Annotated in this window: 40 protein-coding genes (1 of these 40 running past the window's edge); 14 read left to right on the top strand and 26 right to left on the bottom strand. The window is 56.1% G+C overall.

What is annotated here, in order from left to right; all coding sequences use genetic code 11:
• Both VFU50_14995 and VFU50_14990 read left to right on the top strand, forming a co-directional pair.
• Positions 1 to 883, top strand: partial view of a hypothetical protein gene (locus VFU50_14995; GenBank protein HEU5234169.1) — the end only. It extends 1,082 nt beyond the left edge of the window; only the last 883 of its 1,965 coding nucleotides appear in the window; its start codon lies off the left edge, out of view; it ends in the stop codon at positions 881 to 883.
• 303 nt (positions 884 to 1,186) lie between these two features.
• A complete protein-coding gene (locus VFU50_14990; GenBank protein HEU5234168.1) occupies positions 1,187 to 1,615 on the top strand; it encodes a hypothetical protein in 429 nt (142 codons plus the stop codon).
• Positions 1,616 to 1,685: 70 nt separating this feature from the next.
• Here VFU50_14990 and VFU50_14985 read toward each other — a convergent pair whose 3' ends face one another.
• A complete protein-coding gene (locus VFU50_14985; protein HEU5234167.1) occupies positions 1,686 to 2,102 on the bottom strand; it encodes a hypothetical protein in 417 nt (138 codons plus the stop codon).
• Between the two features lie 413 nt (positions 2,103 to 2,515).
• Here VFU50_14985 and VFU50_14980 point away from each other — a divergent pair, with 413 nt between their 5' ends.
• A complete protein-coding gene (locus tag VFU50_14980) occupies positions 2,516 to 3,427 on the top strand; it encodes a substrate-binding domain-containing protein (GenBank protein ID HEU5234166.1) in 912 nt (303 codons plus the stop codon).
• Positions 3,428 to 3,539: 112 nt separating this feature from the next.
• On the opposite strand, the gene purF is transcribed toward VFU50_14980, so the two are convergent.
• Both purF and purL read right to left on the bottom strand, forming a co-directional pair.
• Positions 3,540 to 4,973, bottom strand: a complete 1,434-nt coding sequence (gene purF, locus VFU50_14975) for an amidophosphoribosyltransferase (protein ID HEU5234165.1) — start codon at positions 4,971 to 4,973, stop codon at positions 3,540 to 3,542.
• Between the two features lie 107 nt (positions 4,974 to 5,080).
• Positions 5,081 to 7,477 (bottom strand): phosphoribosylformylglycinamidine synthase subunit PurL, encoded by a 2,397-nt coding sequence (gene purL, locus VFU50_14970; protein ID HEU5234164.1) that lies wholly within the window; start codon positions 7,475 to 7,477, stop codon positions 5,081 to 5,083.
• Positions 7,478 to 8,299: 822 nt separating this feature from the next.
• Here purL and VFU50_14965 point away from each other — a divergent pair.
• Positions 8,300 to 11,539, top strand: a complete 3,240-nt coding sequence (locus tag VFU50_14965) for a TonB-dependent receptor (GenBank protein HEU5234163.1) — start codon at positions 8,300 to 8,302, stop codon at positions 11,537 to 11,539.
• 413 nt (positions 11,540 to 11,952) lie between these two features.
• Positions 11,953 to 12,222 (top strand): hypothetical protein, encoded by a 270-nt coding sequence (locus tag VFU50_14960; GenBank protein ID HEU5234162.1) that lies wholly within the window; start codon positions 11,953 to 11,955, stop codon positions 12,220 to 12,222.
• A 15-nt stretch (positions 12,223 to 12,237) separates the two neighbouring features.
• Here VFU50_14960 and VFU50_14955 read toward each other — a convergent pair whose 3' ends face one another.
• The gene (locus tag VFU50_14955; GenBank protein HEU5234161.1) at positions 12,238 to 12,852 is read right to left on the bottom strand and encodes a hypothetical protein; all 615 of its coding nucleotides are present in this window, start codon (positions 12,850 to 12,852) and stop codon (positions 12,238 to 12,240) included.
• Between the two features lie 108 nt (positions 12,853 to 12,960).
• Between VFU50_14955 and VFU50_14950 the strand changes: the two genes are divergently transcribed.
• Positions 12,961 to 14,688: a glutamine--tRNA ligase/YqeY domain fusion protein gene (locus tag VFU50_14950; protein ID HEU5234160.1), complete on the top strand. Its 1,728-nt coding sequence runs from the start codon at positions 12,961 to 12,963 to the stop codon at positions 14,686 to 14,688.
• 300 nt (positions 14,689 to 14,988) lie between these two features.
• On the opposite strand, the gene VFU50_14945 is transcribed toward VFU50_14950, so the two are convergent.
• From VFU50_14945 to VFU50_14905, 9 genes are all read right to left on the bottom strand, one after another.
• The gene (locus VFU50_14945) at positions 14,989 to 15,345 is read right to left on the bottom strand and encodes a YciI family protein (protein ID HEU5234159.1); all 357 of its coding nucleotides are present in this window, start codon (positions 15,343 to 15,345) and stop codon (positions 14,989 to 14,991) included.
• Between the two features lie 96 nt (positions 15,346 to 15,441).
• On the bottom strand, positions 15,442 to 16,419 hold the full coding sequence (gene rocF, locus VFU50_14940; protein HEU5234158.1) for an arginase: 978 nt from the start codon (positions 16,417 to 16,419) through the stop codon (positions 15,442 to 15,444).
• Positions 16,420 to 16,579: 160 nt separating this feature from the next.
• On the bottom strand, positions 16,580 to 17,935 hold the full coding sequence (gene asnS / locus VFU50_14935; protein ID HEU5234157.1) for an asparagine--tRNA ligase: 1,356 nt from the start codon (positions 17,933 to 17,935) through the stop codon (positions 16,580 to 16,582).
• Positions 17,936 to 18,026: 91 nt separating this feature from the next.
• Positions 18,027 to 19,133 carry an FtsX-like permease family protein gene (locus VFU50_14930; GenBank protein HEU5234156.1) on the bottom strand — a complete coding sequence of 369 codons (1,107 nt, stop codon included), beginning with the start codon at positions 19,131 to 19,133 and terminating at the stop codon, positions 18,027 to 18,029.
• 42 nt (positions 19,134 to 19,175) lie between these two features.
• Positions 19,176 to 19,553 carry a hypothetical protein gene (locus VFU50_14925; protein HEU5234155.1) on the bottom strand — a complete coding sequence of 126 codons (378 nt, stop codon included), beginning with the start codon at positions 19,551 to 19,553 and terminating at the stop codon, positions 19,176 to 19,178.
• A gap of 6 nt (positions 19,554 to 19,559) precedes the next feature.
• Positions 19,560 to 22,040, bottom strand: a complete 2,481-nt coding sequence (locus tag VFU50_14920; GenBank protein HEU5234154.1) for a 2-oxoglutarate dehydrogenase E1 component — start codon at positions 22,038 to 22,040, stop codon at positions 19,560 to 19,562.
• Between the two features lie 167 nt (positions 22,041 to 22,207).
• Positions 22,208 to 24,883, bottom strand: a complete 2,676-nt coding sequence (gene aceE, locus VFU50_14915) for a pyruvate dehydrogenase (acetyl-transferring), homodimeric type (GenBank protein ID HEU5234153.1) — start codon at positions 24,881 to 24,883, stop codon at positions 22,208 to 22,210.
• A 724-nt stretch (positions 24,884 to 25,607) separates the two neighbouring features.
• A complete protein-coding gene (locus tag VFU50_14910; protein ID HEU5234152.1) occupies positions 25,608 to 27,035 on the bottom strand; it encodes a pitrilysin family protein in 1,428 nt (475 codons plus the stop codon).
• Positions 27,036 to 27,053: 18 nt separating this feature from the next.
• Positions 27,054 to 28,472, bottom strand: coding sequence for a pitrilysin family protein (locus VFU50_14905; protein ID HEU5234151.1), 1,419 nt, complete (start codon positions 28,470 to 28,472; stop codon positions 27,054 to 27,056).
• Positions 28,473 to 28,725: 253 nt separating this feature from the next.
• Between VFU50_14905 and VFU50_14900 the strand changes: the two genes are divergently transcribed.
• On the top strand, positions 28,726 to 30,036 hold the full coding sequence (locus tag VFU50_14900; protein HEU5234150.1) for a thiamine pyrophosphate-dependent dehydrogenase E1 component subunit alpha: 1,311 nt from the start codon (positions 28,726 to 28,728) through the stop codon (positions 30,034 to 30,036).
• Between the two features lie 106 nt (positions 30,037 to 30,142).
• Positions 30,143 to 31,111, top strand: coding sequence for an alpha-ketoacid dehydrogenase subunit beta (locus VFU50_14895; protein ID HEU5234149.1), 969 nt, complete (start codon positions 30,143 to 30,145; stop codon positions 31,109 to 31,111).
• Between the two features lie 252 nt (positions 31,112 to 31,363).
• Here the strand turns inward: VFU50_14895 and VFU50_14890 are convergent, their stop codons facing one another.
• Positions 31,364 to 31,957 (bottom strand): TIGR00730 family Rossman fold protein, encoded by a 594-nt coding sequence (locus VFU50_14890; protein ID HEU5234148.1) that lies wholly within the window; start codon positions 31,955 to 31,957, stop codon positions 31,364 to 31,366.
• Between the two features lie 7 nt (positions 31,958 to 31,964).
• Positions 31,965 to 32,099: a hypothetical protein gene (locus VFU50_14885; GenBank protein ID HEU5234147.1), complete on the bottom strand. Its 135-nt coding sequence runs from the start codon at positions 32,097 to 32,099 to the stop codon at positions 31,965 to 31,967.
• Between the two features lie 41 nt (positions 32,100 to 32,140).
• Between VFU50_14885 and VFU50_14880 the strand changes: the two genes are divergently transcribed.
• From VFU50_14880 to VFU50_14870, 3 genes are all read left to right on the top strand, one after another.
• The gene (locus VFU50_14880) at positions 32,141 to 32,542 is read left to right on the top strand and encodes a rhodanese-like domain-containing protein (protein HEU5234146.1); all 402 of its coding nucleotides are present in this window, start codon (positions 32,141 to 32,143) and stop codon (positions 32,540 to 32,542) included.
• Positions 32,543 to 32,855: 313 nt separating this feature from the next.
• Positions 32,856 to 34,487 carry a hypothetical protein gene (locus VFU50_14875; protein HEU5234145.1) on the top strand — a complete coding sequence of 544 codons (1,632 nt, stop codon included), beginning with the start codon at positions 32,856 to 32,858 and terminating at the stop codon, positions 34,485 to 34,487.
• Complete coding sequence (locus tag VFU50_14870; GenBank protein HEU5234144.1) at positions 34,484 to 36,121, top strand: NAD(P)/FAD-dependent oxidoreductase; 1,638 nt, start codon at positions 34,484 to 34,486, stop codon at positions 36,119 to 36,121. The genes VFU50_14875 and VFU50_14870 overlap by 4 nt, the downstream gene beginning before the upstream one ends.
• 82 nt (positions 36,122 to 36,203) lie before the next feature.
• Here VFU50_14870 and acpS read toward each other — a convergent pair whose 3' ends face one another.
• From acpS to VFU50_14845, 5 genes are all read right to left on the bottom strand, one after another.
• Positions 36,204 to 36,581 carry a holo-ACP synthase gene (gene acpS, locus VFU50_14865; GenBank protein ID HEU5234143.1) on the bottom strand — a complete coding sequence of 126 codons (378 nt, stop codon included), beginning with the start codon at positions 36,579 to 36,581 and terminating at the stop codon, positions 36,204 to 36,206.
• 49 nt (positions 36,582 to 36,630) lie between these two features.
• A complete protein-coding gene (locus VFU50_14860; protein ID HEU5234142.1) occupies positions 36,631 to 37,407 on the bottom strand; it encodes a glucose 1-dehydrogenase in 777 nt (258 codons plus the stop codon).
• Positions 37,408 to 37,585: 178 nt separating this feature from the next.
• Positions 37,586 to 38,794: a D-mannonate dehydratase ManD gene (gene manD, locus VFU50_14855; protein ID HEU5234141.1), complete on the bottom strand. Its 1,209-nt coding sequence runs from the start codon at positions 38,792 to 38,794 to the stop codon at positions 37,586 to 37,588.
• A 59-nt stretch (positions 38,795 to 38,853) separates the two neighbouring features.
• Entirely contained in the window at positions 38,854 to 39,954 is a 1,101-nt protein-coding gene (locus VFU50_14850) for a sugar kinase (protein HEU5234140.1), read from the bottom strand.
• Positions 39,955 to 39,972: 18 nt separating this feature from the next.
• Positions 39,973 to 40,800 (bottom strand): IclR family transcriptional regulator, encoded by an 828-nt coding sequence (locus VFU50_14845; protein HEU5234139.1) that lies wholly within the window; start codon positions 40,798 to 40,800, stop codon positions 39,973 to 39,975.
• 288 nt (positions 40,801 to 41,088) lie between these two features.
• On the opposite strand from VFU50_14845, the gene VFU50_14840 reads away from it, so the two are divergent.
• The 3 genes from VFU50_14840 (at position 41,089) to VFU50_14830 (ending at position 44,998) form a co-directional block, all read left to right on the top strand.
• The gene (locus VFU50_14840) at positions 41,089 to 41,949 is read left to right on the top strand and encodes a fumarylacetoacetate hydrolase family protein (protein ID HEU5234138.1); all 861 of its coding nucleotides are present in this window, start codon (positions 41,089 to 41,091) and stop codon (positions 41,947 to 41,949) included.
• A 257-nt stretch (positions 41,950 to 42,206) separates the two neighbouring features.
• On the top strand, positions 42,207 to 42,749 hold the full coding sequence (locus tag VFU50_14835) for an LUD domain-containing protein (protein HEU5234137.1): 543 nt from the start codon (positions 42,207 to 42,209) through the stop codon (positions 42,747 to 42,749).
• 2 nt (positions 42,750 to 42,751) lie between these two features.
• The gene (locus tag VFU50_14830) at positions 42,752 to 44,998 is read left to right on the top strand and encodes an LUD domain-containing protein (protein HEU5234136.1); all 2,247 of its coding nucleotides are present in this window, start codon (positions 42,752 to 42,754) and stop codon (positions 44,996 to 44,998) included.
• Positions 44,999 to 45,052: 54 nt separating this feature from the next.
• Here VFU50_14830 and VFU50_14825 read toward each other — a convergent pair whose 3' ends face one another.
• The 6 genes from VFU50_14825 to VFU50_14800 form a co-directional block, all read right to left on the bottom strand.
• Positions 45,053 to 48,547, bottom strand: a complete 3,495-nt coding sequence (locus VFU50_14825; protein ID HEU5234135.1) for a carboxypeptidase-like regulatory domain-containing protein — start codon at positions 48,545 to 48,547, stop codon at positions 45,053 to 45,055.
• Positions 48,548 to 48,675: 128 nt separating this feature from the next.
• Positions 48,676 to 49,425 (bottom strand): GntR family transcriptional regulator, encoded by a 750-nt coding sequence (locus VFU50_14820; GenBank protein HEU5234134.1) that lies wholly within the window; start codon positions 49,423 to 49,425, stop codon positions 48,676 to 48,678.
• A gap of 285 nt (positions 49,426 to 49,710) precedes the next feature.
• A complete protein-coding gene (locus VFU50_14815) occupies positions 49,711 to 50,706 on the bottom strand; it encodes a hypothetical protein (GenBank protein HEU5234133.1) in 996 nt (331 codons plus the stop codon).
• Between the two features lie 187 nt (positions 50,707 to 50,893).
• Positions 50,894 to 54,406, bottom strand: coding sequence for a carboxypeptidase regulatory-like domain-containing protein (locus tag VFU50_14810; GenBank protein HEU5234132.1), 3,513 nt, complete (start codon positions 54,404 to 54,406; stop codon positions 50,894 to 50,896).
• Between the two features lie 272 nt (positions 54,407 to 54,678).
• The gene (locus VFU50_14805) at positions 54,679 to 55,428 is read right to left on the bottom strand and encodes a GntR family transcriptional regulator (GenBank protein HEU5234131.1); all 750 of its coding nucleotides are present in this window, start codon (positions 55,426 to 55,428) and stop codon (positions 54,679 to 54,681) included.
• A gap of 808 nt (positions 55,429 to 56,236) precedes the next feature.
• On the bottom strand, positions 56,237 to 57,671 hold a 1,435-nt coding region (locus VFU50_14800), incomplete at its 5' end, for an ATP-binding protein (protein HEU5234130.1).

The raw sequence follows: 57,671 nt of genomic DNA, 5'->3' as shown, positions 1-57,671 counted from the left end.
CCTGATTCCGCGCTATCTTCCGCGATTTGGAATGGCGCCGCCGTGGGTTGCCTATCGCCGTCCATTGGTGTTGCTGCTGCTAGGAATCGACGTCGTCGTCACGCTGATTTTCCACGCTGACGTCAACGCGCAAGGGAGCGCGTACGCCACTGGCGTGCTGGTGCTTATGTTTTCTGCTGCAGTTGCGGTCGCGCTGGCACTGTGGCGCGAGCGATCATGGAGGGAGCCGGTCTCGTATCTGAAGGCGGTTTATTACTGCATTGTCACGCTGGTATTCGGATACACGCTGATTGCTAACATCATTGAGCGACCTGATGGCGTCATCATCGCCAGTTGCTTTATCTTCCTGCTGCTCACGCTGAGTGGCGCCAGTCGTTACCATCGCGCAACTGAAATGCGCGTATCTGAGTTCGAATTTCGCGATGCCGAATCTGAGCGCCTGTGGAACTCGATCTGCAATGGCAAGGTGAATCTCATTCCACACCACGCCAATGAGCCGGAATATCGCGCCAGGCTGAAGAAGAAGGTTCTTGATCACTTCAATCTGCACGGTCCGACGGCTTTTCTCTATGTGCGCTTAATGGATAATCGCAGCGAGTTCTACTCTTGTCTGCGAGTCACAGTGACGCGCGAAAGCGACGATTATGTGATCGAGGTCACTGGGGCTACTGCGATCGCCAACGCGATCGCCTTCCTCACCGATGTGCTGAATCCGATCAGTGTCATTCTCGGGCTTACACAACGCAACGTGATGAAGCAGTCGTTAGCATTCGTGCTCTGGGGAGAAGGAGAAACCGGATTGGTGGTGTACTCCGTACTGGTGAAGTTCTGGGAAGTGAATCCAAAGCCGAGGCATCCGTTGTTGTTCCTGATGAGTGGATAACTGAGTCGGGCGTGTGGCGCAAAACACACGAGTTGTACCTACCATGCACCTGTCCTGGCACAGTCCGCTAACCAGCCGAAGAGTTCATATCGAGTCGCAGATTAACCATTCGGTTGGCCCCAACCTTCACAATAAGAATTCTGCTCTGAGTGAAATCAACGAGTTGCGCCTGATTCCTCTTTTGGCACGCGCATTGCAATGATCCGGGCAACGGTGTGGAGACGGAAGCGAATAGCAGAAGCAGTGAAAGGCTATACGGCACCGGCGCATTGCTTCCACCGCCTCAACCCGAAAGGAGGCAGTATGAAACGGCAAATCGCAAGTTTCTTAGGCGTGTTCGGTCTGCTGCTGGTGGCGGCATGCGCGAACGCTCAGAGCGTCAATGTAAAAGCAAACGTTCCATTCGACTTCGTCGTGGACAATGCGAGTCTTCCTGCGGGAGCTTACAGCATTCAATCGATCAATGATGCGAGTGGCTCTTCAACGCTGGCCATTCGCGGCGAAAACGGCAAAGTCGGTCGTTTAATTGGCTCAAACGCGGCGGAGAAGCTTGAGGCAGCGGGGACAAGTCATCTTTTGTTCCATCGCTACGGCGACACCTACTTCCTCGCGCAGATCTGGATGCAGGGCGAGAAGCAGGGGCGAGAACTAAGACAGACTCGCCGGGAGACCGAAATGGCGAAGAACCTTCGGCCGTCTGAGGACGTGATTGTGCTGGCCTCGCTGCGCTAGTGGGCGCGAGTGCAATCAACAAAGGGGCATAGGCTTGGACCTGTGCCCCTTTTGTGCTGCCGCCTGATGCTTAAGCTGCCAAGCTCTGTGACTCGCGATCCGCGGCTTCAAAATCCGTCATGGCGAGAACGCCAACTTCACTTGCGGCCTGTCCCCAGAACAGCGATGCTGAAGGCTTACCGGCGAACCCGAGTAGAAGAGGCGCAAGCGCCGCAGCGAGCCCTTGTCCCACATCGATGTTGCCGTGGGTTTTAAAGCTGATCGGCTTGCGACCATCGCCCCAGTAGTCGGTGAACATGGAGACGCCGAGCACCGCGGCCCCATTGGCAAGCGCGGCGATGCCGGCGCGTTTGTTGCCTCCCCAGCACGCGCCAGCGGCAATGAAGTAGTAGCCCGCCACTGCATAGTCAATGACCGCATGAGTTGTCGGACTGATCACTTTGGGGACCCGATTCATCAATTCGTTGTCGAGCAAAGGATTTGCCATGTACATTCTCTCCTTACCAGTCGTTGAGATGACCGAATCGCTTTACGAGTGGGCAGCGACTGCGCACGTTACTTGCATGCGGAGGAAGTTCGGGGGAACAAAAAAGGCCGGTCCAGAAGACCGGCCGAAGTGACGTTTCGGAGGTAGGAGAAGCTCCAGATGCGCTCTACAGAATCGTGAATCGAGCCCCAGACTCATTGCCAACGCTGCGGAGAACAGAATCTATTGACCCGACAAAGATGAGATGAGGTCTTCTCGGCAGGAGCGTTCGCCAACTTGCGCCAAGGGCATCACTTTGATGTGACTTCGGTTACTTGTGGCCTCGCTTTAGCTTTGCTCCTGGGACGGTTCGGTGCAAAAAATGTGCATTGAGCGTCGTCCAGCAGTCGTTTCCGGAGCAGAGGAGCGTTGGCGTGGAATCGATTCGAGTACTTGTCTCGCTGATCACGAAAGATAACGATTACCAACGCGAGCAGGCTGTTGCCGCGGAACGAGCTGGTACCAAATTGGGAATGCGCGTCGAAGTAATGTACGCGGCCAGCGACGCCATTACACAAAGCCAGCAGCTCCTGGAAGGTATTCAGGCCTCAGCAGAAAAGCGCCCACACGCAATTGTGTTTGAACCTGCAGGAACGGGGTTGCAGCAGGTTGCGGCGGCCGCGGCAAAGGCCAACGTTGGGTGGGTGATTTTGAATCGCGAAACCGATTACATTCGCGACCTCCGCCGCCAGAGCAGCGCACCGATTTTCGGCGTCAGCTCCGATCACGTCGAAATTGGCCGCATGCAGAGCCGCCAGATGCAGCAGCTTCTTCCTCAAGGCGGACAAGTTTTGTATGTGCAGGGACCCTCGTCCAGCTTTGCTGCGCAACAGCGCACGCAGGGCATGATGGAAGCCAAGCCGGAGAACGTACAAGTCAGAGTGTTAAGCGGTCAGTGGACAGAGACAAGCGCCTATCAGGCGACGATCTCATTAATGAGGCTGCGCACCTCCCGCGACTCGCGCGTGGATCTCGTCTGCGGACAGAACGACGTGATGGCCCTTGGCGTGCGAAAAGCGTTGAAAGAGATCGTTCCAGAATGGTCCTGGATTCCGTTCACGGGAGTCGATGGAATGGCGGGGACCGGGCAGCGCTGGGTTAGCGAAGAACTCCTGGCAGCGACCATCATCGTACCCACCAACACGGATATCGCGCTCGAAATCCTAAATAAAGCTCTGCTGACGAAATCTCAACCGCAGGAACTTACTCTGGTAAAGCCGAAGTCGTATCCGGAACTGGAAAAGCTCGCTCCCAAGCACAAAGACTTTGCCCTGCAGCAGGCCTAGCGGGAAGCGTAAGGAAGACCGAACCATGCTGCCACTCGCGTGAGTAGTCCTTTCCCACTGCATTCTCCACTTTGTACAGTCTCTGAACCGGTTCGCTGGTTCGCTGTGCGTTCTACTTCAATGCGATCGGAGCGGGCTCGATATCCTCGATATCAACGAAGTCAGTTGGGTACTTACCGGTATAGCAGGCGGTGCAATAGGTAACGTTCTCACCTTCAGCGCAGGCGCGCTTCAGGCCGTCGAGCGAAAGATAGGCAAGGGAATCTGCCCCGATGTATTCGCGGATCTCTTCGATCGACTTATTGGCCGCAATGAGGTGTTTCTTCGACGGCGTGTCGACTCCATAGAAGCATGGTGAGATCGTTGGCGGGCAGGAGATGCGCATGTGTACTTCCGTAGCACCGGCATCACGAACCATGCGCACGATCTTGCGGCTTGTAGTTCCACGCACGATCGAGTCATCGATGAGAACGACACGCTTGCCTTTCAGAAGATGCTGGACAGGATTGAGCTTCAGACGCACGCCGAAGTCGCGCACACGCTGTTCCGGCTCTATAAACGTGCGGCCGACGTAGTGATTGCGAATCAGGCCGAAGCTGAAGGGAATACCACTTTCGTTGGCGAACCCAACCGCTGCCGTAACTCCCGAATCCGGAACCGGCACTACTAGGTCTGCATCCACCGGAGCTTCACGGGCGAGTTCTCGGCCCAGAGCTTCGCGGCTCTCCTGCACCGGGCGGCCGAAGATCACGCTGTCTGGCCGCGAGAAATAGACATGCTCGAAGATGCAGCTCGACTGCTGCTTTGGCGCCGAGAAGAAGCGTGAGTGCACGCCTTCGTTCCCAACGATAACCAACTCTCCCGGCTTGAGATCGCGCTCATAATGCGCGCCGATGAGGTCAAATGCGCAGCTCTCAGAAGCAAAGACCACCGCCGGAGTTCCCGTTCCAGTGGCATTGGGCAGCGTGCCCATCGAGAGCGGACGAAACGCGTGCGGATCGCGCGCAGCAAAGATACGATCCCGCGTCATCAGAACGAGGGAGAAAGCTCCTTCAAGGCGGCGCAAAGCATCGGCAATTGCGTCGGGCAGTGTCTGCTCTTTGGATTGCGCGATGAGATGTACCACGACTTCGGTGTCGCTGGTCGTCTGAAAAATCGACCCGTTATGCTCCAGCTGCCGGCGCAGAATGTGCGCGTTGACCAAATTCCCATTATGGGCCAAAGCGATGGCGCCTTTATTGCACTCTACACGGATCGGCTGTGCGTTCAGCAGCGCCGAATCGCCGGTCGTGGAATATCGCGTGTGGCCGATGGCGAGTGAGCCGGGGAGTCTGCCGAGGACATCCTCGGTGAAGATGTCGGCGACCAGTCCCATGGCCTTAATGTTGTGCAGCCGTACGAAATCGGAACTGGCGATGCCTGCAGATTCCTGTCCGCGATGCTGCAAAGCATAAAGGCCGAGGTACACGAGCTTCGAAGCTTCGGGATGCCCGTGAACGGCCATCACTCCGCATTCGTCGTGAAACTTATCGCCTATAAATGGCATTTAGCTTCTAGCTACTGGCTGCTAGCCAAATCTCCGGTTTCTACGTGGCCTCTACTCTTCCCCTGTCACTCTCGATCCGATCTTGCTCTCTAGCCGGAAGCCGGTAGCTACTTATCCAGCAAGTCGGGCACAAGTTGATCAGGTACGTCCGAGTGTAGTGCCGATTCCAGGGCTCCAGCCCATACATTTTTCAAATCGCACACATAAGCGGAAACCACGTCGGTGGATGCCCTCTGAATAACGAGACGGTCTCCCCCGCTGCGCCCTAGAAAGTCCAGGTGAATTGAATGGGAATCAGCTATCTCTTGGATGATCTGGCGGTTACCCGGGACGCAGGAAACCAGCACCCTGCTGGCTTTCTCCCCAAACAACGCGATCTCGAGCGGCTCGGAGCCATCGGGAAGGCGCAACTCTGCACCAATTTCATGGCGGAAGCACGATTCGGCAGCGGCTACGGCCAGACCACCGTCGGAGCAGTGGTGAGCAGACTCGATCAGTCCGCTGGCGACCAGCCGAAGAAGGCACTGGTGCAATGCTGACTCAGCCTTGAGATCAAGAACCGGAGGCTCTCCCCAGAGTTCACCAACCACCTCTTTTGCGTACTCCGATGAACCCAATTGGCGCTCGTCGTAGGCCGCAGCGGAGGCTGAGAGCAGAAACACCTCGCGCCCGGGAGCTTTGAAATCGGACCCGACAGCATGGCGGATGTCCTCGATGATGCCAACCACCCCCAGTACGGGAGTCGGGTAAATACCCTCCCCGAGCGTTTCGTTATAGAGGCTGACGTTGCCGCCGGTGATCGGAGTGCCCAACGCGTTACAGGCTTCGGCGAGTCCATCGATTACTTCCGAGAACTGCCACATGATGTGCGGCTTCTCGGGATTGCCGAAGTTCAGGCAATTGGTCGCGGCTACGGGCAGTGCGCCGGCGCAAGCGACCTTCCGGGAAGCTTCCGCAACGGCGTGCATGGCTCCCAATTTGGGATTCAGATAGCACCAGCGGCCATTGCCGTCGAGCGACATCGCCAGCCCGCGCTGCGTGTCCTTAATGCGCATAACGCCGGCATCGCCGCCGGGGCCGAGCACGGTATTGGTCTGCACCATGCTGTCGTATTGCTCGTGAATCCAGCGCTTGGAACAGATGTTGCAGCTCCCGAGGAGCAGTTTCAATTCGGGAGTAAAGTCGCGCTCGATTCCGAGCTTTAGAGAAACAGGTTTGTCCTTCGGGACGGAAACTGACCACGCCTGCATCGGCCGGCGGTACACCGGAGCATCGTCCGTGAGAGAAGTGTTGGGAATATCGGCGACAACGTTGCCGTGTTCAAGCACGCGCAACCGCGGCTCGCGAATCACTCGGCCGATGGTGACCGCATCGAGTCCCCATTTATCGAACACGCGAAATACTTCTCGTTCGCGACCGTTCTCGGCCACGAGCAGCATCCGTTCCTGCGATTCGCTGAGCATGATCTCGTACGCATTCATGCCCTGCTCGCGCTGCGGCACCAGATCGAGTTCGATCTCCACACCCACCGCGCCACGCGCCCCCATCTCGCAGGTAGAGCATGTCAGACCTGCGGCACCCATATCCTGAATGCCGACGATGGCGCCAGTCTGCATGGCTTCGAGGCAGGCTTCGAGCAAGAGTTTTTCCATGAATGGATCGCCAACCTGCACATTAGGACGCTTCTGCTCCGAGCCTTCCTTGAACTCTTCGCTGGCCATCGTTGCGCCATGAATGCCGTCGCGTCCCGTCTTGGAACCTACGTAAATGACAGGATTGCCCTCGCCCGCCGCCTTGGCGTAGAAGATCTCATCCTTGCGCACCAGCCCAAGCGCAAAGGCATTCACCAGCGGATTCCCGGAGTAGCACTCCTCAAACTTCGTTTCTCCTCCCAAATTGGGAACGCCAAAACAGTTCCCATACGACGCAATTCCGCTGACGACGCCTTCGAGGATGGAATGGTTTTTGTGAAGAAGCTGCTGAGCTTCTAAGCTGCTAAGCTTCTGAGCCTTGCCATTGGAAGAATCAGCGTTCTTTCCTGTCCCCTGTCCCCTGTTCCCTGTCCCCTGCTTCACCGGTCCAAAGCGTAGCGAATCCATTACTGCCAGTGGGCGCGCGCCCATGGTGAATATGTCGCGGAGAATTCCTCCTACTCCGGTCGCGGCGCCTTGGAATGGCTCGATGTAAGAAGGATGATTGTGCGACTCGATTTTGAACGCGCACGCCCAGCCATCGCCTATGTCGATGATCCCCGCATTCTCGCCTGGTCCTTGAACCACGCGCGGGCTGTGCGTCGGTAATCGCTTGAGATGGATCTTGGAGGATTTATACGAGCAGTGCTCGCTCCACATCACGCTATAGATGCCGAGCTCAGTCAGCGATGGCTCGCGTCCGAGCGCCTGCACAATGCGCTCGTATTCGTCAGAGGTGATGCCGTGCGTTTTTAGCAACTCAGGGGTGGCGCGACAGGGGAGAGGAGCTGATTGCAGAGATTGAGTAGCCATTTCGGGGGTAAGGCTATTTTCTCACGAAGAGCAACGGAACCGCTGGCGGCAGTCGGTAAGACCCCAACCCGGGACGCAACCTTCAATAGGTGATACTGCGTGATCGTGGCACCTGCCCCACGTTGACGAACGAGAGATGGACGATCCAAAGCACAATCCACACATCAAACAGCGCCCACGTGTATGCATTCACGAGACCAGAGATGATCAATGCAGAGAAGAGGATGCCGACCCATCCACCGAGGCGAATGCTCTGTCACAAGGAAAGAAGAAGAGACTGGACGATTCCCGAAACGGAATTTCCGTCGCCAACAACGGAACCGGCAACAGGCCACACTTGCCGGCAGTGACTTAAAGTGGTTAACCACATTCAGGACACCGATCAGAAAGAGCACACCGACCGACTTCCCCAGCAGCGAATCGCGCCAGCCAGTAGTCGCTAGGCCGTAGCCAATCCATGCCATTCATAAGCGAATATTTTGGATGCCGACCTGGGGAAAGGCGAACACGAAAGTCACGAAGGCGCCCCGGAGGTCACAGATAGTTCCTTTGTGACCCCTGCCTGAGCCTGCCGAAAGGGTGTTTGGTTTCAGAAGGACTTTATCGGGGTCAGAAGCCGTGATTGAAGGGACGAAATACAAGCTTTCATAGACTCCGACTAAATTCATCCCATTTTCCGAATTCCGGCTTTTCTTAACGCTCGTAAACGTTTGAAAACAGGAACAAAGTCTCTGGAATGAGAACTGCTTTAGGGGTGACAAGTCCTGCGAAATCCAAACAGCGCATTCGAATCCTCAGAGTGTGCCCCTACGCGGAGAGAATATGAACATCGAGAAGGAGAAGGGTTCAAAGCAGTCACTGTTTCTTACTTTTGCAGTGCTCTTTGCTCTTCTGACCATCAGCACCGGAATTGCATTTGGTCAGGCGGCAACCGCAAGTTCCACCCTCATCGGAACGGTCACAGATAAAACAGGAGCGGTCGTGGTTGGCGTCACGGTTACAGCCACGAATAATGCTACCAACAGCTCCCGCACGGCAACGACCAACACCTTAGGCGCATATAGATTTGATGTTCTGCCTCCCGGCACGTATAGCGTGAAAGCGGCAATGGCAGGCTTCTCGCTCCTAACTGCGAACAACGTCGAGCTACTTGTAGGACGTTCCACGACTCAGGACTTCGCCTTGAGCCCAGGCGCCACATCGACCACCGTAGAAGTCGCCGCCGAGGCTCCGCTTCTCGATCAGCAGAAAACTTCTGTAGGAATGGAAATCACGCCAGCGCAGGTTCAGGACCTTCCGCTGAACGGCCGCGACTTCGCCAATCTTGCTTATCTGGCTCCCGGCGCGAAGTTCACCGCACCATGGGATCCAACAAAAGCACGTACCGCGGGGGTTGGCATTAACGGCTCGAACGGTCGCAACATGAACATCACCGTCAACGGCATCGATAACAAGGACAACACCGTTGGCGGTCCGGTGATGCAGCTCCCGCTGGAAGCAGTAGAAGAAGCTCAGATCTCTACACAACGCTTTTCGGCTGCAAACGGCCGTTCCGAAGGCGCTGCGATGAACGTGATCACCCGTTCGGGCAGTAACGACTTCCACGGATCTGCTTATCTGTTTGACACCCAAACCGCAATGAACGCGAACGACAAACTTAACGAAGAGGACCCGGTCACGCACGTCAAGACGGGCAATCCCACTCCTCAATTTGAGCGCCAGCAGTTCGGCGGACGTTTCGGTGGGCCGATCCGCAAGGACAAAGATTTCGGCTTCTTCGCATGGGAGCGCTTGCGCGAGCACACGGCGATTCCGGTCACGCCGAACGCGTTCTCGCAATTGACCTTAGTGAAGGGCCTCAACCTCGGAAACGTGACCTTCAATCCAGATCCGGCGCAAACGATTCCCACTCCTTACTTTGACACGCGCTATAACGCACGCCTTGATCACAATTTCAGCGACCAGCATCACTTCTTCATCAGCTACTCGGCGCAGGACAACAACGACGTCAACGACCAGTCCGGTAACGCCAACGACCTGACCGAAGGAAATTTCCAGAACAACCACCTCATCCTTACGAATGCGACGCTGAGTTCGGTATTCAGTCCCCGGCTTGTGAACTCCTTCACTGCCGGGTACCAGTATTGGAACAACCTGATCGATAGCAAGACTCGAGCCCCGTTGGTCACGTTCCCACAGAGCATCTCGTTCGGAACGAACACCAACGTGCCGCAGCAGTCGTACCAACGCAAGTATCAGTTCCGAGACGATCTCGCGTACAACGTGGGAAAACACGGAATGAAGATGGGTGCGGATTACCTATGGGAGCCTCGGCTTGGCGGATACTTCGAGTTCAACTCGACCTTGGAATATGACTTCCAGGATCTGCCAAGCGACATTCTCGCGAATAAGGGTGGTTTGTATCCACAGGGATTCCAAACGCCGGGCGCGATTACGGGCATGTCGATCTCGAACGGTGATCCAAAAGAGGATCTGCCTGGGGGCGGCAAGATGCTCGGCTTGTACTTCCAGGACACTTGGAAGACAACCAGCAGGCTCACTCTCGATCTCGGCGTCCGGTATGACCGCGATTTCAACTTGATGGGCTCAAGCATCCAGCAACAGAGCCGGACTTACCAACTGTTGAAGACAATCAACAGTCCATATGCGGGCATACCCCAGGACTACAAGAAAGGGTTCAGTCCGCGCGTTGGTTTTGCTTATGACCTTACCGGGAATGGAAACAACGTTCTGCGAGGCGGCTACGGCCTCTACTTCGCGCAGACCTTCCTTAACATCCCACTTTTCATGATTCAACAGGCGAATCCTACATTATTTGCGACGGTATTCTCTATTAGCGGAAGTGGACCCGGCACCGATTGTGCGCACGATAGTAGCGGGAACCTATCACACAGTTGTGATGTGCCCGGAACCGGTCTTCCGCTTGCTTGTGCGCTAACTGCGCCAGCTAGCTTCACGGGCACGTGGGCGCCTTGCCCCAATAACTCGTCCGGCTATCGCGTAGGCATTGATCCTGTACCAACCATTCCGCAACCGATCACTCAGCTCACGAAAGGCGCGGTGGGGCGACTCATGTCCCCCGACTATCGCAATCCGTATTCCCAGCAGTTCAACATAGGTTTCGCTCACTCGTTCGATGCAAACACTGTAGGCGAGATCGAGTACATCCACGAGCTTGGGCTGCACGAAGAAAAGCGAGACATCCTTAACTATGTGGATCCAGTCACCGGAGTCCGTACCTTGAGTGCAGCTCTGACTGCCGCCGGTCAGCCCCAGATTGCGCGCATTTCAATGGAAACCGATTGGGGGCGTTCTCGGTATGACGGCCTGAACGTTTCTTTGCGTCGGCGCATGGCCAATCACTTCACGGTGAATGCTACCTACACGCTGTCGGAAGGATGGGCTTACAACGGTAACGCGGCCAGCTACTCGAACACGGTAACTGATCCTCGGTTCCCGCTGCTTCCGTCTGATTTCGGTGCTGTTCCGAATGACGAGCGGCACCACCTTTCGGTGTCAAGCGTCGTTGATCTGCCGTGGGGATTCCAGGTCGCGCCAATCATGCAGATTGCCTCGGCGCGTCCGTACTCAGCCACCAATGGGATCAGCAACGTGCTTGGCTTTGGTTCCGGAACAGCCACAGCAAATGCGCTGGTTCCGACGAACGATCAGGGAAACATTCTCTGGAGCTTGACTCAAACTCCCTCCGCACTAAAGGCCTGCTACCTGGCTGGAACTTGCGTGCAATCGCATTTCGACAGCCTGCGCGGTCAACCTTACTTTGATCTCGATACACGTCTCACCAAAAACATCAAGATCAAGGAACGCTCGAACCTGAAGCTGATCTTCCAGGCGTTTGACGTTACCAACCGCGCGAACTATGGCAACAACTACGACGGCAACGTGAAACACTTCAGCACCGATCCAACCAAGGACTCTTTCGCGACTCCGCTCGGTTATATCGGCTGCAACGCGAACGGATGCACTCGATCGATTCCGATTTCGTTCCGCGCCGAAGTTGGAGCGCAGTTCACGTTCTAACCAGACTATTGTTCTTATGCGAGCCGGCACATGGTGCCGGCTTTCTTTTTGCTTTCGTTGGAGGTTATCCAACCACCAAGACGCTAAGAGGGATTGACATTTCCAGCTGCCTAAGCCAAGCGGACTCAAGGGAGTGGCTGCCCCCGCCGTCGCAACAGCGTCCGAAATGTAATTAGCGCCCCGTCGGCATTCACAGCTCTGCAACACCTCCTCGACCATCCTGTTTGCGGCCTGGGTCCAACCTTTTCAGGCATTTGGAATTCTGTCGCAGTCTTGCGAAGGATTTACGCGGTTGAGGCGCAGACCGCGTCTAAGACCCGATTCTTCAATCTCTTGTTTTGGCATGAACCTTGCGTTCTTAAGATGGCGACCCATTCCCTGGTTTTCTCAACGTCTCTGAGGAAATGAGGATCATGATGGAGAGAACATTTGCCACCTTCCGCCCGCGTCCGTTTTCTGCGCGACGATTGCGAACGCGCAGCTTTCGCGCGTGGTCTGGAGCTGCGCTGTCCCGCTACTTCCACAAGAGCGACAGGCCTGAGCCGCAGCCCGAATCCTCTCGCGAGCAGGGGCAATCACCCTCCACCCGGGATGAAGAAATGGGTAAACGCCGCGAGCAACTTCAGGAGCTGCTGCAGCAAGTTGATGCCGAGCGGCTGAACCGGAAGAAAAAAACCGGGTAAGAGGCAGCGGAAGCGCTAGGCACCGAAGCTTTGGACATGCTTTTGCTTGGCGCCGTGCAGCGCTATTACCGCTGCCGTCGCCGCTTGCTTGTGATCTGAATTCCAAGGCGGACCAAGAGATCGACCGGACCTCTCGATCGACTGCTTCACCCTCGCCGTATTTTTTCCAAAACATTCTTCCAAGAGACTACCGAGCTGTTTTTCCGGGATTCCCGTGACGGGAATCGCTCCGGCGCCGCAACCCCGCCGAATGGCCTCGCGAAACAGGTGCCCCTCGGCAGTATGAATCAGCGGATGAGCTGACAGAATTTGAGGTAATGAGGGCAAAGGGCGAGTTGAGGCGACGACGAGACCAGCCGCTCCAACCTCGTAACTGTGAGCCAACGCAGAAAAGATCCGAGCAAGTTCAGCTTGCGCTGCACGTTGGCAAAGCGCAACGTACTCGCTCAAGAACTTCTCGGCCTTCTCAATTCCGAGTTCGCGGGCATGGTGATACGGCTGGCGGCCGCCCGGCGCGTTCTCGCTCACCAGGTCGATGCGCCGACGTTCGACAACAACACACTCCTCATCCAGAGCCACCACAATTCCCCAACCGGAGTGCATACGGAATCCAAGCGCCACGCGAAGCATTCAGCTGCTGAGTTTATGCCCATTCCGTGTCTCTCTAAAACCGTGTCGTACCGACCTATACGGCATAATAGAAGTAGCGCGTCTGCGCGCTCTACGGCCAAGCTATTGATGAATCCATCGAATCCAATTGCGGAACCGGCGTCGGCGCCGGCTTCGACCACGGGCACTCCTTCGTCCAATTTCATTCGTGACATCGTCATCCGCGACCTCGAGACCAACAAGTTCGCAGGACGCGTACAGACGCGCTTCCCTCCCGAACCAAATGGATATCTCCATTTAGGTCATGCCAAGTCAATCTGCCTGAATTTCGGGCTGTCGGCCGAGTTCGGCGGCAAAACCAACCTCCGCTTTGATGACACCAATCCTGAGAAAGAAGAACAGGAGTATGTCGATTCCATCATCCGCGACGTCCGCTGGTTGGGCTTCGACTGGGACGACCGGATGTACTACGCCTCCGACTACTTCGATCAGCTTTATCAATGGGCGGTCCAACTGATCAAAGCCGGCAAGGCTTACGTCGATGATCTGAGCGCCGAGGAGATTCGCAAAACGCGCGGCACGCTCACTGAGCCCGGAACCAACAGCCCACATAGGGATCGTTCGGTGGAGGAGAATCTCGATCTGTTCGAGCGCATGCGCAAGGGTGAGTTTCCCGATGGCTCACGCACGCTGCGGGCGAAGATCGACATGAGCTCGCCGAATGTCAACATGCGCGATCCGGTGATGTATCGCATCCTGCACGCCGAACACCACCGCACCGGCAATAAATGGTGCATTTATCCGCTGTACGACTTCGCGCACGGACAATCTGACTCAATCGAGAGAGTCACACATTCGATCTGCACGCTGGAGTTCGAGGATCATCGCCCGCTTTACAACTGGTTCATCGAGCAGCTCGGAATCTTTCACTCGCAGCAGATTGAATTTGATCGCCTCAATCTGACTTACACGATCCTGAGCAAGCGCAGGCTTCTGCAGTTGGTAAACGAAGGTCGCGTTCGCGGATGGGACGATCCGCGGATGCCCACGCTCTCCGCGGTTCGTCGGCGTGGTTATACGCCGGACGCGCTGCGCAACTTCTGTGCTTCGCTCGGCGTGTCGAAGACAAACGGCGTGATCGAGCTGGCGATGCTTGAACATTTCCAGCGTGAAGACCTCAATAAACGCGCGCTGCGTGTAATGTCCGTGTTGCGTCCACTGAAGGTCGTGATCGACAACTACCCCGAAGGCCACGTCGAGCAGATGGACGCGGTCAACAACCCAGAAGACGCGAGTGCCGGGACGCGAAGAGTTCCGTTTTCCCGCGTGCTGTACATCGAGCGCGATGACTTCCGCGAGAATCCGCCGAAGCAGTTCTATCGGCTCTCGCCTGGACGTGAAGTGCGCCTGCGCTATGGCTATTTCATTACTTGCACGAATGTGGTCAAAGACTCTGGCGGAGAAGTAGTCGAAGTGCATTGCACCTACGATCCAGCCACGCGCGGCGGCAATGCTCCGGACGGACGCAAGGTGAAATCGACGATTCACTGGGTTTCGGCAGCGCACGCCATTCCGGCCGAAGTGCGGCTGTACGACAATCTCTTTCTTAAGGAGAATCCGAACGACGTGGAAGAGGGAAAAGATTGGACGGACAATCTCAATCCGAATTCGCTGGAGATTGTTCACGAGGCCAAGCTGGAGCCGTCGTTGGCCAATGCGAAAATCGGAACTCCGTACCAGTTTGAGCGCTTGGGATATTTCTGTGTCGATCTAGATTCGAACCCAGGAGCCCTGGTCTTCAATCGCACAGTTGCGCTGAAGGACACATGGGCGAAGCTGGAGAAGCGCAGTAAGTAACAACTTCTCGGGAATTAAACATCGAAGGCCTGCAACCGCGGATCAAGGAATACAACTCCTCCTGAGCCGCTTTCCAATAATTTTGGAACATGTCTCTTCCGCAGACGAGTTGTTTGAAATGGGTGCGTATTACCCAGGAGAGCCGCATCGAAACGTGAGGATGTTGACACAAGAGCCAGCGATGGTGAGTCCCGTTAGCGCGTCCTCGGTGTGCATTTTCCTGGCAGAAAAGCAGTAGAGCTGCCACTTGGATTCGCATTCCGTCCCACATACATCACGCACCGCCGGTGAATGGAACCGTCAGTCGGTTGGGGTAGGGATTATTTCTCGAACTTCAATCGAGCCGGTGCGTGCGGAGGGTATGCGCCTGGCGATGCGCACAGCTTCGTCGCGCGTGTTCACCCGTAGGAGGAAATAGCCACCCAGCTGTTCCTTAGTTTCCGCAAATGGGCCGTCAGTCGTAGCTGCGTTTCCTTCTCGCAAGCGGACTGTCACAGAGCTTGCCGACGGCTTGAGTTGATCGCCCCGAATGAGTTGTCCGTTTTTACGAAGCTCGTGAATCAGCTGGCGATATTCCTGATAAATGTCCTCTTGGTCGTCTGCGCTTCGCTGGGTCCATTCGATTTCGGAGTGGTAAATCAGGAGTAGGTATTCCATTGTGTCCTCCACTCAGTAGACGAATCTGAATCAAAGAATCGACAGACCAGGGACCAGCCGTAGGTTGGAGATGATGAGAAGAGGATTCAGCGCGGCTCAAAGAATCTTTTTGCCGAACGCCGACATTGCCAGTTCCACCGCGAGCATGGCAGTACGGTTATGCTCGTCGATTACCGGATTCACTTCCACGATTTCGAAGCTCACCATGCGTCCGTGGTCGGCGATGATCTCCATGGCAAGGTGCGCCTCGCGATAGGTGGCTCCGCCGCGCACGGGAGTTCCGACTCCCGGCGCGTCCTCAGGATCGATCCAGTCCATGTCGAGCGAGACGTGATAGCCGGAGGTGCCGCGGCCGGCGGTGCGCAGGGCCTCTTCCATCACCGTGCGCATGCCGCGTTCATCGATGTCGCGCATGGTGTAGACCTCGGTGACGCCCGCGTTGCGAATGTTGTCTTTCTCCGCCTGATCGATGTCGCGAACACCGATCAACACTGTGTTCTCCCGCAGGACCTTCGGCGAGAAATCGTAGATGCGTGAGAGGTCGTCTTGCCAGAGTCCCAAAATGGCAGCCAGCGGCATGCCATGCACGTTGCCACTCGGCGAGGTTGCGGGACTGTTAATGTCGCTGTGTGCGTCGATCCAGATGAGGCCGATGCGCTGATCCTGACGCCGATAGTATTCGGCGACTCCGCTGACCGTTCCTGCCGCAATAGAGTGGTCGCCACCGAGCACGAGCGGAATCATGCCCTGTTCGAGCGTCTTCAGAACAAGCTCGGCTTCCTTTGTACATGTGGCAGTAATTTCTTTGAGGTATTTCGCGCGGGGATTTCCTTCTTTCTTCGTCTCCGCGATTGCGACCGGCACGTTGCCGCCATCTTCGACAACAAGGCCAAGCGCCTCGAGCCGGGCCTCAAGCCCGGCAACGCGCACCGCCGACGGTCCCATATCGACGCCGCGCCGCGATTGCCCTAGATCCAGCGGGACACCGATCACACGTATCTTGCGCGACGCCACCTGGGTAGGCGCGCTGTGCGGGCGAGAGGGGAGTGCGTTGAGAGACTTTTGTTCAGCCATAAAAGAAAGCTGCTGAGTGCTAAGCTCCTAAGCTGCTAAGCCTTCGACATCGCCTGCGAACCGGCATTTTGCATGGTCGTCAAACTAAGTAATTTGCCGGCGATTGGTGCATATCGTTTGTCCATTGCTCAAGCGGAGGAGCTTAGCAGCTTAGAAGCTGCTACGGATATATTCGGTGCAGCATCCGCGGAAACGGAATTGTTTCGCGCACGTGCTCCAGGCCACAGATCCATGCTACGGCGCGCTCGATTCCCATTCCGAAGCCAGCGTGCGGGACTCCGCCGTACTTGCGCAAATCCAGGTACCACTTGAACGCCGATTCGGGAAGCTCGTGCTCGTGAATACGCTTCAGCAGCAGCTCGTAGGAGCTCATGCGCTGCGAGCCGCCGATTATCTCGCCATATCCTTCCGGAGCTAATACATCCACACAAAGCGCAAGGTCCGGCCGTTGCGGATCAGGCTCCATATAGAAAGCTTTTACCTTCGCGGGATAGCGATGAACCATTACTGGACGATCGAACTGCGATGAAATATAGGTTTCGTCCGGTGAGCCGAAGTCTCCGCCCCACTCGAATTTGCTTTCCAGCTTCCCTTCGGCGAAGCCCTTCTCCAGAATCTGCACGGCTTCGTCGTAGGTAATCCGCGGGAACGGTGCTTTCACTGTTTCCAACTTTGAGACGTCGCGCCCGATGGTCTGGAGATCCCCTCGGCGCCGCTCCAGGCAGCGCGCGACGATGAAGCTGATGAACTCTTCGGCAAGCTTCATCAGATCGTCGAGCGTGGCGTATGCGACTTCAGGTTCGACCATCCAGAACTCGGTCAGGTGCCGGCGCGTCTTCGACTTCTCAGCTCGAAAGGTAGGGCCAAACGAATAGACCTTTCCGAGGGCCATTGCTGTCGCTTCGATGTATAGCTGGCCAGACTGCGTGAGATATGCCTGATCGTCGAAGTAATCGACCGGGAACAGCGTCGTCGTACCTTCGCAGGCTGCGGGCGTCAGGATTGGCGGATCTGTCAGAGTGAATCCGCGTTCGTCGAAAAAATCACGGGCGGCTTTGATGATCTCAGCGCGGGTGCGCAGGATCGCCGCCTGTCGCGGCGTGCGCATCCACAGGTGTCGATGTTCCATGAGGAAGTCAACGCCGTGTTCCTTCAGCGAAATGGGAAAGGGATCGTCTTCGGGAACACGCTGCACGACTTTCACATCGCTGACGTCGAGTTCATATCCACCCGGTGCACGTTTATCCGCGCGAACTTTGCCGGTCACAATCACGGCAGATTCCTGCGTTAACTGCTTCACGGCGTCGAAGACTTCCGGCGGAACTGCAGCTTTCGGCACGATGCCCTGGATCTGGCCGGTTCCATCGCGAAAGATCGGGAAGAGGAGCTTGCCGCTCTCGCGCAGGTTGTAGAGCCACCCTCGAATAGTGACGCTCTGACCTTCGCGCGTTCCAATTTGGGCAATGGAGGTAACAGGAGCGTCAGTGGTAGAGATGGTTTGTTCTTTGACTTCCATACGATTCCTTACCGGGGGCAGGCTTCTGCACCGGGCAGAGGACCTTCCCAATCTATTTGATTGCGGGATTTATTTCCAAGCGCAGCCAGTGCTATTCGTAAGCCAGGGCGTCGATGGGATCTTTCTGCGCAGCCTTGAAGGCGGGGTAGAGTGCCCCAATCATTGCGCCGACTAGAGCAATCACAGCCGCCTTCCACAACCAGTTCTCCGCACCAACCTGAACGGTTATCGTTGGAAACTTTGCGAGTAAGGCAGCCTGTGTAGCAAAGCTGATTCCAATTCCCAGAATGATCCCAGCAATGACCAGGACGATGGTCTCGCGAAGAATGACATTCACAATATAGGCTTTCGAAGCGCCCAGAGATTTCAGTATTCCGATTTCGCGAGTGCGTTCCATGACGGCCGTATACATGGATTGAAAAATGACAATGAAGCCGATGCAAACCGCAATGCCAATCACTACTTTGATCGTGATGGAAAATCCAGGGAGCCGTTCTGGAGTAACAAGACTGAGCCACTCCTGGATTGAGGTAACGACATACTGGCTCATGCCCGGAACGTTGCCTACTTCGCTTTTGAAAACGTCGTAGTTCTTGGGATCGTCCAGCTTTACGTAAAAAATTGAGGCCTTGCCCTCGGCGCCGGTCAACTGCTGCAGAGTCTGAATAGGAAGAAATTTGCGACCGCCTTTTCCATGCTCCACGATTCCCGAAATTCGGAAATTGTGAGCCAGCACGTTTGTCGTGTCGCCGACCTTCAAGTGAGCCGAATTGGCGAAATAGTCATCCACAATGATGTCGTTTGGGCCCTGGAAAGGACCGCCGGCGATGTAACGAAACGGCGACCCTAACTGGTTCCATGTAGTTAGATCAATACCGTAGATGGTTTCAACAGCTCCGCTGGTTACAGTCTGGAGCACGACCGGAGCAACAGCGTTGACGTGAGGAAGTTTTCGCAGCACGTCTGCGATCTTTATCGAGGCAGGCGCGCCGCTCGCAGCCATAATTCCCGACGAACCCGGCGGACGCACAAATGCGTCCGCCCCAATGCCTGCCGTACGCTGTTTATTGTCGTTGAGCATGCCGAACATTAGCCCAACGATCACAAGCATTAGCGTCACCTCCACCGCGACGGCCACAACGCTGATCAGTGACCGGATCGGCCGGTGTACGAGGTTGGAGATGATCATCTTGTTCATAGGTTCATTGTAGCGAGCTTAGGTTCTGCGACACCCGCGGCATTAGTTACCCTTTGTCTCTATTCCCAGCGCCGCATAGGCTTCATCGAGCGTTCTGACCACGGTGATGTTAGGACGCGTTTTTCCGGCGAGCATTTGAAACATACGCGAAGTGCCATATGCCACGTCGGATGGGGCGACCATGACCCGCCGCGCCTTTTCCAAAGGCGATTTCGATTCTGCAACCAGCCTGATTTGATCGGACGAAATATCGAAGTGCGTTACCTGGGTGAAGTCGGTGATGGCACGGTACTCGCCTTCATATGGCGCGTTGCGCTCGATTTCCGCGATCTGCCGCGCGACGTCTTCGTTCGTCACCTCTCCTATGTAGGTCGTGACGACTAGCTTCTTGTTTCGATCAACACGAACGGTTACTGGCATCAGGCGCTACTTGGCTCCGCCGAATGCGAGATCAATGAGCGTCTTCTGCTCCATATCATGCGCTTTGGCTGAACCAGTCGCAGGACTGGCTGCTGCTGAGCGCTTGACGGTGAGCACGGGACGTCCGCCGGAAATGCGCCGGAGCCGTGGGACCACGAACCAATTCGCGCCCATGTTGGCCGGCTCTTCCTGAACCCAGACGATCTCAGTGGCGTTCGAGTGCTTCTGCAGCTCTGCTGTGAGTTCCGCTTCGGGCCAGGGATAAAGCTGCTCGATGAAGATGATCCCGGTGGATTCGTCTTTGCGCTTTTTTCGTTCGATCCGCAACTCGTGTCCAATCTTGCCGGTGCAGATGAGCAGCCGCGTTGGATTGGCAATTTCCGTTTCGGGAAGCACGTTCAAGAAGTGCGGGCGGCTGAAGTCCTGAATTGGAGAGTTCGCGTCCGGATGGCGCAGCATGCTCTTCGGCGTGAAGACGACAAGTGGTTTACGCCACGGACGGAGCGCCTGACGGCGCAGCAGATGGAAGTACTGCGCAGCAGTCGAAGGCTGGCAGATCTGCATGTTGTCGCGAGCTGCAAGCTGCAGATAGCGCTCGAGGCGCGCGCTGGAGTGCTCGGGTCCTTGTCCTTCGTAGCCGTGAGGAAGAAGCATTACAAGTCCGCTCAGCAGTCCCCACTTGTCTTCAGCTGAAGATATGAACTGATCGATGATGATCTGCGCGCCATTAGCGAAATCGCCGAACTGCGCTTCCCAGAGCACAAGGGTTTCGGGATAGTCGCGGCTATAGCCGTATTCAAAGCCGAGCACTCCAGCTTCGGACAGAATCGAGTTGTAGACCTCGTACTTGGCCTGTCCGGGCTGAATATGGTTCAAAGGAATGTACTCGTCTTCGTTCTCGACATCGATCAGCACACTGTGGCGCTGATTGAAGGTGCCGCGTTTGCAGTCCTGCCCGCTCAGGCGAACCGGCGTGCCTTGAATCAACAATGAGCCAAATGCCACGGCTTCCGCCATGCCGTAATCAAAAGGACGCTTGCCGTGTCCCATTTCGGCACGCTGTTCGAGCAGCTTCTTGATCTTGGGATGGATGTGGAACTCTGGCGGATAGCTAGCGAGCTTATCGGAGATTTTCGCAATCTCTTGCGCAGAGATTCCCGTTTCCACTTCGTACTCGGGCAGGAAGCATCCGCCTTTGTACTTGTCCCAGTACTCGGGAAGTTGAGCCAGGCGCGGCATCTTCTTCATGCGCGTAGCTTGCTTCTGTGCTTCGCTGATTTCGGTCGTGATCTCCTGCACGCGCCGGCTGTTGTCGATGCCGATCCGCTTTGCGTAAATCTCGTGCAGCGGTGGATGGTCTTTGATGCGCGCATAGCGAATCGGTTGAGTGATTGTGGGATCGTCAACCTCGCTGTGACCATGGCGGCGATAGCCAACGAGATCGATCACTACATCGGAATGGAAGGTGTAGCGGTAATCGACCGCGAGCTTTGCGATGCGCAGGACTGCATCGGGATCTTCCGAATTGACGTGAAAAATCGGAATGGGAAGACGCTTTGCCAAATCCGACGAATAGCGCGACGAGTTTGTCTCGTACGGCTCTGTCGTAAATCCAATCAGGTTATTGACGATGATGTGCAGCCCGCCGCCGACGGTGTATCCATCGACGCTCGCGAGATTGAGCGTCTCCGCCCAGATCCCCTGGCCTGCAAAGGCAGCATCGCCGTGGATCATTACCGGAAGAACCTTGTCCTCTCCTCCCCAACGAATTTGCTTGGCGCGCACCCGTCCTGTAGCCACGGGATCCACTGCTTCTAAGTGGCTGGGATTCGAGACCAGATGCAGGTTGATCGTGCTGCCGTTCCGCCCCGAGAAAGTTCCCGTCGCGCCCTGGTGATATTTCACGTCGCCGCCGCCGAGGATACTGCGCGGGTCGACATCTTCGAATTTCGCGAACATATCCGTCGCGGACTTGCCCACGGTGTTGACCATCACGTTCAGCCGTCCGCGATGGCTCATCGCGATCACAACTTGAATCGTGCCGCGCTCCGCAGCCTCGTTAAGGACCTCGTCCAAAAACGGGATCAGCGAAGTAACGCCTTCGAGCGAGAAGCGTTTCGTTCCGAGATAACGTGACTGGATTACATGTTCGAACAAGTCCGCTCTGGTGAGCAGCTCAAGGATGTGCTTCTGGTCTACTGCAGGAGCATCGGCTTCAAGTCGCTCCTGAATCCACTCTCTTCGTGCCGCATCGGGAATGTGCATGAACTCGGCGCCGACCGTGCCGCAGTAACAGCGACGCGCCTCGTCGGCGAAATCACCTTGAATATCGAGTTCGGGTACTGCCTGTGGCTGGAGATATTGGCCTAGAGGGTCGAGCTTGGCCTGAAGATACCCCCAGCGCCGGAAGGCTTCGAAGACACGCTCCCGGTCGTGCGGATCGATGAGGAAGGAACTACGTGGAATTTCTTGAGAAGTTGAAGCCATAACTAAATTGTAATCGGGTCATCGGGTGATCGGGTCATCGGGTGAAGTGAAAACCAAAACACTTTTGTAATCGATACCAGCGAAATTCGCGGTTTAAACGCGCGTACAACAACCCGCATCGTGTCTTGATTCTTACTTCACCTGATGACCCGATGACCCGATATTTTTCACGCCTTCGCCGGATCGATCTTCTCCGGATTGATTCCCAACTCCTGGAACGCCTTCTGCGCTTTCTTCGCGTCAAATTTCTTCTCGCGCGAGAGCTTCGAGAGCGTTGCCGCGACGATCGCTTCCGGACTGATCTCGAAATGCTTGCGCAGATACTCGCGATTGTCGCTGCGGCCGAAACCGTCGGTACCCAGGCTTACCAGACGCTCGCGCAGCCACGGCGAGAGTTGGTCGGGAACGATCTTCATGTAGTCGCTCACTGCGATGATCGGGCCTTCGGCGCCCTCAAGAGCTTTGAGGATGTAGGGCTGTTTTTCCTTTTCCGCCGGATGCAGCAGGTTCCAGCGATCAGCCGCAAGCGCGTCACGACGTAACTCGGTGTAGCTGGTCACGCTCCAGACGTCAGCTTGCACTGCGTATTTCTCGGCGAGGGTGGCTTGCGCTTTTAATGCTTCGTTCAGAATCGGACCGCTGCCGAAGAGATTTACGACTGCTTTTCCGCCCGGCGCTGCTTTGAACTTGTAGATGCCGCGCAGAATGCCTTCTTCGATGCCCTTCGGCATCTCCGGCATTGCGTAATCTTCGTTGTACATCGTGATGTAGTAGAAGCGGTCTTCGCCCTTTTCGTACATCCGACGTAATCCATCCTGCACGATCACAGCGATTTCATATGCGTACGCCGGATCGTAGGTGACGCATGTGGGATAAACGCTCGACATCACCACGCTGTGTCCATCGCAGTGCTGGAGGCCCTCGCCGGAGAGCGTAGTGCGACCAGCGGTTCCGCCCATCAGGAAGCCTTTGCCGCGCGCATCGCCAAAGGCCCAGATGAGATCGCCTACACGCTGGAAGCCGAACATCGAGTAGTACATGTAGAACGGAATCGTCGGCACGCGATAGTTTGAGTAGGCAGTGCCCGCCGCGGTGAATGAGGACATCGAGCCCGCTTCTGTGATTCCCTCTTCGAGAATCTGTCCGTCTTTTTCTTCGCGGTAGTAGAGCAGGATGTCCTGATCGTGCGGGGTGTAGAGCTGTCCCTGGCTGGCGTAGATGCCCACCTGGCGAATCGCCGATTCCAATCCGAAGGTGCGGCCTTCATCGGGGACGATAGGCACGACCAGCTTTCCCATTTCAGGATGCTTGAGCAGCGTGCGCAGCATGCTCACGAAGCCCATCGTCGTCGATACGGCGCGACCGCGCGAGCCGCCGAGCGCATCGGCAAAGAACTCGAGTTCCGGAGCTTTCAGATTAGGCTTCTGAGTATCGCGTGCCGGCAGATAGCCACCGAGGTTCTTGCGGCATTTCTTCATGTACTCGATTTCCGGAGTGTCTTTTTCCGGACGATACGGCGCGCCATTTTTCGCAGCCTCGTCGGGAACAGGAATATCGAAGACTTTGCGGAAGGTTTGCAGCGCTTCGTCAGTCAGCTTCTTCTCCTGATGGGTCGCATTGCGAGCTTGCGCGGAGCCAAGGCCGTATCCCTTTACCGTTTTCGCCAGAATGACAGTGGGCGAGCCGGTGTGTTCTACAGCGCGCAGGTAAGCGTTGTAAATCTTTTTCGGATCGTGACCGCCGCGATGCAGATGGCCGATCTGCTCATCGCTCATATCCGCGACCAGTTCGAGCAGCTCCGGATACTTGCCGAAAAAGTGCTCTCGCGTATAAGCGCCGCCTTTGGCTTTACACGCCTGGTACTCGCCATCGACGCACTCTTCCATGCGCTTGAGCAGGAGGCCAGAGTTGTCGCGGGCGAAGAGGGGATCCCAATCGCTACCCCAAATGACTTTGATAACGTTCCATCCAGCGCCACGGAAGACGCCTTCGAGCTCGCTGATGATCTTTCCGTTCCCGCGCACCGGGCCGTCGAGGCGCTGCAGGTTGCAGTTCACAACGAAGATCAGGTTGTCGAGCTTCTCCCGCGTCGCAACAGTCAGAGCACCTAAAGTTTCGACTTCATCGGTCTCACCGTCGCCTACGAATGCCCAAATCTTGCGCGGCGTTTTCTCGATGAGATTGCGATGTTCGAGGTAGCGCATGAAACGGGCCTGGTAGATGGCATTGATGGGGCCAATGCCCATCGAAACCGTTGGAAACTGCCAGAAATCCGGCATCAGCCATGGGTGCGGGTAAGAAGGGAGCCCCGGCTCTCGACGCGCTTCATGCCGAAAGTTCAGAACCTGCTGCTCGGAGATACGACCTTCCAGGAAAGCGCGAGCATATGCACCCGGTGACGCGTGTCCCTGGAAATAGATCATGTCGCCCGCCTGATCGCCGTAACTGGCATGGAAGAAGTGATTGAAACCAACCTCGGCCAGAGTTGCGAGAGATGAGTAGGTGGAGAGGTGACCGCCAATTCCAGAGTCTTTCTTGTTTTGCCGATGTACCATTGCCATCGCATTCCAGCGGATCAGCGCCTCGATGCGCCGCTCCATATCGCGGTCGCCGGGATAGGGCAGCTCCTGCTCGACGGGAATGGTGTTCTTGTAAGGCGTGTGAAGTTGGGTCGGCGGCTCTACGCCGGACTCGCGAGCATGGCGAGAGAGCGCGTCGAGCAACTCTGCTGCGCGAGATGGACCTTCTCCTTCGACGATCTGATCAAAGGCTTCAAGCCACTCGTTTGTTTCACTTTGATCAGCTTCCACCGGCTCAGCCGGCAAGACTGGATAGGCGTTCATGACTACCATGATAGAACCAGTATGCTCCTCTGCACGTGACAATGGTCACAGCCATCTGCGCAGCCACGAAGCATCGAAGCCACGCAGTCAACAGCTTTGAAAACCGCTACTTACGGGGGAGAGCCGGATATCGGCCTCGATGATTTTAGCCGTTTATCGTGTCCACGACCTGACTATTTGTAGATGTTTCGTGAGCCGTTGCGGAACCAGGTTTCTGGCAAGCTCAGTCCGGTTTCTCTGAGTTAAATATTTGGCAGCAAACCATGAGCCGCAGAGACGGCCAGTTTGAGGGGTAACGCTAAATCGCCGCGACTGTCTCCCGATCCAAAATTGGATCGGCGACATAAGAACGACGTCGGCGCAACGACAGCCGGAGGTCCCGAAGGAGTGTTTTAGAGCGGGACCTCGCTCGGTCGAGGCAACTGTAGAGCCGGTCAAACCCATTCATCTCCAAGTTACGCCGACAGCAACTTCACACCAAACAAGCGGCAGCACACAGTCACAATTTGTGACGACAATTCCCTGCTCGTTTCCCTGTTCGCTTGCAGTGCATCACTGCCGCGAGGTGCAAGTCTCCCGATTTCAATCGAATACGGAGGATTCCCTAAGATCGCTGATAGTTCCCTGGTGAAACGGCAAATCTTCAGATTTTGGGCAAAATTCGACGGATTTTCGTCCAAAGTTTTTGGAGTTCGCTGTTTAATTCCCTGTTCACCGAGTTGAATCACTTTCCTCCGGCTCCTTCGTAGCTGGTGAGCTGATCGGCGATCTTCGACTTGTCACCGACGACCACCATGGTGAGCTTGTCGGGCACAATGTACTTTTGCGCCATCTGCTGTACCTGCTCCGCCGATACCTTGTAGATGTTGGGTACGTACGTGTCGAGGTAGTCATTGCCAAGCTTGTGCAGATCGACATATTCGAGCTGAGCAATTAATCCAGCCCGGTTTGAGTTGCGCAGCACGAACACGCCCGCCAGATAATTCTTGATGCCCTCGAGCTCCTGCGCAGAGGGCGGTTCCTTCTGCAGACGATCGATCTCGTACAGAATCTCTTTGATCGATGCACCAGTGTATTTCGCGGTCACATCGGCTATCTGCACCCAGTAGGCGTCGCGATAACGCGAGGACAATTGGCTGTAAGGAGAGTACGTGTATCCCTTCTGCTCGCGGATGTTCGAAGTAATACGCGATCCAAACGAGCCACCGAGAATCGCGTTCATGACCTGCAGCGGAATGTAGTCCTCATTGCTCGGATCGATCGTCGGAAGGCCGATGTAAAGCGTCGACTGCACGGCGCCGGGGCGATCAATGATGGAGAGATCCCGCTTGGTGACGGGTTTGGGAACGTCGATGAGCGCATCCGGCCCATGCGGCCAGGATGAAAACGCCTCCGTGATCGCCTTCTTTACTGCTGCCGGATCGAACTTCCCAGCCACGTAAACATGCGTGCGGGCTGCGCCGAAATTGTCCTTATAGAACTTTTGGACGTCTTCGATGGTGTAGCCCTGGATCATCTGCTCAGTTGGAAACAGGCGTCCATAAGGATGGTTGGGATACAGCTCCTTGACGAACTGCTCGTGCGCGACCGGCTGTGGCTGAGACTTCTGAATGCTGAGCGTGCGGAGCTGATCTTTCTTCAAGCGATCGAGTTCCGAACCGGGCAGCGCGGGGTGCATCGCGACATCGGCCAGTAGCGATACCATTTTGGGACCAAACTCCGACAGAACGTCGCCTGAGATGCTCGTCGTGTCCGGCCCAACGTTCACATCGACCGAACCTCCCATCGAGGCCGCTTGCTGCGCGACTTCTTGAGCAGACTTGCTCGTTGTGCCTTCCTTCATCAGGCTGGTAGTGAGATCGGCGAGCCAAACCTGGTTCTCGGCTTCGTTCAGATTGCCGGCGCGAACGCTCACAGCGATCATCACCTTCGGAATTGAGCCGTACGGCACCAGCGTGGCCTCGAGTCCGTTCGGCAGCGAGAACTTCTCCTGCTGCGGAACCTTGAATGGCTTAGGCGCGCTACCGGGAGGCGGTGATTGCTTCTTGGCCTGCGTCTCGTGCGCAGATGTGGCGCTCTCCTGTGCAGTTGCCGCGCAACACGCCAGAGCGAAGAACAATGTGCAGATCAGAGTGGTAATTCGGTTTCGCATGTCTCTCTCCTTCGCTCCTCAGTTTCCTGACTTGGTTGATTCCGCATTCTGCGTAGCGGCCCCGGGCTCGATGGCCAGCACTGTACGGTTTGACGGCCGCAGATATTCCTGCGCCGTCTTCTGAATTAGCGCCGGGGTGATCTTCCGGAATTGGGACTCGATGTCGTTTACCCGCGCCGGATTGTCGTCAAACAGAGCGAAGCTGGCGAGCATGTCGGCAAGTCCGAATCCGTTGAACTGGCTAAGCTGATCGTAGAAATCCGAGCGCAGTTTCACCATGGCACGGTCGAGAGTCTTTTGGTCAATTGGCTTACTGCGCAGCGGGTCGATCACGGAATCCATCGCGGCAAGAATGTCATCGTCCTTCACGTTGCTGTCGTGGAAGAGATACGCGGTCCAAAGCATTGGGCCGTTGTAGTCATACATGTTCCCCAACATGTTGATACCGCCTTCCACCGCGCCGGTCATGCCTTTCTTTTGCACCAGTTCCTCATGGAGCAGACTGTCGTCGCCCTCAAGGAGAATCTGATCGAGCAGGCCCATCGCGTAGTACTCGGGAGTGTTGCGACCAGGCATGTGATAAGCCACGGCGAGCGCCGGACGCTTCGCCTGCGGGTCAACTTTGCTGGCTTTTTTCTCTTTTTCCTGCCGCGGCTCTGTAAAATCCGGTTCTTTTACCTTTTTTGCGGCGGGAATATTGGCGAAGTACTTCTGGACCATCTTGCGGGCGTCAGCGGGATCGAAATCCCCGACCACCGCCAGCGCGGCGTTATTGGGAGCGTAGTAGGTCTTGAAGAACTGCTGCACATCGGGAAGCGTGGCAGCCTCGATGTCCTTCAGATCGCCGTAAAAGTTGTGAGCGTTATACCAGTTGGTGTTCGCATACTGCGGCATGTCGAGCCAGGGAAATCCGCCGTAAGGACGATTCAGAACGTTTACTTTTACTTCATTCCCGACGACTCCCTGCTGATTTTTGAGATTGTCTTCGTTTACATCGAGTCCGCGCATCCGATCGGCTTCGGCCCACAGCATGGTCTCCAGTTTGTTTGCGGGAACGATTTCAAAGTAGTTGGTGAAGTCAAATCGCGTGGATCCGTTCAGCGTCCCACCATTCTGCTGAACGAGCTTAATCATCTCCATCTTGCCCAGATTCTGCGAGCCCTGGAACATCATGTGCTCGAACAGGTGAGCGAATCCGGTGCGGTCGCGCGGCTCAACTCGAAAGCCAATCCGATAATAAACAGCAACGGCAACCGTGGGCGCCGAATGATCCGGCGAGAGCACGACCCGCAATCCGTTCGGCAGCTTGTAATAAAAGACGGGAACGGTAAAGCCACTGGTAGGTGTCGCCTTTGGCGCTGGCGGTGCGGCAAACGTTGAAACCGACATCAGCACAGCCGCAGCAAGCGCGGCGCCTGAATGCAGGAAAGTCCTCATGGGGTACCTCTCAAGGATGGAAGATGAAACTCGTTTACGAGCGCTAAACTTAAATGGATAGACAGAGACTTGCAAGCATAGACGGGACGAGTCGGCGTTCGTTAGCCAGTGACTGTCATTCCGAACGCCCGTTTTTGGCGGAGGAATCCCTACCAGCTGCAACAACGCCGATCGAGGTGACTCCCTGATACGATTGACGCGCGTTCGGCGCGTGAAACGGCGCCCATCCACGATTGCGGCGGGACTTTCGACGATGAAGAAAACAATTCCGAAAGGAAAGCCCGAACGAAGATCTGTTGGCGCTGCAAAGTCCGCCGCAAAGCATTCCACCCGCAACGGGGCATCGCGGGAGAAATATCCAATTCGCACCAATGCTCACGGCATCCCCGACTACCGACTCGAAATCCCGAATTTCCGGACGACCGAAGAATGGGTTGACGGGCAGTTCCGCTACAAAGTCGAAGGGGACCTCTCGGGCGAGCCCCCTCCGCTGCGCGAATCGAAATATCTGAACAAAGAACAGACGATCGAGATCTACCGCTACATGCTGCTCAATCGCAAGATGGAGCAGACGCTCGAAAATCTATTCAAGCAGCAGAAGGTCGTCGGCGGAGTTTATCTCGGACTAGGCCAGGAAGGATGCTCCTGCGCATCCGCCTATGCCTTGCGCGAGGGCGACTGGATTGGGCCAATGATCCGCAATCAGGGCGCACTGCTGGTACGAGGATTCAAACCTCGCGACGTGATGATGCAGTACATGGCGAAATCCGGCGCGCCAACCGGAGGGCGCGATGCCGGTTCCCACTTCGGGGACATCCAAAAGCGCCACATTGCCGCTCCGATCTCCATGCTTGGCGATCTGATTCCCGTTTTGGCCGGAGTTGCACTCGGTGCGAGGCTGCAAGGTAAGAACATCGCGTGTCTCACCTGGATCGGTGATGGCGGCCAATCGACCGGCCCAACATATGAGGGGTTCAACTTCGCCGCGGTGCAGAAGCTCGGCGTGATTCTGATCGTCGAAAATAATCTCTGGGCATACTCAACACCGGTTGATCGACAGGTTGCCTGCCGCGATCTCGCCGATCGTGCGATTGGGTACGGAGTGCCGGGAGCAATCATCGACGGCACTGATCCTAACCAGGTCTATGACTTGACCTACGAAGCCGCACAGCGCGTGTACCGCGGCGAAGGCCCGACGCTAATCGAGGCGAAGATGATGCGCATGCGTGGACACGCCATGCACGATGCCGCCGCCTACGTTCCAAAACAGTACTTCGAGTATTGGACGAAGCGCGATCCCATTGCACGCATGGAGAAATACCTGCTCGCCAAAGGATGGCTGATCGAGAGATCCAATCGCGAACTGATCGAGTCCGTGCAGCGCGAGATCGACGAGGATCGCGAAATTGCAGAAGCATCCCCGTATCCGGAAGGATCAACAGCGGACGAACGTGTATTCTGCGACAACGGCGTTGAGATTCCGTTTTTGTACGGCGGGCCAAAGGTGAAGAAGGTAGAGAAGGAGAAGCTAGCGGCGGCTAGCGACGTGGCGCATCTGCGCTAGCTCAGGAGCCACGGAGCCCTCGAATTCGATCTAGAAAATGGCCGATCTCTCAACAACAATGGCAAACGCTTTTCTCCGTGTCGCAGTGTCTCCGTGGTGAATTGACATGCCTACCTATCTCGAAGCAATCCGCGAAGGCATTTGGGAAGAGATGGAGCGCGATCCCGCTGTCTTCTGCATCGGCGAAGATATCGGCGTGTATGGCGGCGCGTTCAAAGTGACGGAAGGCTTCATTCATCATTTCGGCAGTGAGCGCGTGATCGACACTCCAATCGCCGAATCGGCAATTGTGAGTGCGGCGTTCGGGGCGTCGCTCACGGGGATGCGTCCTGTGGCCGAGTTCCAGTTCATGGACTTCATCAGTTGCGCGCACAACCAGATCGTCAACATGGTGGCAAAGGCCAACTATCGCTGGAATGCTCCAGCGCCGCTGGTGCTTCGCGGACCGTCGGGCGGAGGAGTGAGCGGAGGCCCGTTTCACTCGCAGAATCCTGAAACGTACTACGCGCACACGCCCGGATTAAAAGTGATTTGTCCCGCTACAGCACGCGATGCTAAAGGCTTAATCAAAGCAGCGATTCGCGATAACAATCCGTGTCTCTTCTTCGAGCACAAATTTCTGTATCGCCGCATTAAAGAAGACCTGCCCGCCGAGGATTACACCGTCGAAATCGGGAAGGCACGGCTTCATCGCCAAGGACGCGATGTGAGCCTAATTACCTACGCCGCGATGGTTTACGTCGCGCAGGAAGCTGCAGACATCCTCGCGAAAGAGGGAATTGAACTGGAAATCCTCGACTTACGCACGATCGCGCCGCTCGACAAAGAGGCCATCGCGAACACGGTGAAGAAGACGAACCGCGTGGTTATTCTCCACGAAGATACGAAGACAGGCGGCATCGCGGGAGAGATTGCAGCAGTAATCAATGAACTCGCGTTCGATGATCTCGACGCACCGATCGCGCGCATCGCATCACTCGATACGCCGGTCCCCTTCTCACCGCCGCTGGAGAAATTCTTCCTTCCCAAAATGGAAGACGTAGTGAGAGAGGCGCGACGGCTGAAGTCGTACTAGAAGGCGGACTCAAGAGGCGTCGCTTGCACGTTTCTTATGCCGTTGTCCCTTCCATATACTTCGTGTCCGATCACATTCAGCTTCTCTTCAGCTCTGCTGTTGGGACAGTTGCGCACTCTTGCAAGCACGGGAACGTCACGGGCGAGCGATTCCAACACAGATACACTGGCGCGGTTCCTCGGCGCTTTGGCTATCCTTCTCGGCGCTGTTCTTCGGGTCGGAGCGGTGCGCATCATCGTGGTGATGCTCGGATCAGACTGTCTGAGGAGCCACGGCTGCCAGCGCTCGGGCCTTCTCCGTCCATTGAAGACTGCTGCTGATTGCATGAAGAACGTCGTCAGGCCGCTCGACTACCTGCCACATCTGCAAATGCTGCGGATTCATGAAGCGCTCTTGGACGCACCGCTCAAGCAATGCAATGCAAGGATCAAAAAACCTTCGAATGTTTACCAGCACGATCGGGTTGAGATAGATTGCAAGTCGCTTCAGCGTAATGGTTTCAAACAATTCTTCCAACGTTCCACATCCGCCCGGAAGCGCTATGACAGCATTGCTGCCGGTGAGCATGAGGTGCTTGCGCTCGCGCATGTTCTCGACAACTCGCAACTCGGTGAGCTGACGGTGCGACCACTCCAGCTCCTGCATAAATCGCGGCATGATCCCGATGACTTTTCCACCGTTCGCGAGTGCACCGTTGGCAACTTGTCCCATTAAGCCCAGCGCGCCGCCTCCATAGACGATCTCGATGGAATTGCGCGCGAGAATTTCCCCCAGGCGATGCGCCGCTTGCATGTACTCGGGATGGCAGTACTCGCTGGAGGCGCAGTAAACACAAACTCGAGACATAAATACATCATTCCATGTTTTTAGCCGCGAGCGCCAGAACGTGCCGGAGGTTGCGCTTGAATATCTGGAGATCGCTGGAGCTACAGAAACTCTGAGCGAGTTGCATGAATACGCCCTGCGCCAGCAAATCTTTTTTCTGCATCGCGTGTTTACATTGCTGCGTCTAACTTTTCACGCCGCGTCATGAAGTCGATCACTCGAGAAGAGCTGAAGCAGGCGATCGATCGGGGGGACGTCATCCTTATCGATGCGCGATCGCCGGAAAAATTTCTGAAGTCACATTTGCCTGCCGCAGTAAACATTCCTGCGGGACAGGCCGCCGAATTGGCAGCGCGTTCAATTCCCGACAAAAATGCGGCCGTCGTCACCTATTGCGTAAATTTCACCTGGAAACTTTCAGAGCAACTCGCGCGAGAGTTGCAGGCGCTCGGATATCAGGATGTCCGGATCTACGAAGAGGGTCGTCAGGACTGGATGAATGCAGGGCTGCCGCTGGAAGGGAGCGCTCCGTACGAGGCTGTGCCGCGATTCCAACCCAGTGCTACCGAAGCGGAAGCTCAGGAACGATTGAGACAGGTGAGTTAGGTCGAACACTGTAAGCACACATCAGAAGCATGACTGGAAAACCTTTGTTCCATTCTGGAACAACTCACACCTTCAACTCTCTCCTACTCTCTTGATCTACTCCCGCTATGAATTGGCGTAGGTTGTCGCGCCAGTAATTTGCGAGCACCACTTCATCCAACCAAGCTGCGGAAATCTTCTTCACACAAGTATCAGCACGCAGAAGAAGCTCACTTTGCATTCATAACCTTTTACTCAGGGCCGAACCTTGGTTGCCGATTTGTCTGTACTTATCGCCGGACTATTTTTAGGCGATCTTTTTTACTTTTTTCGCGTGGGCAGCAGGGCTGAGCGCTGGCTGCGGCGGCTCGCGAATCGCAGGAAGCTTGCGGTAGTTCTATGCGCAGCTCTGGCGATGGTTCCGCGTGCGCTCCTGCTGCCCATCATGCCAATTCCCAAGCCGCAGATCGTCGACGAGTTCAGCTACATTCTCGGCGCGCAGACCCTGGCTGAAGGACGGCTCACCAACCCGGTTCATCCACTCTGGCAGCACTTCGAGAGTTTCCACATCAACATGGTGCCGACATACGAATCGCAATACGAGCCGGCACCAAGCGCATTTATGGCTGTCGGTCTCGTTTTGGGAAATAACTGCTGGTGGGGCGTATGGCTGGCCACCGGACTCATGTGCGCGGCAATCTGCTGGGCGCTGCGGCCGCTCATAGGAAACGTGTATGCATTGCTGGCGGGTCTCTATGTCGTCCTGAAGTACAGCATCGGGACTCAATACAGCGACTCGTACTGGGGAGGGTCTGTTTGCGCACTCGGCGGGGCACTGGCTCTCGGCGCATTTGCGCGAATTTTGCAAACCCGCTCGCCGAAGTGGGTGCCCTGGCTGATTCTCGGAGTGGGAATTCTCGCCACTAGTCGTCCATATGAAGGGTTTCTTTTCTCGCTTCCGCTCGGGCTGGGCCTTTTGATCTGGGTAGTCAGAACTCGAAACTACATTCGGATTCTCGCTCCTGCTGCTGCGCTTACCGTCGTGCTGGGCGCCTGGATGGCTTACTTCAACTATCGCGGCACCGGACGCGCGACTGAGATGCCGTACACGGCGAATTTCGAGCAATATCACTTTGTGCGGCCCTTTATCGGAACGGGAATGAAACCGTTTCCGCACTACAACAACTACCAAATGGCCAAGCTGTTCTGGGACTGGGAGGGCACGCCAGGGCGTCTTGCGAAAACGTGGGGCGGAATCCGGAAGATCGAAACAACCAAATTTCACTTCTACTATCGCGAGCACTTCGCGCCATTGCTGATCCTTGCATTTGTTGGTTGCTACTTTTGTTTCCGTCGTGAAGACCGGAGCTATCTCGGCTTCACCTTCCTCCTGGTATTGATCGGGCTGTTTGCGGTCGTATGGTGGCCGCTCTCGTCCTATCCGGCGCCCCTGCTGGTGAGTTTCTACGGCCTCGCGTTCCTCGGCATTCGCTTTCTGGGAACCGCACGGCCACGCAATTTCCGACTCGGCCCATATTGGGCTCGCGGACTCGTAGTTGCTGTACTCATCACACCGGCGATCAACATCCCTCATGAGATTCACAAGCCGAGCAAGATTCATTATCCGATGCCGTGGAACGAAGATCGCCAGCGGGTAATCGATCAACTCGAAGCAAAGCCGGAGAGGTCGCTCGTGCTGGTCAGTTATGCCCCGATGCACGATCCGGCAAAAGAGTGGGTCTACAACACGCCCGACATCGATTCGCAAAAAGTGATCCTCGCTCGCGCGCTCGGCGCCGAGAAAGATTGCAATCTCGTCCACTACTACCAGGACCGAAAAATCTGGTTTGTCGATGTCGGCCTGGATCCTTGGCCGGAGCTTCGCTCTGCCGACGCTCTGGTCTCATACTGCAACGCAAGTCCCGAATTGAGAGCCAATCTTATCGTCCCTGGGGAATTACCGTGAATCATCGGCCTAAAACTGCTGTCATTATCGGCGCCGGTCCTGCTGGATTAACCGCCGCTTTCGAACTTTTGCGCAACAGCGACATCAAACCCATTGTTCTCGAAAAAAGCGGCCAGATGGGCGGGATTTCGCGCACGGTGAACTATAAAGGCAACCGCATCGACATCGGCGGACACCGCTTTTTCTCGAAGAGCGATCGCGTTATGAACTGGTGGTTCGAGCACATGCCGCTCGAGACCGCTGTGTCCCAAAACGGAAATGGAAGTGGTCACGCAAGGCAGCCAATTGAGATCACGTATCAGAGGCAACGCCGCGAACTGGCCGGCTGCAATGGCAATAGTAATGGATGCCACCCAGACGAAGTGATGCTTGTTCGACGCCGCAAATCGCGGATTTACTTTTTGCGCACCTTCTTCGACTATCCCATCACGCTAAGCGCCGACACACTGCGGAAGCTTGGTCCAATGCGAACGATGCGGATTGGTCTCAGCTACATGCGCAGCGCGGCAATGCCGATCAAGAATGTTGAGAACCTGGAGCAGTTCTTCATCAACCGCTTCGGACGCGAACTCTACCACACCTTCTTCAAGTCCTACACCGAGAAAGTCTGGGGAGTGTCCTGCGACCAAATCAGCGCCGAATGGGGCGAACAGCGCATTAAAGGTCTTTCGATCAAGAAGACGCTTCAGCACATCATCCAAAAACAGCTGCAGAGCCGCAAGCAAAAGGACATTTCGCAAAAGGAAACCGAAACATCACTGATCGAGCAATTCCTCTATCCCAAGTACGGTCCAGGACAAATGTGGGAAGCCGTCGCACGAAAAGTAAAAGCAATGGGCGGCGAGATCATCACAAATTTCAGCGTTACCAGCCTTCATTGCCGTGGCTACAAAGTCGTGGCCATGTCGGGTGTCGATGCCTCGGGCCAGGAGCGCCGGCTCGATGGAGATTATTTCTTTTCGACAATGCCCATTAAGGAACTCGTACGTTCTCTCGATGTTCCCGTTCCCGCAAACGTCCGCCAGGTGAGCGATGCACTTCAGTATCGCGACTTCATCACCGTAGGCCTTCTGCTGAAAAAGATGAAGGTAAAGGAGAACAACCAGAACCTGGTGGAAGACAACTGGATTTACATCCAGGAACCTGATGTGAAAGCCGGCAGGCTGCAGATCTTCAACAACTGGAGTCCGCATCTTGTTTCAAATCAGGAAAACGTCTGGGTCGGCGTTGAGTACTTCTGCTATGAAGGCGACGAGCTCTGGAGCAAATCGTCCGAGGAAATGGCTCAGTTCGCTGCGATGGAACTCGACAAGATCGGCATCATCGACAGGAACGATGTAATCGATTCCACCGTCATTAAAATGCCGAAAACATATCCAGCGTACTTCGGCGCCTATGCGCGCTTCGACGAAGTCCGCGAATACATCGACAAATTCGAGAATCTGTTCTTAGTCGGACGCAACGGAATGCATCGTTACAACAACCAGGACCACTCGATGCTGACTGCGATGGAGGCGGTGAACAATATCCTGATCGGCCGCAAGGACAAATCGAACATCTGGGAAGTCAATACAGAAGCGGAATACCACGAAGAGAAGCAGGCGCCGCAACACGAAGAGAGAAAAGTCGCGTAGCGAAAGTGATCATGAGGAACACTCGCGCGCAGATCGCAGTCCTGCGTTATTGAGTCTTCCTCTTGACGCGCAGGATTGATGATCAGTCCTCGAAGATAACAATTGCCATCGCCTGGCTCTCGGTGTGAGTCACCGACAAGAACATACGCCGAACTCCCGTCTGTTCAGCGATTTCTGCAGCCGCGCCGTGAAGGCGAAGGACAGGACGTCCTCCCGGCGCGTGTCCAACCTCAATGCTCGTCCACGTAACGCCGCGACTGGCTCCAGTACCGAGAGCTTTCATCGCGGCCTCTTTGGCGGCAAAGCGCGCTGCGAATCGCTCGACAGAATTCTTCTTACTGCGGCAGTAGCGAATCTCTTCTCTGGTAAAAACGCGCTCGACAAAACGATCTCCGAAGCGCGCAAGTGATGCCCCGATGCGGGCAACCTCGCAGATGTCGACTCCGGTGCCGAGAATCATGCTACGCCTGAAAACTCCTACGGGATGGGCGCCACCGCGATATTCTGATCTACTGGTTTACGCCGCTGGCCAGAAAGCCGCCATCCACACACAGGACTTCTCCAGTCACAAAGCTGGCCGCTTCCGATGCGAGAAACACGGCAGCTCCAGCAAGCTCTTCAACTTTCCCGAAGCGTCGCATAGGCGTACGCGCGAGGAATTCTTTTCCGCGGGCTGTCTCATCGAGCAGCTTTTCATTCAGCGGAGTTCGGAAGACGCCCGGAGCAATCGCATTCACGCAGACGCCATGCGGAGCCCACTCAACGGCCATTGATTTGGTGAGCGATGCGACTCCGGCTTTACTTGCCGCGTAGGCCGCAACTTCGAAGAGAGCGACGAACGAACTCAACGAAGCAATGTTGATGATGCGGCCATACCTGCGCTCGATCATGTGTCGACCGAAAATCTGGCAGGCGCGGAGCACGCCTGTGAGATTCGTCTCCATGATGTCGTTCCATTCCGATTCGGGAACATCGATGGTTGGCGTGCGTTTCGTCTTTCCAGCGGAATTCACCAAAATATCCACTTTCCCAAAGGCGGAAACAGACTTCTGCAGCACTTGCTCCAGCGATTTGCGGTCCGCCACATCGGAAATCACGCGGAGAGACTTGCGTCCGCGCTGCTCGATCTCTTTTGCTGTAGATTCAACCTGCTCGGAACGGCGCGAAGTGGGAACCACGTCGGCGCCGGCCTCGGCCAGACCATGGGCGATCGCGCGCCCAATACCCGACGTTCCGCCAATCACCACCGCCACTCTTCCGCTCAAATCCAGCGGACGAAATGCCATTCTGCCCTTCCTACGCTCTAGCTGTTGTTCTTACCAGGGAGACACTACGCTCACCAGGCAATGTAAAGGTTTCGGATTTCGAGTTTCAGGTTTCGGCAAAGTCTTAATCCGGCATGGCTGCCCAAATTGGGCTTTGCCGAAACCTGAAACCAGAAACTCGAAACGCTTCTTTGCTCTCTTACCAATTCCACATCGTGCCATCGAGCTTGCGATTTACCGGCAGATACGCGCGCTCATATGGAAACTTCTCGGCCAACTTCTCGTTGTAATCCACTCCCAACCCGGGCTTCTCGCCCGGATGCAGATATCCCTTCTCGAAGTAGTACTCATGCGGGAAGACCTCGTCGGTCTCTTTGGTATGGCGCATGTATTCCTGAATTCCGAAATTGGGAATTGAGATATCGAAGTGCAGCGCTGCCGCCATGGTGACCGGAGAAAGATCCGTCGCGCCATGGCAGCCCGTCTGCACGTGATACATATCCGCAAAGGCAGCGACTTTCTTCAGGTTCGTGATGCCGCCTCCGTGGACCACAGTCATGCGAAGGTAATCGATCAGCTGTTCCGAAATGAGAATGTTTGTATCCCACACGCTGTCGAAGATCTCGCCCAACGCGATCGGCGTCGTCGTGTGCTGGCGGACGATGCGGAATCCTTCCTGCAGTTCGGCAGGCACAGCATCTTCGAGCCAGAAGAGATGATATGGCTCGAGCTCCTTCCCTAAACGACCCGCCTGGATCGGTGTGAGCCGGTGATGCGCATCATGGAGAAGGTGAACGTCGTCTCCGTATTTCACGCGGAGCGCTTCGAAGAGCTTCGGAACATGCAACAGATATTTCTCGCTCGACCAGAAGTTCTCCGGAGGCAGTCCTTTTTCCGCGGGCTCATAGAACAGCTTGCCGCGTCCGACGCCATACGTGCTCTGCAATCCAGGAATGCCCGACTGCGCGCGCACGGCGAGATATCCCTGCTCGATGTATTTCCCGACCTCATCCACGGTCTCGCTGATGTCTCGCCCATTCGCGTGCCCGTACACCATCACGCCCATGCGGCTCTTGCCGCCGAGCAGGTTGTACACGGGAGTGTTGAGGGCCTTGCCCTTGATGTCCCAGAGCGCCATATCGACGGCGGCGATGGCACTCATCGTCACCGGACCACGACGCCAATAGGCGCCGCGATAGAAGTACTGCCAGATGTCTTCCGTCTGGGATGGATCGCGCCCGATCAGGCAAGGAATGACGTGATCGGTCAGATAGCTCGCAACGGCCAGTTCGCGTCCGTTCAGAGTGGCGTCGCCAAGGCCATAGAGACCCTCGTCGGTATAAATCTTCAGCGTGACAAAATTTCTTCCCGGCGAGCAGACGAAGACCTTCGCGTCTTTAATCTTCATTCGCCGGTCCCGACTTTCTGATCCAATCTTTTCTCCATAGTTCGTTTGGGAAGCGAGTTCTACCGCACCACTCGCGCGCTGCCGCCCTTCATCAACTTCTCCACTTCCGAAAGCGTAGCCATTGTAGTGTCTCCGGGCGTAGTCATGGCGAGCGCGCCGTGCGCTGCCCCGCACTCGACAGCCCATTGCGGACCGCGATTCATCAGGAATCCGTAAATCAATCCCGAGGCAAAAGAATCGCCGCCGCCGATGCGATCGTATATCTCGAGATCCTCTCGAGTGGTCGAGCGATAAAGATGGCCGTCGTAGTAGCAGACCGCTCCCCAATCATTGATGCTTGCGGTCTTGGCATTGCGCAGCGTCGTAGCTACGCATTTCAAATTGGGAAATTGTGAAATCACACGCTCGATCATGCGCCGGAAGTTCTCGACGTCGAGCTTCGAAAGATTCTCATCCACGCCTTCGACCTCGAATCCCAGCGCAGCGGTGAAGTCCTCTTCGTTGCCGATGAGAACGTCAACGAGTTGTACGAGTTCGCGATTCACCTCGGTGGCTCGCTTCTTGCCGCCGATAGCCTTCCACAGCGACTCACGGTAATTCAAATCGTAAGAAATGACCGTGCCGTTTGCCTTCGCCGCCTGCATTGCGTCCTTAGCCACAGCAGGCGTGCTTTCCGACAAAGCAGCGAAAATTCCACCAGTGTGAAACCAGCGCGAGCCTTCTGTTTTGAAGATCTTGTTCCAATCGATGTCGCTGGCCTTAAGCTGTGAAGCTGCTGTGTGCCCGCGATCGGAGCAGCCAACTGCGCCACGCACGCCAAAGCCGCGTTCAGTAAAGTTCAGACCGTTGCGCACCGTGCGGCCCACGCCGTCGTACGGAACCCACTTCACATGCGACTGATCGACGCCGCCCTGATAGATCAAATCCTGCACCAGACGGCCAACCGGATTATCGGCGAAGGCCGTAACGACGGCCGTGTCCATGCCGAAGCAGCGGCGCAGCCCGCGCGCAACGTTGTACTCGCCACCGCCTTCCCAAACGCGGAAGCTGCGCGTGGTGGCAATACGCGAGTCCCAGGGATCAAGCCGGAGCATCACCTCGCCCAGGCTCACCAGGTCCCACCTACACTCCGGTTTTGCTTTGATTGTGAGTGACGGCATTCGTTGTTTTGCGTTCGACTACGGATTGGCGCGGCGAGCCAGCGCAGGCCGGCTCTGCGGCGGAGGCACGCTCTTGGTCTGCTTCGGCGCCGGAGCCGGCTCGGCGAATCCCAACTGCCGCGAAATGTCCCGGCACGTTGCCGCCAGCGCAGTCCCGATTTCGCGCTCCTGCTTTTGAATGCGCACTGAAGGACCGGAAATGCTCATCGCTCCAATCGAGACTCCGCCTTCGTTCAGAATCGGCGCTCCAATGCATGCGACGCCCGGCTCGTTCTCTTCCTGATCGGTCGCGTACCCGCGCCGCTTCACGATTTCCATTTCGGCACGCATCTTGCGCAACTCCGAAGGCGTGAGCGTATCGAAGACCTCATCGAGATCGTGCTCGGCGGCGTACGCCAGAAGAGCTTTTCCCAAAGAGGTATTCGCGATCGGCATGCGGCTGCCGACCATCGCTGACATGCGAAACGGACGCGAGCTCTCCAGCAAATCGATGTAGAGGACCTCGCCATTGTGCAGCACCGCGAGATTCACGGTTTCGTTGAAGCGTTGCTGCAGCTTGCGCATGTGGTTCTGCGCGATCTGCTTCAGGTCGCGGCGCAGATTGGAAGCGTGCTCGAAGAGCTTGAGCCCGAGCTTGTAGCGATGTCCATCGGATGCGCGCTCAACATAACCGCGTTCGCAAAGCGTGTACAGCAAACGAAACGCCCGGCTCTTGTTGAGTGAAACGCGCTTGGAAATTTCACTGAGCTGCAGCTCTTCGCCGTCCTGAAAAACTTCGAGTACGTCGAGCGCTTTTACCACGGCTTCCACTACATATTTGTCGTCAGATTCTTTGGGTAACTTCATAGGAGGTTTTGACTCACAAAACTTTATTCCATTGTACGAAGCAAGGAGAGCATTCTCAAAGAAGGCGCCGGCGATTGTCAACAAAGACTTGTCATTCCCCAAGCAGTACAACGAAATCCTGAACCCCATTTCGCAATATGAAATGGACACGCGGAAAACACGGCATTTAGCGGGTAAAACTTCCATCGTGAGAGAGGTTTTTGTTTTACTAACGAGTCGTGCTGTCGCGAGGGTCGTGCTGTCGCGAGATTACAGAGTTCAACAACAGCCACCACAACAGAGCAATCGATGCGACTCGTAAGTTTTAAACACAGCGGACACACTGGCGCCGGCATTCTCAGCGGCAGCGGAGTTTTCCCACTAGCGGACGTTGGTTACGATGACGCGGTTTCTTTCATCGCAGCCGGCCGCGATGTACATCAGCACGTGAAGCATGTCGCGGCCAGCGCTTCAAAGCGCGATCTGATACCGCTCGAATCCTTGCACCTCACCGCTCCCATTCCGCGTCCGCAGAAGATTCTCTGCATCGGGCTCAACTATCGCGACCACGCCATCGAGTCGAAGATGGAGATTCCATCGGTACCGACGGTTTTTGCGAAGTTCTCGAATGCAGTGATCGGACCAGGCGAACCGATCGTGCTCTCCGCGACACAGAAGCCCGACTATGAAGCCGAGTTCGCGGTCGTAATCGGCAAGCGCGCGAAGCGCGTATCGACCTCGAACTGGCAGGATTATGTCTTCGGCTACACCATTGTGAATGACGTAAGCGCGCGCGATGTGCAGCTCGCCACCTCGCAATGGACGCTGGGCAAGAGCTTCGACACATTCGCGCCGATCGGTCCGCACATCGTGACCGCAGACGAAGTTCCCGATCCGCACGCACTCGACATTCGTCTTAGCATCGGCAGCGAAACGCTGCAGCACTCCAATACGCGCGAACTGATATTCCGCATTCCGGAATTGATCGAATACCTTTCGCGCGGGATGACGCTCGAACCCGGCGACATCATCAGCACTGGAACACCGGCGGGAGTTGGGCTAGGCCGTAACCCGCAGCGCTGGCTGCGCGCCGGAGAAGAGATCGTGATCGAGATCGAGAAGATCGGCACGCTGCGCAATCCCGTGGTGGCGGATCAATCGAGGAACTGATGCGGTTTCAGATGGGCAACGTGGAGCCGGCAGCCCTCGGCCGGTTTTTTGGTTTCATCTTGTCATTCCGAACGCCAGGTTTTGGCGAAGGAATCTCTATGAACTTATACAAACGATGGTTGTGATGTGGTAAGGGATTCCTCTCTCCTGCCCGCGCGAACAGCACGCGCGAGCATCCGCTCGGAATGACAATGCGAAAACTAAACACCCGGCCTCGAGGGCGGCCGGCTCCACGTTAGAGTTACGATGACCTTGGCATGAGCTCCGCCGTTGGCACACAACACGATTTGATCGCCAAGTTCGAAGCCGCAGCACGTTCCGCCGCGGCGACGGTGGAGCGCGTGCCGGCGGCAGCCGGCGCGCTCGCGTCCGCTGTACCACGAATGGCAAAGGGCCGCATCGCTATCGCCGACCCACTCGATTTGCCTGCCGAGCTGTTCGCCGAAGTCTATCGCTTGCCGGGCATCGTCACTGCTCGTTCCAAAGCGGAACTCGCGGCCTGCGATGTGGGAATCACCGACGCCTTCGCTGCGGTCGCGCGCACCGGATCAGTATGCGTGACCGTCGATCATGCATACTCTGGCGCGATCAGCCTGCTTGCTCGGCTGCACATTGCGGTCGTCGCTGCCGCAACCATCGTCGAACGGCCGGCGGAGATCTTCGATCCCAACCGCTTCGGCGGCAAAGGGCTCACCCGCAATTTCGTCTTCATCACCGGGCCGAGCGCTACAGCCGACATGGGACCGCTGGTGCGCGGCGTACATGGCCCGCACAAGCTGCACGTGATTATTCTGGAGTAGAAGTGTCCACACCTGCTGCCGCCATTTCGCCGCGATCGGTCGCCGACAAAAGCCAGAAGTCGGCGATGCTAAAAGCCATTCGCATGGCTCTCGACATCGAGAGCCCGGCGGTGCGGCATAACACACAGACGTTCAACAACGGACGCTATGAAGCAGTCGCCGTCATTCCCGACTACAACGCGCTCAAAGATCGCGCGCGAGCCATTAAAGAAGATGCGATCGCGCGCCTGCCCCAGCTTCTCGCGCAGGTAGAGGCGAGCGTGAAGCGCAACGGCGGCCACTTCTTTCTGGCAAAGGACGGAAACGAAGCTTCGCGCTACATCACGCAAGTCTGCTGCGAGCACCAGGTTCGGCTGCTGGTGAAGGGCAAGAGCATGACCTCGGAAGAGGTCCATCTCAACCATCACCTCGAAGCAGCGGGAATCGAAGTCGCCGAAACCGATCTTGCGGAATTCATTCTGCAGATCGCAGACGAGCAGCCCTCGCACGTCGTAGGGCCGGCGATTCACTACAGCCGCGAACGCATCACGGCGCTGTTTAAGCGCAGGTTCCAGACCGATTCGCCGCTCGATACCGGCGAAGAGCTCACGCGCTTCGCCCGCGAGATTCTTCGTCAGAAGTTCCTCAACGCCGATGCCGGCGTCTCCGGCGCCAACTTCGTCACTGCCGATACGGGAAGCATTGTCTTGGTCGAAAGCGAAGGCAACATTCGCCTCACATCGTATGTGCCGCCGCTGCACATCGCGATCGCCGGAGTCGAGAAGGTCCTTCCATCGCGCCGCGATCTCGCGATCTTTCTCGAGCTGCTTGCGCCGAGTTCCACGGGCCAAGGCCTAACCTCGTACACCAGCGTCCTCACTCCTCCGCTCACCGCCGCGCCGGTGCTGTCCGACCGTCCAGGCGCGAAGCGCGAGTTCCATCTGGTCCTCATCGATAACGGCCGCATGCGCATGCGCGAAGACGCCGTGCTGCACGAAGCTCTCTACTGCATTCGCTGCGCCGCATGCCTGAACTCGTGCGCGAACTTCCAGACCGTAGGCGGACACGCCTTTGGAGGTGAGACGTACTCAGGCGGCATTGGCGGCTCGTGGGAGGCAGGCACAAATGATCTGCTCAAAGCGCGCTTCAACGAACTCTGCACCGGATGCACGCGCTGCGTGAATCAGTGCCCGGTGCGCATCGATATTCCATGGCTCAATTCGAATCTGCGCGAGCGCATCAACCAGATCGACGCTGCGGCCTCTGCCGGTTTCCTGCAAAAGGCTCTCAGCGCGGAAGCCGCCGATAAAGCCACGGTAGCAAAGATCTTCTTCGGCCGTTATGACCTTTTTGGGAAATGGGGATCACGCCTTGCTCCGCTTTCCAACTGGATGAACGAGCTGCCCGGCAGCCGCGCGATGATGGAGCGCATCGCCGGAGTCGATCAGAGGCGCCAACTCCCGCCCTTCGCTTCACAAACTCTGGTCCAAGCCGCTCGCAAGCTTCCGCCGGCAAAAGCTCCAGCTCATCGCGGACGCATCGCGCTATTTCCTGACATCTTTACCAACTACGGCTCTCCCGAAAGGGGAATCGCCGTCATCGAAGTCTTCCGCGCAGTCGGCCTCGACGTAGTGCTGACCGAAGTCTCAGCCGACGGACGCGCTTCACTCTCGCAAGGACTGATTCAAACCGCCAGGAAGCAGGCGCAACAGACGAGCGAGATTCTGCTGAAGTACATCCGCGAAGGCCGCGAGATCGTGGTAATCGAACCGAGCGCGCTGGCGATGTTCCGCCTCGACAACCGCCACTTCCTCGATCGCAATGCGTTCGAGGAAATCCGCGCCCACAGCTTCGAAGCCGTCGAGTACCTGTGGCGCATGCTGCAGGAGCGCAATCTCGAGGCCGCCGACTTCTTCCCCGCCTCAAGCCATCCACTGGGAACGAGGCTCTTCTACCACAGCCACTGCCAGCAAAAAACCATCAGCGCAGCCGAACCGACAGAAGCCCTGCTCCGCGCCGCCGGATTCGACGTAACCACCTCCCGAGTTGAGTGCTGCGGCATGGCCGGCAGTTTCGGCTACAAAAAGGACTACTACGAACTGAGCATGGCTGTCGGAGAAGACCTCTTCAATCAGGTAAGAGCTGCGGAAGCGGATGGAGCGCGAACACTCGTAGCTACAGGCATCTCGTGTCAGGAACAGCTTCACGCCGGGCTGCAGCGGACGGTGTTCCATCCGATGGAATTACTCGGCGCAATCATAAAGGCTTAATAAAAAGGGCGCTGGATTCTCCAGCGCCCGAGTACTTTTCTAAATGGTGCCTGGCTAGAAGTTCACCTTCAGCGCCAACTGAATGTTGCGAGGATCGCGGGCATTCAAAATCTGATCGTATGCGCTGCTGTTCAACGACGTGCTCAGCCCGCTGATTGGCGCACCTTCCGCAAAATTCGTGTGGTTGGTGGCATTGAAGAACTCAGCACGGAACTGCGTGTTCACGCGCTCCGTAATTTTGAAGTTCTTGAAGACCGAGGAATCCCAGCGGAAAATTCCTGGGCCCTGGATTTGACCACGCCTCGCGCTGCCCTGCCGCAGAGGGGGAACAAACCCAGGTGTGTTTGTGGGTGAGCACTTCGGATTGGCAGCAGTACAACCCGTGTAGGCAAACGCCGCCGGGTTGAACCACTGCGACACCGTGTTCGGCGCGCCGATGTTGGGATCGGCGATTTGGTCAGGTGGATCGCCCGCCCAGGTATTACCGCAGGTGCCGAGGCCGAGGTAATCCTCGTTGCAGCTTACGGTGCTGAAATCGTAGTGGATGCCAGTGCTCCAATTCACGACGCCCGAGAGCTCCCAACCTCCCAACGCGTGGCCGATGATGCCGTGCTGATTTCTGAAGAATGGCAGGTTGTACACGTAAGTTGCGCTGAACACATGTCGGCGATCGAACACCGAATTGCCCCAATCGCGCTTGAGGTTGTAGGTGTTCTCGGCGCCGCGGAAGTTTTCCGATGCATCCGTCAGATCATGCGACCAGGTGTAATTCAGCACGATCTGTGAGCTGTCAGTAAACCTCTTTTGGAACTGAGCCTGCAGACCGTTGTAAGAGGAAGTGAAAGCCGAAGTCCATTCGTTAATCGCATCAAATCCGCGATATGGGCGGACGTAGTTGAGCATGCGCCACTGCGATGCCTGGAAATAGCATTCCGATCCGGCCGGGTACTGCGAGCAGTATCCCGGAATATTCTGGAACGCGAGCGGCTGAGGCATATTGACGTCGACGCCGCCCATCAGGTGCCGCCCGAGATTGCCGTAGTAACCGATATCAATCATCGTGCTGCTGCTGAGCTGCTGCTGAACATCCAGATCGAAGCTCTCGGTGTAGGGAAGCTTCCAGAAAAGCGGGTTTGGTCCATAGATGAATGGTGGAGTAGTAGTCGTGGTTGCTGTCAACGAACCTGCTACGACCGCCGGATTTGAGAGGCTCGTGTTCGTGAACGCTCCCGCCGACGGGGAGACCCCGGGGTTGGAAGTTTGGCTGTAGAGCTGGTTGTCTATGGAGTTGGTTCCATAGAACAGACCGAATCCACCGCGAATGCTGGTTTTGCCGGCCGACGTCGGATCCCAGGCAAAGCCGAAGCGCGGCGCAATGTTCTTCCAGAGCGTGGCCGAGACAGCCTGCCCCCATGGTGAGTTCTTTCCTGTCTGAATGTATCCCGGCAGCGTGCGCGGATCGATGGCGCTGAAGTATTTGCCGGTCGCGGGATTAATGGCGGGAGCCTTCGAGGCATCGTAAAGCTGCGGATCGAAGGTGCTGGTCAGGTTGTTCGTAGATTGCGGCGCGCCATAGATGGTCCAGCGCACACCGTAATCGACAGTGAAATTGGGACGCATGCGCCACTCATCCTGGGCAAAGGCTTCGACCATCTTCTCGTTGTAGAGATATGGCAGAGCCTGCTGCGCCTCGGAGAACGAAACCACGTTGCCGACCAGGAAATTCGCCCATGCCTGTTCCGGCGTATTGTCAGCCGTAGCACAGTTTGCCGGCGAGATCCCGGTCACGCAGTTGGCGCGATTATTGATGCTGAAGCTGGGGTAGTTGGGTCCTCTTTCGTTGTGATCGTAGTAGTTGAAACTGCCGCCAAACTTCAACGAGTGCGGTCCCACGATCTTGGTCAGCGTGTCGAACGCGGTCTGATCCCTGTCGTAGGAGTAGTAAGGGCCGGTCGCCGAAATTCCCTGCATGCCGGTAATCGAGACTGATGGAACCACGTGGGAGACGGTGGCGAAAGGCAACGTCGGTTTGATATCCGGCGAGTTGGCTTGCAAGGCCAGGCCGATTGCATCGCTGGTAATGCCGCCCCACGAGTAGTTGTAGCCGGCATCGTTCAACAAAGTCGGCGAGAGCGTTGCCGTCGCGTGGGCAGCAAAGATGTGCGCCGGCGTGTTGCTCTGTGTTGTCGCTACATCGGGTAGCGCATAGCTGCCGTTATACAAACCGGCTGCCTCCTGCGTCGGAATGGAGTCATCGGAGTAACGGGCAAAGACCGCGAGCCGAGTACCAAAGTTGTGATCGAGTCGGGCGGCTTCTTCACGATAGTAGTAGAGATTCTTCCCGGTGCCGATAAGACCGCAGAGCTGACCCGGGCAGGCTTTTAACGTGACGTTGGGTGCCGGAAGCTTTGAATAAATATCCTTCACATAAGCTGCGGCAACCGGATTGATGCTGCCGACTGTGTTCGACGTCGAAGTGCACTGAGGATTGCCGGTGGTGGGGTCGTAGCTATATGACACACAAACCGGGAACGGGAGCGTGCCGCCCATTTCGGCCGTAGTCGGCAACTCAGCACTCTGTGGGAAGGTCGGATAAATAATGAAGTGGCGCCACTCCTGAGAATAGAAGAAAAACGTATTGTCTTTCTTGATGGGGCCACCGATGGTGAAACCCCAGTCGTTCCAGCGCAACGGCGGACGCGGTTGTTTGGCGAGATTCGTGAAGTAATTATTCGCGTTCAGCTTGTCGTTGCGGAAGAACTCGTATGCCGAGCCATGGAAACTGTTGGTCCCGCCACGGGTTACCACGCTGACTTCGCCGGAGGAGGTGCGTCCGTGCTCAGGAAGGAAGTTTGCGCGCAGCACCTTGAATTCCGCGATCGAATCGATGCTGGGATACGCATAGAGTGTCAGATTGGAACCGCGGTTCAGATCCTCAGCTCCATCGATGAGCCAACTGTTTTGCGAAGGCCGCTGACCGTTAACAACGATGTTGATCTGGTTCGACGAGCCGGTTGGATTTGAAGCTCCTGCATAGAACTGGTCGGTGGCGATGTTCTGCGATACACCCGGCATCAATGTGACCAGTTGCACGAAGTTGCGCGAGAGCACGGAGAGTTCGCGAATCTGCGTTCCGTTCATCAGACCGGCTGAAGTGTTGTCCTGCAGATTGACCTGGATCGGCGATTCGGTAACCGTCACCTCCTGCTGCGCCGTTCCGACTTTGAGCCTGATGTCGTAGACGCGGCGGTCATTCAGGTTCAAGACGATATCGTTGGCGACATAAGGCGAGAACCCGGGAGCCTCGACCCTGATCTGATAACGACCGATCGGCAGCACCGGAGCGTTGTAGGCGCCATCGGCGCCGGTTTTAATCGTGCGCTCGGTGATATTGCGATCAGTGTTGAGGATGTGAACAGTAGCGCCGCTGACCACCGCGCCTGACTGGTCGTAAACCGTTCCACGCATATCTGCGGTGATCTCCTGGGCAGCGCAGGCAACAGCAAACATCATCCACAGCGCAGTGCAACACCACACTTTGAAACGCATAATTCCTCCTTCACTCGAAGCAACCTCGAATTGCTTCTGTATGGTCTTGTTTAGGTACCTCAATTGAGGACCCGACACCTTCTTCCGAAACCTTCGAATCCATCCCATTCCTTTCGAAGGGATACAACTCAACCAACCTTCTCTTTCTTGCCTTGAGCGCTTAGTCGATTAACGATCCTGTAACGATCGCCACGATAGATCGAGTTCACATACTCCACAGGCCTGCCATCGCGGAGGTAAGACGTCCGTGCAAGACGGAAGACCGCGCTTGCCTTGCGAATCTCTAAAAGCCGCGCCTCTTCCGCATTTGCGACAGCAGCTTCTGCAACCTCTTCCGTAATGGCAATCTCGAGTCCGTACCGCTCGGCCAGGGTCGCGTACAACGAAGTGCGAGCATCGAATGTGCCCAGCAAATCCGGGCAAAAATGCACAGGAATGTGGCTCCACTCAATCGCCATTGCGATCTCATCCGCGAGCCTCAATCGCCGTAAGCTGATTACGTTGTCCTGCGCCTTGATCCTGAGGGCCTCCGCCGTGTTGACATCGGCGGGGACAATGCTGAAAGAGAGCACCTTCGAACTGGGCCGCGATCCGCTGTTGCTCATCTCTTCGGAGAACGAGAGGACGTTGCGAAAATTTTTCTCCAACTTGGCTTGGGAAACGAACGTTCCCCGGCCACGTTGGCTGTACAACACGCCTTCATCGCACAGCGATTTGAGGGCCTGCCGCACAGTCATGCGGCTTACGCGGAATCGCGCAGAGATCTCCTGCTCCGACGAGATCGCCTCGCCAGGTTCGAAGACGCCGGAATGGATCTGCTCCAGCAAGAACTGTTGAATCTGGTAGTAAAGCGGGACCGCACTCTGCCGGTCGAGCATTTGGGGACTTCAGTCGTTCGGAGTGACCAGAAAACGTCTAGACAACTAGACCTTGTGTTCTACATCTGCTGGGATGAAGAGGTCAAGAAGAATCTGTGGATCCATCAATAGACAACGAGCGGAAGATGCGGGGCGCCTATGAATGCTCGTCGCCGTGGAATCTTCAGCCAGGAGCACCTCCGCGTTGGGCGGAAAAGGGGAGGGCAGTGCTCATTGTGCGGACTGCTGAACGACATCGTCATCGAGCCGAACGATTGAAGCCAGCAGGGTAGGATCCCGACTGTTTTAACGTTTGATCGGCGTAAATACAGTCGTGGCTAGCGGATCACGAGCATCCGGCATGTAAACCAGAGTATGGTGTTCTACTCCGAGAAGCTTTACCACAGAGTCAGAACTGACAGTTCCCGGTATAGGTTCCCAGTTTGCGTTTCCATCCTGTCCGATGTTGAGCACGTAAAGACCGGTTTGGAGGTGTGCCGTTTTTGTGGGCAGGCGATGCAAGCTTGCGAAAATCTGTCCACTATCATCGATACCCAGGCCGGTTGCACGAATGGAGTAGAAATCAAAACGAGTAATTTTCCACGACTGCAAAATGTCTTTCCTCAAATCGTATTTGAATAGTTCGCCCGTGGTTGAGGAGTAGAGGACCACTGCGGTTTTGCTGCAGCGCAGCATCGTATCGTTACCGTATCGGCCTTGACTTGCCAGTTTCGTAGTGTTTCTTGGAATTGCGGTTCGCAATTGTCCCCGTCGCAAACCAAACTCGCGAAGGATCGGATAGGCGGCGAATCGGTCCGCATCTCTTTCACTGCCAATTGCCCACACCTTTCCCGGTTCCGCTGAGCATAGTTGTCGAACGACGAAAGGATTTACTCGCAGAAGCTGCTCGATGGAACCATCTTCGTGCACCTGGGCGATGAAGTTGGTGACCACACCCTCAGAATTGGAACTGCCGCCGGCAACGATCAAATGCTTAGCTGTATCGAATGTCGCTGATGTCAGAGCGATATCGTCCGCTCCGGGATACTTGATCGAGGTTTTGAGGGCCATCCTGCCTGTGCTGTCGTAACCGACGACTGCGGAGGCCCCGCTCTCGCGTTGATCGAGGCCTACGAGAAATCCATTTTCCCATTCCCGGAATGTCCAATCGTCGGAATGGCTGAAGATTTCTGCAAAGGAAACGCTTCTCGAGGCATCGGCTGCTCTCGGCAAGTCCGATGCAACTGTCACCAGTGAGCTGCAGCTCAGGATGAAAACTGTTCCAAGTCGCCCGATTTTCATGATTGATACTTCCGAAGCGGCGTTGCGCGTTCGCGTGCCTGAGGAATCCGCCGGTGTACGAACGGACGTTGAGTACGTTCTTGCTGTATTTTCTCGCCTTTTTTCGCGCGAGATCCAGTCCTCACGAATCTGGGTGTTCGATAAAAAAAGCCCACCGTTTCCGGTGGGCCGAGTAAATCTTCGATGACTAGAACAAGAACTTCGCTCCCAATTCCAAAGTGCGAGGATCACGCGCCGAAGTAATTACCCCAAAGGACGAGGCGTTCGTGCTCGTGAATGACGCGCAGCAGATCGGATTGGTGTGGTTGAAGGCGTTGAAGGCCTCTGCGCGGAACTGGAACGTGAACCGCTCAGTTGCCTTGAAATTTTTGAATAATCCAAGATCAGAGCGCCAGAAGCCCGGCAACCGTACTGCGCCCGGACGAGCTGACGGTGGCGTGGTCTGCGTCGAAGACGGCGTCGAGAACGCAGAGGTGTTGAACCATTTCGCGAAAGTATTGGGTGCATTCGCGTTTGGATCACCGGTCTGGTTGGGGCGCAATGAGCAAGGAGACGGGCCCAGGCAACCTGCGCCAGTAGGATCGGCAACTGCCTGCGTTACGTTCCCGGGCAGACCAGTCTGGAAGGTCTGGATGCCGGAAAATTCCCAGCCACCCAGCACGTGACCTACGAATCCTTCCTGGTTCTTAAGCCAGGGAAGATCCCAGACAAAGTTTGCAGTGAAAACGTGACGTCGATCTCCGATTCCAGGACCATAGTTATTGTCGCGAAGGTTTCCCTGCACCGGCATGATGCTGCCGGTTGTGCGGTCCGCGATATAGGTGGTTAAGGCATGGCTCCAGGTGTAGGAGACATTGACCATTGTGTTGCCGGTGAATTGCTTCTGCAGTTGCGTCTGCAGTCCGTTGTAGTTCTCGGTGTAGATACCACGAACGGCGTTGCCGCCGGAGTATCCAATGAATGGCCGCAGGGCATTCAGCCCGTTAGTGTTGGCACTGGTGACGACAGGTACAGCACCGAAGCTGATTTTGTTCGGGCCGCTCATACACGGAGTAGCATCCGTGCATTGGCGGAACGCATTCGGGGCCGGTTGGTTGTTGTCGAAAAATCCGGGCAGGTGAATGCCATTCTGTCCGTAGTAGCCTACGTCCAGAAGCCAACCCGATTTTAAGAGGTTCTGCACATCCAGGCTCCACTGCTGCGTGTACGGCGACTTGTAGTTTGTGTCGATGCGCGACTGCAGTTGAGTGATATTGGCCGTGATTCCCGTTGACGGAATTGGCTGCCCTCCCGTAGGGCTCTGGAAGGTCACGTTCGGGAAGGAAACGTTGTTCTGATACCCGATGCCAGTGAAGACATCATTTTCTGCGTTTCCGAAGATGTCTCCGCTGTCATAGAACATGCCATAGCCTGCGCGGATCGAAGTGTTACCTTTGCCAAACGGATCCCAGGCGACGCCCAGTCGAGGTGCAATCGCGAGATTGTACTCCGGACCCATTTTGCTGCCCCATGGAGAGACGTGGCCTGTGACTCCCGCCGGTGCCTGTCCAGGGGCGAAGATGTAGCCATTCAGAGGATCGTAATTCGGATTGCAGGCGCTGGTGAGTGTTCCGGTGGCGCTCTTGGTCACGTCGATTTTACCGTTGGACAAAATACAGGGAGCCTTCGATGGATCGTACGCACCCGGATAGAAGTTCTCCATGATCCCGTTAGCCGAAGTCGGTTGGCGGAAGAATGAGTGGCGGAAGCCATAAGTGAGAGTCAAATTCGGCTTCATGCGCCATGTGTCCTGCGCATAGTACTCGAATTGATTGTCGAGAATATCAGCAGTCAGATCGAGAGAGCTTTGCGAGAACGTTCCGACTTGCCCAAGGAGAAAGTTAGCCCAAGCCTGCTCGAAATCGAGTGCTCCTGTCTGCACACCGTTGTTATTGAAGGCGAAAGTGCCTTGATTTCCATTGCCCGCGTTTTCGTGCTTCTCGTAATGGTAGTAAGTGGCTCCAAACTTAATGGAGTGGCTGCCGTGCACCTTGGTGACGTTTACCAAAGCGTTATGGTTGATGTTGTAGTCGTTATAGGGGCCAAAGGTCTGAGGGCCAGTTCCGCCTGCGAGAGTCAAATTCGGAATGCGACCCAGAACAGTAGCGAACGGAAGCACTCCGTTGAGAGAGCTCGCAACGTCTGGCGAGTTCTTCGCGTTCAGAAGATTATTGGGTGTGCTCAAGATCGCGCCATAAGAGTAGCCATACCCTGGCTCAATCAGGAAGGTAGGGCTCAAAGTAATCGTCGCGCGAACTGTATAGTTATGCCCTGGCGAGTTCGTGTTAGTCGAGCCTACGTTGTCGAGCGGGAGATTAGTAAACAGTCCGCCCGATTCACGAGTTGGAATGGAATCACGCAGGATTTTGCCACTGAAAGATAGCCTGGAGTTCACGGTGTGATCGATCTTGTAGATCTCCTCGCGGAAATTGAAGATTCCGCGCACGCTTGAAATCAGGCTGAAAGGATTCACCGCTGGGTTATTGGGCTGTGGATACTTCGAAAAGACATCCTTGATGTACGCCTGAGCGATTGGATTGATCGTCGAGATGGAGGTCCCAGTAGTGGTGCAATTGTTGTTCGCATCAAAGGCAACGCAGACAGGATGCAGGAATTGGCCGGTCAGCATGCCTGCGGTAGGAACCGTTGCGACAGGATTGGAAAAAGTAAGATTTCTCCTCGCCTCTTCGGAGAAGAAGAAGAAAGTTTTGTCTTTTTGTTCGTAGAGCTTCGGGATCCAAACCGGCCCGCCGATTGTGCCGCCGAAGTCGTTGTAGCGCAGCACCGGCGGTTTGTTCGGTTGGCCATTACCCAATTGAGTCCTTTTGGTGAAGTAGTTGTTTGCGTTGAAGACGTCGTTGCGCACAAACTCATAAAGGCTGCCGTGCAGGTTGCTGGTGCCGGATTTGGTAATGACATTTACCTGGCCGCTGGCCGCTCGGCCATACTCCGGACCATACTGGCCTCGAATCACCTGAAATTGGCCAATCGCGTCCACACTGGGGAATGAGAGCAAAGTCAATCCCGAGCCACGATCGATGTTGTCGGCGCCATCGATCATGTAGTTGTTTTCCTCGCGGCGGCCGCCGTTGATCGAAAAGGTCACCAGATTGGTTCCCTGAGGAGCAAAAGCGCCAACATATAGCTGGTCGGACTGTCCCGCGTCGGAGACGCCTGGCACGAGCGTTACTAATTGCTCCCAGTTGCGGCCGTTCAAAGCCAATTCTCGAACCTGGGTTCCGCTGATCAGTCCTGATGCTTCCACGGACTGCAGGTTAACCTGTGCGGCATTGGCTTCTACAGCCACGGTTTCTGTCGAGGCGCCAACCTTGAGGGCGGGGAAGAAAGTGAGGTGGTCGCCCAGGTTGAGCGTGATTCCGGTCTGTTGAAACTTCTGAAAGCCCGGAGCGTCTACTGCGAATGAATAGTGTCCGACGGGCAGCAGTGGGGCAGCAAACTCGCCGCCTGCTCCGGTCTTTACCGTGCGCACAACGGCACTCTTATCTGTATTGGTGATGGTTACGGTCGCATTGGGAACAACGGCACCCTGCGGATCCTTAACAGTCCCGGCAATACTCCCGGTAATTTCCTGCGCAATCGCGGCACATGCAAGCCAGCAGCAGAGCGCAGCTAAGATTCCTAAACGGGATAACACACGCATTTTGCTCCTCCATTTGAGATGAAAGCCCGCGTTTCGCACCTCGCGGGAAATTTGTTTTCAATCGCCGATTGCTTGAATCGCCGAATCCTATTTGCTCAAAATTGCCATTGTCAAACCAAAATCTCGGCTAAGTAGCTCTATTGCCAACCAATTACGGAAACGTTGCCTGGCTCAACGACAGCCCACCTCTCAGGGACCTGCGCAGTGAGTACCCCAGTGTTTGCCTCTCGACGGCGGAACGAGTGGGTTCGAAATCGCACAGACCGCAGGATTCAACGTAATCTCTCTTTCTCCGAATCTGCGGTCAGCCGGTTCACGAGCCGGTAGCGGTCGCCGCGATAAGTCGAGTTTACGTATTCCACGGGCCTGCCATCGCGAAGGTAGGAAGTGCGTACGAAGTGAAAGACTGGACTGCCCTTGTTGATCTGCAAGAGCCTTGACTCCTCGGCGTTTGCTACGGCCGCTTCTGCCACTTCCTCGGTTACAGCGATATGAATGCCGTACTGCTGCGCCAGCCTTTCGTAGAGCGAGGTATGGGGGTCGAATGTCTCCAGCAGGTCTGGACAAAGATTGACCGGAAGGTGAGTCCACTCGATTGCCATAGGAATTTCATTTGCCAGGCGCAGCCGCCGCAAGCTGATCACCCCTTCGCCGGCGCCAATGCGCAAAGCTTTCGCCGCCTTCATGTCGGGTTGTTCAATTCCGAAAGACAGCACGCTCGAACTGGGCCGCGACCCGCTCTTGGTCATCTCTTCGCTGAACGACAAAACGTTGCGAAAATTTTTTTCCAGCTTGATGGCTGAAACGAATGTCCCTTTTCCCCGTTCGCTGTAGAGGATGCCCTGGCTGCACAGCGACTTGAGCGCCTGCCGGACCGTCATCCGGCTTACTTTCATGCGAGCGGAAATTTCCTGCTCAGAAGAAATTGCCTGGCCCGGCTTGAAAGCGCCAGAATGGATCTCGTTCAACAGGAACTGTTGGATCTGGTAATAAAGGGGAACGGCACTCTGCCGGTCAAGCATGATCGGTTCAGTCAAGCTCTCGAAAAAGTCTAGACAACTAGACGTGGTTTTCTACATCCCCGCCAATCGCGTAGTCAAGACAAATCTGACGAACAGGCCGCGAGCAGGGTCGAGCAGGCTGGGATTGATCACCGACTTAGCGATGCCAGGCTTGTGGAACCAACAAGCTGCGGAAAATGCAAAACAGAACCGCCGGCGGTAGCCGGGGTCGGAAGGCGCCGAAAGGCGAACTCCGAATACAACGATACTGCGGTGATTTGCACACGAACGCTGCCGCAACAGACGCGGCTACCCCTCCGCGTAGCATCGTAACAATCTCAGAACCGGCCCCTACCGGCGCCGGTCCCGTTCCTCGGTCGCGAGCGCATTTTTTCCGCAGCTGAGGCAGCGGGACCTATTTTCGACAAAGTCTGTTAGCGCGGGCTCGGTTCCTTGGCGCGGAGCGAACGGCTTGCGTAAAAAACAAAGTCAAGCTGGTGGCTGAGATCATCAAAAGACTGGCGTTGGTCTGCCTGCCGAAACTGATGTTGGCAACTCTTATCGGGAGCTTCCTGCATGTGGTCGGGCTTCGATACTGATCGTGGTCGGGTAGGGCTTAAATGCAAGCCATCCGGATTGCATCTGCCGTCGCACAAGGATGTTTACGGTGATCTTTCGCTGTTCCCCGTTTTTGTTTCGCTGTTAACTTTGCGACTTTTCGAGAAAAATGGGCAGAAAACCGCAAAATCTGACCATCGAGCTCGGATTTACGCTGTTAATTACGCTGTTTACAGCGAAAGTTAAATTTGTGGTTTCGGGCCGCGTCGGCTCAGCCTGGAGGGGCGTGAGAGTCCAGCGGCAGTCGCAGCGTCGCCTGGCAGCCGCGAATGTCCTTGCGGTTCTCCAGCGTCAGCGTCCCACCATGGGCCTCGGCGATTTGCCGGCTCAGCACCAGGCCGATGCCGCTGCCGCCTGATTTCGTGGTGAAAAACGGAACGAATAGGTTGTTGCTGTTGAGCAGTCCGGGGCCCTGGTCGCGGACGAAGACTTCGACGGATTGTCCATTCACGTCCCAGCCGATCTGGACCGAGCCCGGCGTGCGGATTGAGGGATCGAGTGAGGCGTCGACCGCGTTGCGGACGACGTTGATCAGCAGCTGCTCAAGCTGATCTGGATCGCCGTCCAGCGAGACCTCGTCCCCGGCCACGACCTCGACCGGAAGCCGCGCTTCCAATCCTGAAGCGTGGCGGACCAGATCGCCGATTTGAACTTTGCTGAACGTGGGAGCCGGCAGGCGAGCGAGCTTGGTGTAGGCCTGCATGAAGCGGCTGAGCGCGTCCGCGCGGCTCTCGATGACCTCAAGGCCGCGCTCGACATCCTGGTTCCAGTCTGCCGGGCGATTTGGACGCGCGGCCAGCGAGCGCAGCGTTCCCGCAATCGATTTAATCGGCGCCAGTGAATTATTGAGTTCGTGTCCAAGGACGCGGATCAATCGCTGCCACGCCTGGCGCTCTTCTTCCCGCAGCGCGCGGCTCAGATCGGAGATGAGTAGAAGCTGATGCGGGACGCCGCGTTCCCGAAATGATGTTTGCTGGATCGCCCAGCGGCCCTCCCGTCCGGGAAAGCTCATGCGCAGCGTACGTCCCCCGGAGTGTCCGAGCAGGCTGCCGAGATGGAGTTCCTGGGCGGTGCGTCCGAGCATGCGCTCGGCAGTCATCGCCATGAGCTGCTCGCCCGCGCGATTCACGATGCGCAGCCGCTGCTGAGGATCGAAGGTAAATACTGCGACGTCGATCTCCATCAGCACTTTTTTGAGCAGTGCGACGGCTTCCATCGATCCCAGGCGTTGGCCCTGCAGTGTGTCAGAAAGGGAATTGATTTCCAGGACCAGTTCGCCGAGCGCGTCGTTGCGGCTGGCGCGGCGCGCGCGGAAGGAGAAATCTTCTTCGCGTAACGCCGCCACCATGTTCGAGAGCGTCTGCAGAGGGCGGATCACCTGTGCGCGGATGGCAAAAGCAGCGATCAGCCAGCCGAGCACGAGAAAAAACGTGAGAGTCCACTGCGTTTGTGAGGAATAGTTTCCCAGCCAGATCAGAAGCTCGCAGACGCCGAGCGGGAAGAGTCCGCCTCCCAAGGCAAAAAGAAGCAGGCGTTTCTCGAAGCTGAGTAGTTTTTTCTTTTTGCGACGGGAAGTGGGTGCTACGACGTGCCCGAAGATGTCGAGCTCAGAGGCCATATTTCTGAATACGACGATAGAGCGCGCT

It is taken from the genome of Terriglobales bacterium (assembly GCA_035764005.1).
GTDB lineage: Bacteria > Acidobacteriota > Terriglobia > Terriglobales > Acidobacteriaceae > Gp1-AA112.
Note: the sequence above shows the minus strand (reverse complement) of the source record. Positions and strands in the feature narration are given on the sequence as shown.

What these genes read in the sequence shown, in the direction of transcription:
- VFU50_14990 (HEU5234168.1), top strand. Translation starts at nt 1,187, where the DNA reads ATGAAACGGCAAATCGCAAGTTTCTTAGGCGTGTTCGGTCTGCTGCTG.
- VFU50_14985 (HEU5234167.1), bottom strand. Translation starts at nt 2,102, where the DNA reads ATGGCAAATCCTTTGCTCGACAACGAATTGATGAATCGGGTCCCCAAA.
- purF (HEU5234165.1), bottom strand. Translation starts at nt 4,973, where the DNA reads ATGCCATTTATAGGCGATAAGTTTCACGACGAATGCGGAGTGATGGCC.
- purL (HEU5234164.1), bottom strand. Translation starts at nt 7,477, where the DNA reads ATGGCTACTCAATCTCTGCAATCAGCTCCTCTCCCCTGTCGCGCCACC.
- VFU50_14965 (HEU5234163.1), top strand. Translation starts at nt 8,300, where the DNA reads ATGAACATCGAGAAGGAGAAGGGTTCAAAGCAGTCACTGTTTCTTACT.
- VFU50_14960 (HEU5234162.1), top strand. Translation starts at nt 11,953, where the DNA reads ATGATGGAGAGAACATTTGCCACCTTCCGCCCGCGTCCGTTTTCTGCG.
- VFU50_14955 (HEU5234161.1), bottom strand. Translation starts at nt 12,852, where the DNA reads ATGCTTCGCGTGGCGCTTGGATTCCGTATGCACTCCGGTTGGGGAATT.
- VFU50_14950 (HEU5234160.1), top strand. Translation starts at nt 12,961, where the DNA reads ATGAATCCATCGAATCCAATTGCGGAACCGGCGTCGGCGCCGGCTTCG.
- VFU50_14945 (HEU5234159.1), bottom strand. Translation starts at nt 15,345, where the DNA reads ATGGAATACCTACTCCTGATTTACCACTCCGAAATCGAATGGACCCAG.
- rocF (HEU5234158.1), bottom strand. Translation starts at nt 16,419, where the DNA reads ATGGCTGAACAAAAGTCTCTCAACGCACTCCCCTCTCGCCCGCACAGC.
- asnS (HEU5234157.1), bottom strand. Translation starts at nt 17,935, where the DNA reads ATGGAAGTCAAAGAACAAACCATCTCTACCACTGACGCTCCTGTTACC.
- VFU50_14930 (HEU5234156.1), bottom strand. Translation starts at nt 19,133, where the DNA reads ATGAACAAGATGATCATCTCCAACCTCGTACACCGGCCGATCCGGTCA.
- VFU50_14925 (HEU5234155.1), bottom strand. Translation starts at nt 19,553, where the DNA reads ATGCCAGTAACCGTTCGTGTTGATCGAAACAAGAAGCTAGTCGTCACG.
- VFU50_14920 (HEU5234154.1), bottom strand. Translation starts at nt 22,040, where the DNA reads ATGGCTTCAACTTCTCAAGAAATTCCACGTAGTTCCTTCCTCATCGAT.
- aceE (HEU5234153.1), bottom strand. Translation starts at nt 24,883, where the DNA reads ATGAACGCCTATCCAGTCTTGCCGGCTGAGCCGGTGGAAGCTGATCAA.
- VFU50_14910 (HEU5234152.1), bottom strand. Translation starts at nt 27,035, where the DNA reads ATGCGAAACCGAATTACCACTCTGATCTGCACATTGTTCTTCGCTCTG.
- VFU50_14905 (HEU5234151.1), bottom strand. Translation starts at nt 28,472, where the DNA reads ATGAGGACTTTCCTGCATTCAGGCGCCGCGCTTGCTGCGGCTGTGCTG.
- VFU50_14900 (HEU5234150.1), top strand. Translation starts at nt 28,726, where the DNA reads ATGAAGAAAACAATTCCGAAAGGAAAGCCCGAACGAAGATCTGTTGGC.
- VFU50_14895 (HEU5234149.1), top strand. Translation starts at nt 30,143, where the DNA reads ATGCCTACCTATCTCGAAGCAATCCGCGAAGGCATTTGGGAAGAGATG.
- VFU50_14890 (HEU5234148.1), bottom strand. Translation starts at nt 31,957, where the DNA reads ATGTCTCGAGTTTGTGTTTACTGCGCCTCCAGCGAGTACTGCCATCCC.
- VFU50_14885 (HEU5234147.1), bottom strand. Translation starts at nt 32,099, where the DNA reads ATGCAGAAAAAAGATTTGCTGGCGCAGGGCGTATTCATGCAACTCGCT.
- VFU50_14880 (HEU5234146.1), top strand. Translation starts at nt 32,141, where the DNA reads ATGAAGTCGATCACTCGAGAAGAGCTGAAGCAGGCGATCGATCGGGGG.
- acpS (HEU5234143.1), bottom strand. Translation starts at nt 36,581, where the DNA reads ATGATTCTCGGCACCGGAGTCGACATCTGCGAGGTTGCCCGCATCGGG.
- VFU50_14860 (HEU5234142.1), bottom strand. Translation starts at nt 37,407, where the DNA reads ATGGCATTTCGTCCGCTGGATTTGAGCGGAAGAGTGGCGGTGGTGATT.
- manD (HEU5234141.1), bottom strand. Translation starts at nt 38,794, where the DNA reads ATGAAGATTAAAGACGCGAAGGTCTTCGTCTGCTCGCCGGGAAGAAAT.
- VFU50_14850 (HEU5234140.1), bottom strand. Translation starts at nt 39,954, where the DNA reads ATGCCGTCACTCACAATCAAAGCAAAACCGGAGTGTAGGTGGGACCTG.
- VFU50_14845 (HEU5234139.1), bottom strand. Translation starts at nt 40,800, where the DNA reads ATGAAGTTACCCAAAGAATCTGACGACAAATATGTAGTGGAAGCCGTG.
- VFU50_14840 (HEU5234138.1), top strand. Translation starts at nt 41,089, where the DNA reads ATGCGACTCGTAAGTTTTAAACACAGCGGACACACTGGCGCCGGCATT.
- VFU50_14835 (HEU5234137.1), top strand. Translation starts at nt 42,207, where the DNA reads ATGAGCTCCGCCGTTGGCACACAACACGATTTGATCGCCAAGTTCGAA.
- VFU50_14825 (HEU5234135.1), bottom strand. Translation starts at nt 48,547, where the DNA reads ATGCGTTTCAAAGTGTGGTGTTGCACTGCGCTGTGGATGATGTTTGCT.
- VFU50_14820 (HEU5234134.1), bottom strand. Translation starts at nt 49,425, where the DNA reads ATGCTCGACCGGCAGAGTGCGGTCCCGCTTTACTACCAGATTCAACAG.
- VFU50_14815 (HEU5234133.1), bottom strand. Translation starts at nt 50,706, where the DNA reads ATGAAAATCGGGCGACTTGGAACAGTTTTCATCCTGAGCTGCAGCTCA.
- VFU50_14810 (HEU5234132.1), bottom strand. Translation starts at nt 54,406, where the DNA reads ATGCGTGTGTTATCCCGTTTAGGAATCTTAGCTGCGCTCTGCTGCTGG.
- VFU50_14805 (HEU5234131.1), bottom strand. Translation starts at nt 55,428, where the DNA reads ATGCTTGACCGGCAGAGTGCCGTTCCCCTTTATTACCAGATCCAACAG.